Genomic DNA, 57,365 nt, shown 5'->3' with positions numbered 1-57,365 from the left:
CTTGGGTATAGAAGCCGACTATGAGCCCGGTATAGACTACCGGCAAGCCAAATCGGTCATCCGTCAATACGAAGGCTTGATTATCCGCAGTAAGTTCTTTGTAGATGCAGGTTTTCTTCAGGCTGCCCCACGCCTGCAGCTGATAGCACGCGCAGGCTCCGGCTTAGATAATATAGACCTGGTAGCTGCCCGCCGGCAAAACATACATATCATCAATGCCCCGGAAGGCAACCGCGATGCTGTTGCCGAGCATGTCATAGGCATGCTGCTGGCTCTGATGAATAAAGTGTGTTGGGCAAACCGGGAAATCAGACAATGGATATGGCAACGCGAAGCCAATCGTGGTGAAGAAATACGGGGCAAAACGGTGGCTATCATAGGTTATGGCAACACGGGGCGTGCCCTTGCCAAAAAGCTAAGCGGCTTTGAGTGCCGGGTGCTTTGCTACGACCACAAACTTACTGCCTATGCCGACAAATATGCCATGGAAGTAAGCATGGATGAAATATGGGATCAGGCAGACATCGTGAGCATCCACTTGCCACTTACCGAAAAGACACGCCGGCTGGTAGATTATGACTACCTCAAGCGCTTTCGCAAGCCTGTTTATTTTGTAAATAGTGCCCGTGGTGAAATTGTGGTATTGCGTGACCTGCTGAAAGCCCTGCAAGAGGGAATTGTCCGGGGCGCTTGTCTTGATGTGCTGGAGTGTGAAAAGTTCGAGCGGCTTACCGAAGAACAAAAACAAACACTTGAAGCACTGTTTGCCTTACCGCAGGTGTTGTTTACTCCCCACGTAGCCGGCTGGACGCGCGAGTCCTATGTGCGTATCAATGAAGCTTTGGTCAAGAAAATACGTATGTTTTTGCAACAGTCAAATCAATAACGCAATGAGAAAAATCATTGGCAGCCTGTTTGTTCTTCTTCTACTTTGCGGTTGCTCGTCGGAGCAGCGTGCCGCCGAGGCATGGGCCGACTGGCAGTGCCGTTATACCCGCACTCTCCGGCTGTTTGCCACCGCCCCACCCCCACAATCCGACAGCCTGTGGCAGGTGCTGCGCCAGCTGGAAGAGGAACGCCTCACCCATGCCATTGATTTAAAAAACAGTTTGGGCAACGAAGCACTCAACCCCGATGCCTTCCGTAAGCTCGACAGCTTGGCCGCTGCCCTGGCAGAACCTTGTGTGGAATAAAATAAAGCACTTGTATGCAGCTAAAAAAAAGTCTGTGGCATGCTATCAGCCGCCCCGTGTCCGTGGCTCCTCTGGCTACTTTTCGTTTCATCTTTGGCGTTGCCATGTTTATCAGCACCCTGCGCTTTCTGTGGATGGGCTGGGTGTACGACCATTACATAGCACCTAAACTGCACTTTCATTATTTTGGCTTTGAATGGATAGAACCGGCACCCGCGTGGGCACTGTATGCCATCCATGGGCTGATGCTGCTTGCCGCCTTGGGCATGGCTTTGGGGTATCGCTACCGCCTGTCGGCTGTTTTGTTTTTTCTATGTTTTACCTACACCGAACTCATCGACATCACCTATTATTTGAACCACTACTATTTTGTGAGTCTGGTGTCTTTCGTCATGATATTTTTGCCGGCGCATTACAATTATTCGCTCGATGCCCGCTTGGGCAAAGTGCAGGCAGTGCGCTATGTAGAACGCTGGCAAGTAGGTATTGTGCGTTTCTTGCTGGCCATGGTCTATTTTTATGCCGGTGTGGCAAAAATCAACGATGAGTGGTTGTTGCATGCCCTGCCTTTGCGTATTTGGCTGCCTGCTCACAACGACATGCCGCTGCTGGGTCCCGCCTTCAACTACCCGCTCACTGCTTATGTGTTCAGCTGGGCAGGCATGCTCTACGACACACTGATTCCCTTCTTCTTGCTCAACAGGCGCACACGCCCCTTTGCCTACATAGTGGTATTGTTCTTTCACGGCGTAACCGGCTATCTGTTTCAAATAGGCATGTTTCCGCTCATTATGAGTGCTTCGGTGTTGGTGTTTTTCTCTTCGGAGTGGCACGAAAGGCTGTGGCAGCGCTACCTGCCCGGCTGGCAAGTAGCTACACAGGCATTTCGCCCGGCCTCTTTTCCCCGCCTGCAATATGCTTTCTGGGCATTGTTTGTGTGTTTTCAAGTGCTTTTCCCTTGGCGCTATTTGCTTTATCCGGGAAACCTGTTCTGGAACGAAGACGGTTTTCGCTTTTCTTGGCGCGTGATGCTCATAGAAAAAGCCGGTACTGCTACTTTTTTTGTGCGTGACCGCCAAAGTGGGCATGAGTGGGTCATCGACAACCGCGAGTTTTTAAATACGCACCAAGAAAAGCAAATGGCCATGCAGCCCGATTTGATTCTTCAGTTTGCCCACTACCTGCATGATTATTACGAAAAACAAGGGGTTGCCGATCCCATCGTGCGTGCCGAGGTGTATGTAACCCTCAACGGGCGCCCCAGCAGCTTGTATTTTTCGCCGGATTTGGATTTAAGCCGCCTCGAAGACAGCTGGGCGCCACGTCGCTGGCTCTATCCGGCGCCTCCCTTGCAAGAGCCGCCTTTTCAAGGGATTTTAAACATTTTTTAAAGACACGGGCACTCTTGTAATATTTTTCATGCTTTTGGTGAGACATTTAAAAATAAAATTTCGTTTTTTGAGTAGTGAAATTCTCATGACTCACAAAGCCTGACTACTATGAGTTCAACTCCCGTATATTGCCTCATTGATGATGATGAAATCAGCAATTTGATTAGCGCTACCATTATTCAGAAAGTAACAGGTGCCCAAGTAATCACATTCACTCGTGCCCTGGAAGCACTTGAATACCTTCAGTCTGCAGAACGCCTCCCCGATGCCATCTTTTTGGATATCAATATGCCGGAAATGAACGGATGGGAATTTCTGGATGCGGTCGAGCAACTGCCCGGCGACATCAAAAATGCTCTTCAAATTTACATGCTTAGTTCTTCTATAGACATAGAAGACCAACGAAAAGCCGAAACATACCGGCTTGTAAGAGGCTATATTACCAAGCCTATCTCACCGGATAAAATGGTGGCTACCGTGAGCAACTAAATGCAAACATGCCGGTGCGTTCTCTCACCGGCATGTAAGATTTTTCCTGGTTGGTGTTCGATGGGTTGTCAGAACTGCATTTCGGGCACTTCGCCTTCCACAATCAGTTTTCCTTCAGTTGCTTGGCGTATATAATCAACACTTACACCAGGGGCCCGTTCTTTTAAGAGGAAACCACCTTCCGGCAAAATATCCAAAACAGCCAAGTCCGTAACTACCTTTTTCACGCAGCGCACGCCCGTAAGCGGCAAGGTGCACTTTTTCAACAGCTTCGATTCGCCGGTTTTGGTGGTATGCTGCATGGCCACAATGATATTTTTGGCGGAAGCCACCAAGTCCATGGCGCCGCCCATGCCCTTTACCATCTTACCGGGAATTTTCCAGTTGGCAATATCGCCGTTTTCCGACACCTCCATGGCACCCAGCACAGTCAAGTCGATATGCCCCCCTCGAATCATGGCAAAACTTTCGGCAGAGCTGAACAGGGCAGCGCCGGGCACCATGGTAACCGTCTCTTTACCGGCATTGATAAGGTCCGGGTCTTCCTCCCCTTCATAGGGATAGGGCCCCATGCCCAGCAAGCCATTTTCCGATTGCAACACCACATGGATGCCTTCGGGTATGTAGTTGGCAACCAAGGTAGGAATGCCAATGCCTAAATTCACATAAAAGCCGTCTTGTAGTTCGCGGGCTATTCTTTGAGCTATTTGTTCTTTTGTCAGAGCCATAATTTCGCTGGGTTTTGAGTTATGCATTGCGTGGACGTACGGTGCGGCGCTCGATGCGCTTTTCATAATTTTTGCCGTGATAGATATGCTGCACATAAATACCGGGCGTATGGATTTCATTGGGATCCAACTCGCCGGCGGGCACCAGCTCTTCTACTTCGGCAATGGTAATTTTGCCTGCCGCTGCCATCATAGGGTTGAAGTTACGGGCAGTCCCTTTGTAGATGAGGTTGCCCATGGTATCGCCTTTCCAAGCTTTGACCAGGGCATAATCGGCACGCAACCAACGCTCCATCAGGTAGAGCTTTCCGTCGAACTCACGCACTTCTTTGCCTTCGGCTACTTCGGTGCCTACGCCTGCCGGCGTGAAAAATGCCGGTATGCCGGCACCGCCGGCGCGAATGCGCTCTGCCAAAGTGCCTTGTGGGATGAGTTCTACTTCCAGCTCGCCACTCAACAGCTGACGTTCGAACTCCTTATTTTCACCTACATAAGAAGAAATCATCTTACGTACTTGCCTGTTCTTGAGCAAGATGCCTATACCGAAATCGTCCACACCGGCATTGTTCGATATGCAAACCAAATCTTTCACACCACTGCGTGCCAAAGCAGCGATGCAATGCTCGGGAATGCCGCATAAGCCAAAGCCGCCCAACATAAGGGTAGCCCCGTCGGGAATCTGTGCAATCAGGGCATCTAAGTCGTGTACAGTTTTATCTATCATGATGCTTGCTTGTTTTAGTATGGCTAATATGCAAAGTTTTATTGAAAAAAATCAATTTTATAGTACTTTCTTTGCCGGCTTGGGCATTTTTTTATCATTTCGCAACTTTGCTTTCACCTAAACCGCCAGAACATGCGCTATCAACTGATTCCCTATACGCTGCACTTTAAATTCAAAGCCGGTACCTCGAGAGGGTATCTCACGCAAAAAACCTCTTACTTTATTGTGCTTACCGACGAACAGGGGCGACGAGGCATTGGTGAGGCTGCTCCCGTGCCAAAGCTCAGCCCCGACGATACGCCGGCGCTTCCTGCTCAAGCCCATGCTCTTCTCAAGGCCCTATGCCGGGCCTCTTTCGACTCGCTATCTGCTGCTTTGGAATGGCTGGCACAACACTGCCCCCCCAATTTCCCCTCCCTGCGTTTCGGTGTGGAAACAGCACTACGCAGCTTGTGGAGTAAGCATCCTTTCATCCTGTTCGATACGCCTTTTGTGCACGGGCAACAAGGCATTCCCATCAATGGCTTGGTATGGATGGGCGACCTCGATTTCATGCAAAAACAAATAGAAGAGAAGCTGCAACAGGGCTTCCGCTGTATCAAGATGAAAATAGGAGCCTTGGAGGTGGAAAAAGAGTTGGGTTTGCTACGTGAACTGCGGCAACGCTTCCCTGCCGATGCTCTTACGCTGCGCGTGGATGCCAACGGTGCCTTCGGTGCAGAAGAAGTCATGCCCGTACTCGAAGCCCTTGCAGCCCTCGAAGTGCACTCCATAGAGCAGCCCATTCGCCCCGGTCAGTGGGATGCCATGGCACACTTATGCGAAGTGAGCCCGGTAGCTATTGCACTGGACGAAGAGCTGATAGGCGTTCACACGAAAGAAGAAAAGACGCGCTTATTAAAACATATACGACCTCCTTACATCATCTTAAAGCCCGGCTTGGTGGGTGGACTTCAGGCAGCAGATGAATGGATACAAGCCGCCAAACTGACGGGAACCGGCTGGTGGGCTACCTCAGCGCTGGAAGCCAACGTAGGCCTGAATGCCATCAGTCAGTGGACGGCTACTTTTGCACCGGCTCTGCCACAGGGCTTGGGTACAGGGCAGCTTTATCATAACAATGTGCCGCTGCCGTTGTCTATTGCCAACGGACATTTATACGCCCGCTTCGAGCGGCATGCATCCATCGATTTCGATGCTTGGTTCAACGAAGCATAAAAAAACAGCGGAAGCACAAGGTGCCCCCGTTGTTTCATGTATCCTCACTATATGGAAAGTGCTATTGCAGCTTTGTCTTACGCATGGATGCTCAATAAAGGGACTTCTGTCTTAAAGAGCATCCGGCGCGTATGACTTTTATCGAACAAGCGTTTAAACACAGATTGTTGATGCGGAATCATTACCAGCCAGTCTATATTATGTGCCTGCACATAACGTTCAATGGCTTCTTCCGGCGATTCTGCTTCTTCCAAATGGTAGTCGTGGCGGTATTTTTGGAAGTATCGGTCCAATAGTACGATGGCTTCTTCTTTTTCGGGTGTCAGCTCTTTTTCAGGCTTTTTCACGTGTATGATGTGAATGGCGGCATCGAAGCGTTCGGCTATGTATTTTATCAAACGCATACCGGCTTTGTTGATATCAACTTGCCGGCAGTCGGTGGCAAAAGCAATATGAAATACGCCCCGGAAAGCAGCCTGCGGCGGAACCGCCAACACAGGCATATCTTTGATTTCATCTATCAAAGTAGTGGTAACTGTGCCCAGCCATCTGTCCAGCGCCCCACCACCACGCGTGCCTACAATCAAAAGATCATGTGGTTGTTCCAAAACAAAATCCTTTATTGCTTCCACCACAAAGGCCCGTCGCAAAATAAAAGACACGTTCACTGATGGGTATTGAGCACACAACGCCTTTACCTCTGTTTCCATTTTCTGCCGTGCTTCCTCTTCCAAAGCCTCAACCGAAAGCGGGTCAAAAGCCATGCCTTCGCCCAGTGCTGCCACCGGCACATGCCACGCATGCAGCACGCTCACCTCTGCCCGCAAGAACTTGGCAAGCTCCAGGGCATAAAGCAGTGCATTTTGTGCCACAGCAGAAAAATCAGTTGCGACTAAAAATCGTAGCTTTGCCATTGTTATCCTGTCGATGTACTTCAAAAGTAGCAGAAGAAGTGTCAACGGCAAATGACTTTTATCAATGTTGAAAGAAAAGCAGCGGTTCTGTGTTTGTCTTTATAAAAAAGAGTAGTTATGAACGACATACAATCACTGATTCTTGAAATAAGTGCCAAAATAGAGGCTGCCCGCCGGCAATTGGTAGAGGCCTCAATAGACACCACTCAGAAAAAGAAGCGGCTGCAGATGCTGCGCGCCGTACAACAAGAATGGCAATTGCGGGTAGAGTGTTACCGGCGTGCCTGCCACGACCTAAGGTCAGCAGAAGAAGGAAAGCAACTCCCCTTTCCCTTGGAGCACTACGAGCGGCAAAAGGAAAAAGAAGAGCGTATCATACGGCGCATTGCCGGTTTGTTTCAATAATTACGGGGAAAAGCGTAGCCAGTCCGGCAGATGGGGGTTGCATTTGCTATTTAAACTACAAGTTCGCTTTTATTATAAAACAGACTGCCCCAAAAAGACAGTCTGTTTTATAGCTATTTAAAGGGAAGCGTTCATTCCGGCTACGCTCAATGCCTTGCGTGATGTATCACTTACAGTCCAGTTTGATTACAAAAGCATCACCACTTCCCCCGTACGTAGATTGGAATGCACCGGGCGTTACATCATAATCAGTACAATTTGTCTCTCCCGTCACGTAAGCATTCCCGGCAGCATCTACGGCTATGCCATTGCCTCTATCTCCCTCTCTGCCTCCAATGTAGGTGGAATACACCAAGGCCGTGCCCGTAGCGTTCAGTTTCGTGACAAATACATCATATACATCATAATATCCTCTACCTTTCCATGTCTGAAAAGCACCGCGCGTCACAGGGTAATTGGTAGAATTTGTCGCTCCTGTCACGTAGGCATTCCCACTGGCATCTACGGCTATGCCATAACCACCATCTCCCTCTCTGCCTCCAATGTAGGTGGAATATAGCAAGGCCGTGCCCGTAGCGTTCAGTTTCGTGACAAATGCGTCACCATAACCTCTCCCTTTCTTCTTAGTCTGAAAAGCACCGCGCGTCACAGGGTAATTGGTAGAGTTTGTCCATCCCGTCACATACACATTGCCGGCAGCGTCTACGGCTATGCCACCGCCTATATCATTCTTGACTCCCCCGAGGTAGGTGGAATATACCAACCTCGTGCCCGTAGGGTTGAGTTTTGTAACAAAAACATCCCTATTATCATATCTCCCGCCATGCGTGGTTTGGAAAGCACCAGGGGTAGTATCGTAATCGTCAGAATTTGTCCATCCCGTCACATAGGCATTCCCGGCAGCATCTACGGCTATGCCGCTGCCTTCATCATTCCCGACTCCCCCGATATAGGTGGAATACACCAAGGCCGTGCCCGTAGCGTTCAGTTTCGTGACAAATACATCATCATAATATTCTCTTCTACCTTCATACGTAGTCTGAAAGGCACGGGGTGTCACAGGGTAATCGGTAGAATTTGTCCATCCCGTCACATACACATTGCCGGCAGCATCTACGGCTATGCCACCGCCTACATCATTCTTGACTCCCCCGAGGTAGGTGGAATATACCAACCCCGTGCCCGTAGCGTTCAGTTTCGTGACAAATGCATCAAGACCTCCTCCACTATACTCATTCTGAAAGGCACCGGGCGTCACCTCATAACTGATAGCCGACGCTGTACATCCCGTTACATAAGCATTTCCGGCGGCATCTACGGCAATGCCCATGCCTTTATCCTTACTGCCTCCCCCGAGATAGGTGGAATATATTAAGGGGTCTATAATTAAGACTTGCGTTTTGTCATAGCTGCCTAATGCTATTTGCCATACTTCACCCTTTTTCTCAAAGCGGCTTTCTATGGTTTTACTGCCCTGGTAAGTGTATAAGTCGCTTATCTGCACTTCGCCAAAACGGGTAGTGTAAATCAAATCTTTGCCTTTTACATAAGCATCGTATTGCCCGCGTAGCTTAATCTGTATAATTGAAGGGTCAGCACCGGGGTGTACTACGTAATCATACCGCAAATAGCCCTTATCAAAATAGTAACGTATGTCTATACCCGGATACAGGTCTTTTACAAGCACTTCTTTGTATAAAGCCACATTGCTTGCATGTTTGGCAGGGTCATTGCCAATAAAGTAATTGTAATAAGCACTCTGCTTTTCTCTGCCTTCCACAGCAGGCTGGGGGTTGGCGCCCAGATAATCCATCAACACACGGTGCCCCAACAGGGTGTAATCTTCCGGGTTGTGGTCAAACTTACCGCGTGACTGTTCTGCGCTTTGCATGCGAAGGCTTTCCTTCTTATCCAACCGGTAGAAGGTATAATTCACACCTCGTTTGGTAATCCATACGTCCAATCCGCCCATGCGGGTCAGGTACAAGACTTCCGCAGGCCATTGCCCTTTGTTTTCAATAAAGAATTGGTGACCCGCTTTGCTTAATGCCTCTTGGGCATCTATTTGCCGGGCATATATGTGCATACTCAACAACACGGCACATAGAAAAAAGAAAAGACGTGTATTTTTCATAGGTCTTACGGTTGAGATGAGGTAAAACTAAGGCTAAAAATAAAAAAAACTTCCTGCCGGAAACTTCATTTTTCTCTTCTTAAGCTTTTCTGCGGGAAAGATGATTATTTTCCGTCATTGCAAAAATCTGCGGGCAGCGCACTCGACGGGTTCAAAATATTTAGCTATTTTTAAAGTCACAGGAAGACAAGTGGTGCCATGGAGATGAACACGGGCTATAAAATCGAAGATTTCTACTATCCTATCCTTCGTATCATGCAGGACAGGCGCAGCTTGCAACGCCCGTCGGTGATTGTGCAGCAGGTCATCAACCGCATGCATGTTGCCGACTCGGTGGCGCCCGAGTGGTGGAACCATGGATTACGCCTTCAGGTAAAAAATAAAATACGTAAAGCTTTTGCACATTTGTGTATAGCAGAGCTTGCCCAACGTACCACCAACGTTTTGCCCCAATGGCTGCTGACGCCTAAAGGCGAAAGATTCAAAGACGACAGCAGCGCGCTCATTCAGCAAGTGCGTTTGGCTTTGCGCAGTCACAAACAAGAGCTTGGCTCTTTTGGCGTAAGCCCTGAAGGGCACCTTATTCCCAACAAGCCGCGGGTCGTACGCCGGCTCAGTCCCCGCTTACCCAACATACATAACCTGAATACGCTCTTTTACGGTGCCATTGCCACCGGCAAAACACGCGAAGCCATCAAGTTGGCTGTGGAGCTGGCCGGCAAACACCTTAGCAAGAGCGAACGGGAGCAGAAGCAGCTGCACGACTTCCTGGGCGGGCAAATAGAGTTTTTAGTTCTGCACAAAGGCATTGGCTATGAGCAAATGGTCCTGCACTTTTCGCCCCATACACAGTCTTGGGAAGACGGTTTTTTGTTGCGGCTGGCACGCCGTGCCGAAAAAGAGCCGAACAAGTCTTTTGTGTTGCTGCTGGAAGGCATCGAACGCACTTCCATAGAAAACCTTTTCGGTGAGATGCTTTTGCTTTTCGACCCGGACAAACGCATAGGGCAAGCCAACCCTTTGAAAATAGCCCTTCCTTCAGGCGAATATGTGGGCTTGCCTGCCAACTTGTATCTGGTAGCCACCATCGAAGACATACGCCAGGCATGGCAACAGATGGCTCTGTATGCGCGCTATTTTGAGCTGGTGGAGCTCACCCCCCGCTATGACCTCAGTAGTGTGGCTTACAGCGACTTTTTATGGGCACTCAACCAAGAGCTGCTGCGCAAGAAAGGTGAATATTTTTTGATAGGGCACACTTTTTTCCTGCAAAGCAATCAGAATTTCAATTTTCTGCGTGTTCTCAACCGCCAAATCATTCCCTTGCTCACTGCCTATTTCGAAGGTAACCAAGAAGCCGTGGCCTGCCTGCTGCAGCAGGCTTTTCAGCAAGCCCCTTCTACACACGGGCGCTTCGAAGTGACACGCCACTTGCAAGGAAGCGTGCAAGTAAGCCGCATAGAGCACCCTTAATAAAAATAGCAATCATGCAGTGGATACTCAAACCACAACCTTCTGCCCGGCAGCTGCAAGCGGTCATGCGGCAACTGCACCTCAAACGGCTGCCTGCCTTACTTTTTGCCCAAAGGGGCATAAACACTGCGGAACAAGCCCGCGCTTTCTGCCGTCCCAAACTCAGCGACCTGCACGACCCTTTTCTGATGCGGGACATGTACACCGCCGTGGAGCGCCTGCATTGGGCCATACAGCAACAGGAACCCATTTTGCTTTATGGCGACTATGATGTAGATGGCACCACGGCCACCGCCATGATGTACCGTTTTTTGAAGCCTCTTCACCCGGCACTGTACTACTACACCCCCAACCGGCACATAGAAGGCTATGGTGTTTCCATTCAAGGTGTGGACTATGCCATTGCCCATGGCTGTAAGCTGATGATTACGCTCGATTGTGGCATCAAAGACTTTAAAGCCATAGAATATGCCCGCAAAAAAGGTATCGACGTGATAGTGTGCGACCACCACTTGCCCGGCGAGCGCCTGCCCGGTGCCAAAGCCACGCTGAACCCCAAACGCACCGACTGCCCTTACCCCTACAAAGAGCTGTCGGGCTGTGGTGTAGCCTTCAAACTCATGCAAGGCTATGCACAGGCCTATCGCATAGATGAGCGGCATTTGTATGCAGGCTTGGACTTGGTGGCGCTTAGTATAGCCTGCGATATTGTGCCTATTCAAGGCGAAAACAGGACTTTGGCTTACTTTGGTTTGAAAAAGCTCAAAAAAAGTCCGCTGCCGGGCATCAAAGAGCTCTTGCAAGTAGCCGGCTTTGCCATAGACCGCGATTACAGCATCAGCGACTTGGTTTTTGGTGCCGGTCCGCGCATCAATGCTGCCGGAAGGCTGGAACACGCACAGCTGGCTATTGAGCTGCTTATAAGCGATGACCCTGCCGATGCCTACGACAAGGCGCTATATATTCACCGCCTGAACCAAGAGCGTAAACAACTGGATGAAAAAATCACTGCCGAAGCCCTGCAGATGATTGAAAAGCTGCGCAAGCAAGGTTATGAGAGCCATGTGCTCTTTCACAAGCATTGGCACAAAGGCATTATCGGCATCGTAGCTTCGCGCTGCATAGAGCAGGTTTATCGCCCCACGGTGATACTGACCGAATCGAATGGTAAAGCGACCGGCTCGGCACGCTCCATCGCAGGCTTTGACTTATACCGTGCCATAGATGCATGCAGCGATTTGCTTGAAAGCTACGGGGGGCATGCCCATGCGGCCGGCTTAACCCTTAGCTTGGATAAAATTGCTGCTTTCAGGGAACGTTTTGAGCAGGTGGCACGCCAACAGCTCAGGCAAGTAGAACCGGAACCCACGCTCGAAGTAGATGCTTTTGTATCGCTGGCCGATTTAGACCAAAGCACCGAGCGCATTATCAGCGAGCTGGCACCCTTCGGACCGGGCAATGAACAACCGCTTTTGGTCAGCCGTGTGCAATTGGCCGAACCGGCGCGTACCGTCGGGCAAGAGGGCAGCCACCTGAAATTGCGCGTTAAAGAAGACACTTCGGCCGTCTTTGACGCCATCGCCTTTCGCATGGGCGAATGGGCATCACAACTAACACCCGGACAATCTTTTTATATTTGCTATCACCTGGAACAAAACGAATACAGGGGCAACAAAAGCCTGCAGCTGAGAGTCAAGGATATCAAAGTAGAAGCACCGGCATGGGAGAAAGAAACGTTTTCGCCGTCATAGTTTTTTTATTCGCAATCATGGCAAACCAAGGGCATGCCCAAGATGCTGCCCCGGCCGACACCCACCACTGTCACCGTAAGGTGTTTCCGGTGGATACTCAATACATTGAGCGCGACGTCAACCGCATGATGGTAGAGTATTTTATAGACAACCGCGGCTATAGCTTTGAGCTGAAAAGCAGCGCTAACAACGGCAATTACCTGGTACGCTGGACCCCCAACGTTGCGGGCGTCCACGGCTTTCGCTTTTCTTATCGTAGCCTTACCATAGGCGTAGGCTTCAAGCTCCCCCTTTCCGAGTTTAATGCCCGTAACTACGGCAACACCGACTATTCCAATCTGACAGTGGCTTTCAATAAACCCAAAATAGCCCTGCTGGGCAGCTGGCGCCGCTATCGTGGCATGGTAGATTTAAACTCGCCCGACTACATGCCGCCTTATGCCTATTACAAACAAGCCGACCTGACTGCCGGCAGCCTCACCCTCAAAGGCAGCTATATTTTCTCGCCTGAACGCTTTTCTTATAAAGCGGCTTATATCTACACCGAACGGCAATTGCGCAGTGCCGGCTCATGGCTGCTCAGCGGGGCATTCAACCTCTCGCGCTTACGGGGCGACTCTTCCATGGTACCGGATCCCATACGCAGTAATTTCGGTGAAAATGGCGGACTGCAAGAGATTCAGCGCCTTTACCTGGGCATGGGCGGCGGCTATGCCCACACTTTCGTGTATCAACACTTTCAACTCTCACTCCTGCTCAACCTCGGCCTTGCCCTGCAGCCTATGCGCTACTACCTCATGCAAAGCAGCCAATGGCAGGCGGCCAATCAAATAAGCCTTTATAGCGACTTAGGCGCTTCGTTTTCCTACAACCGCCCACAATGGTACATCGCCCTGCAGGGACAGGTTTTTAACGATGGTTTCCGCATCGACGACAACATATCGGGCAACACTTCGCAACTGTGGTTTTCGTTTAAGGTGGGCTGGCGCCCCCTTGCACCCGCTTTTGTGCGACGGGGCGAAGACTTCTTCTTTCATACGCTGCAAAAGCTGAACCCTTTCAAAAACAAGAAGAAATAAAAACCTCCCGGCCGCTCCGGCTTATGGTGTGGCAGCAGCTTCTATCTTTGCTTTCAAGGCCGGATGATAAGGCAGGATGCGAAAAGCCGCCTTGTAGCATGCCAAGGCACGCTCTTTTTGATTGATTTGCATGTAGGCGTCGCCTATCAGCTCCAAAGCAGCCGGCTGCTGTTCGTAAAACAACAAAGCCAGCTTCAAAATCATCTCCACCATATCGTGCCGCCCGTTTTTCCAACAGAAAAGCGCCAAACGCGTAAAGTCGGAAGGCAGCAACTCTGCCTTTCGCATGGTCTTCAGCCGGTTGAGTTGCTCCATAACGAAATTCAGCTGCCCTTGCTTCCAGGCAGCAAGCAGCGTTTTGTAAGGCGAATCATAGGACTCATAGCCCAAAACATGCAAGGGCAAAGGCTCAACCGGAAAACTTGCCCGCAAAATGCTTTCTATGATACGAAAACCCTTTTCCGAATTCACCAATACGACCATGCCCCACCCTTTTGCGGGCACGCCCATCATGTAGTTTTTATAATTGCCGTAGTCGCCCCAATGCCAAAATACGGGCATGCCTTGCCAATCATAGACGCCCACGCCCAAGCCCCACTCAAGAGACTTCAGTGCCCCGGTGCGTGCACTGCTGTGCGGGCGAAGCATCAGTGCATGCCATTCCGGCTTCAAATACCGGGGCTTCAGCATTTCTTCCAAGAAACGCGCATAATCGGCCGCAGTCGTAAGCAAACTATGATGGGCACCTGCTTCGGCATGGCGCCGCATATGTGACGGATAACCGTTTTTCCAATGGCCACAGGCGGCATTGCCCAAAAAGCGGCTACGAAACACAAAACTGCTCCGTGACATCCCCAAGGGCTCAAAGACGTATCTTCCGGCAAGCGTTTCAAAGTCGTCGCCCGTTAGTTTTTCACATACTTTTTGTAAAAAAGCAAATCCTTGTCCGGAATATGAGAGGTCGCTACCCGGTGAAAAAGCAATGGTCAGCTTACCGTAGCGCCCATTGGGCAAACCCGAAGAGTGGCTAAGTACATGCTTGGCTGTGATAAGATACCAACGCCTATCAGTAACAGTTCCCCCTGCGAATGCCTGCAGTTCTGCCGGCGACAGGTAGTCTGCCAATGGCTTGTCAAGGTCTAAAATACCCTCTTGTGCCAGGCGCAAAGCGATATATCCGGCTACGGGCTTGCTCAAAGAGGCGGCTTCCATCACAGTCGTATCGGTCAAGGACTGCTTGGTTCTTGCATTGGCCCAACCGAAGCTTTTCACCCAATAGGTTTTTCCGTCTATAAGCAACGCCAGCGATACTCCTTCCACCTGTGCCTCCTGCATCAGTTGCTGTACCCGCATTGTCAAATAAGTGGTATCGGGCTGAGCAGCCAGTAAATGTACAGTCAGCAAGCAACACAAGCGCAGAATTCTATGCATAATAGTTTGAGCGGTTCGTTCGTTTTCCTTAAATTAAGGAAATTTAATTGAAGCATATGCCTTTAATATTTGGAAAACACCTTGCCGGCAACCTGCTGATTGTCTGTGTGGCATTCACGGCTGCTGCTCAAAACAGTGTACCACTCGTCACCATCTACAATCAAAACACCCCCATCGTTTACATAGAGAAACACCAAGACGAATATGTATTTTACCGCGTGCAAGATGGCAGCTGCTTGGGGCGATGGGACGGTAAACAGGTATATGTGGCACGCAGCCATGTAGTCAAAGGGCACCTGACAGACGGGCAGCTGTTCGATGCCCAGCAGCACTTGCTTTATTTGGTGGAAGAAACCGCTGATGGCGCTTTGTTGTTGAAACACCCTTTAAGTGGTCCCTGCTACAGCATACAAGCCGGCATGCCCCTCCTGCCCGGCACCCGGTATTATTGGCAATGGCACATTGCCTCGCCCGGCCGGCCGCTTCTTTATGCCGTGCTCATCTACTTTGTATATTTCATGCCAGCCCCACTGTGTTAATGCTCTTTGAAAAGTGTATCTTTGTATTTGTTGAAGCTTTCAAACTATGAATGAAGTACCCATGATAATGAACGAAAACAATTTCCCTACCCCTCATCAAATTGTAGCCGAACTGGATAAGTATATTATTGGACAGAAAGAAGCCAAGAAGCATGTAGCCATTGCTTTGCGCAACCGTTGGCGCCGCATGCATGCCCCCGCCGAGATTCAGGGCGAAATCATGCCCAACAATATTTTGATGATTGGACCCACCGGTGTGGGCAAAACAGAGATAGCCCGGCGCCTTGCCCGCTTGGCCAACGCCCCTTTCGTGAAAGTAGAAGCTTCCAAGTTTACGGAAGTAGGTTACGTGGGGCGTGATGTGGAAAGCATGGTGCGCGATTTGGTGGAGCAGGCTGTCAATATGGTGAAAGCACAAAAGCAGGAAGAGGTGAAAGCCAAAGCCATGGCGGCAGTCGAGGAAATCATCTTGGATGCCCTGATTCCCCCACTACGCTCGGGCGCTTCTTCCGAAGACCGGGAGCTGAATCAAAAAACACGCGAACTCTTTCGCGAACGGCTGCGCCGCGGCGAACTCGACGACAAAAAAATAGAGATTACCGTATCACAACCGGCAAGTGCCAATGTGGGCGTCATGGGACCCGGCATCGACGAGCAAACCCTCCAGAGCTTGCAAGAAATGCTGGGCAGCATGATGCCCAAAAAAAGCAAGCGCCGCAAGCTGACCATAGCCGAAGCCCGCAAGCTTCTTTTTGAAGAGGAGTCATCCAAGCTTATCGACATGGACGAGGTGAAAGAGGAAGCCCGGCGACGTGCCGAAGAAGCCGGCATCATCTTTATAGATGAAATAGACAAAGTGGCTTCCAGAGGCAGTGAACGAGGACCGGACGTCAGCCGCGAGGGCGTGCAGCGCGACCTGCTGCCCATAGTAGAAGGCTCTACGGTGGCCACCAAATACGGACCTGTAAAAACCGACCATATTCTGTTCATTGCAGCCGGTGCCTTCCATCTATCCAAGCCTTCCGACCTGATTCCCGAATTGCAAGGGCGCTTCCCTATTCGTGTAGAGTTGGAAAACCTGACTCAAGAAGATTTTTACCGTATTTTAAAAGAGCCCAAAAATGCACTTACCAAACAATACGAAGCCCTCTTTGCTGCCGAACAGGTAGAGCTGCATTTTCAAGACGAAGCTCTGCGCCGCATTGCCGAGATTGCCTATGAAATCAACAACGAAATGGAAAATATAGGGGCCAGACGCCTGCAGACAGTCATGACCCAACTGCTCAATGACTTTTTATTTGACATACCGGACAAAATTCCACCTTATGCCAAGGTGATGGTTACTGCCGACATGGTCAACGAGCGCCTGCAGGGGCTTATCAAGAACCGCGATTTGAGTCAATACATTTTATAAAGCCGGGCGGCACACGTCAAAAAAGGGCACCCCGTAAAAGAGGTGCCCTTTTTGATATAAGAGGTTCTATATGTGGCAAGACATGTGCCTACGCTTGACAATTAAAAGTAGGTCTGCAAGCCAACGCCTATAAGCAAGCCGTTTCTTCCCTGCTTAAGGTCTTTGTCATCGGCATTCGACAGGGCATAACCGCGGAAACGCAACGCCGGCTCAATGGCCACGTGGTTGTTTACAAAGAAAGCAAAGCCGGCTCCCAAAGAGTATCCCAAACCGTTATAAGTGGTGTTTTTGCCAAATTTTTGGCTTGCATAGCCCACATATCCTTCAAAGAAAAGGTTCATAGGCAAGTAAAAGCGGGCGAACGGTCCCACACCTACGGTGGTGTATTCGTGATCACCTTCCACACTGCGTGTGAAAATATCCATAGCCAAACCGAGGGCTATTTCATCGGATACAAACATACCCACCGAAGGATTGAAGTTGATCTCGGTAAACTTCTGCTCGGTACGTACCAGCGTATTGCCGCTACGCACTTCGCTGTACTCCTTACCGAAGTTGATGCCGAAGCTACCGCCTGCCAGAATAGTACCTTGACTGATTTGCGCCATGGCAGCTGTGCTCCACAAGCACGTTAACAGTAACCATACTTTTTTCATAGTTGCTTATGTTTTGATGGACATGCGAAATAAGTCATTTCTTTTCATCCATACAATAAGCGCTAAAAAGAAGCCAAGGCGGTCATCATCTTTATTTTTTCGCTGCCGGGTGCCTTGGGGAGTTCAAAAAAGAAGGCCAGCTCTTTGTCACTGTTTTCCGAATAATATACCTTTCCACACAAAGCCATGATGTAATAATGCGCCGCATACAGCTCTGATTCGTTATCTGATGAAAACAGCCGCTTCCCTTTGCCATTGCGGGCAGGTTTGGCGCCCAAAACCGCTAATTTCACTTCTACCAGTTCCTCCGGCTCCTTGTCCGTCAGCGTAATGTGGACGGTCTGTCTTTCAGATACAGACTGAAGGATATGCCCTGTCAAATTGTGCATCACCTTGTCTAAAAAATACTTATCTACCAGCACATGCAAATGCGCTTTAGGTGAAGGCAGCACATCCACAATCACCTGAATACCGGTTTTGTGCCGGCGCATACGGGACGCATGCTTTTGCATGTAAGCCACTAAGTCGAGCAGTGCCAAGTGGTGGTCCGAAGAAAACTCTTTGATTAAGTAATCTCCATCGTGCCGGGCGTCATCCAATATCTTTTGACATTCGGCAATAGAGCGCTCCAAAAGTGAAAAATATTCGCTATCAAAACCAAGAGGCGACATGCGGTAGTGCTGCTTCATGATTTGCGCCAGTGCTTTCATCTCTATTAAGATACTACGCAAACGGTACTGCATGCCGGCATACACCTCTTCATATCCATCACTCAAATACAACAGCTCATCGTGCCGGTGAATAAAGCTTTCTTTTTCTTTGCGCAAGCGTGCTACCGTTCGCTGCAGAGTTCTATAGCGAGCCAAGCCGGCTAAAAATGCTATCAGCAGAAGAAGGGACAAGAAGCTTGCCAGGAGAAAAAGACTATGAGGGTTCATTATATGATAACGGTAAAGATGAGGGTTTAGTTTGTATTGCAATCCATTGAAAGAAAATAAAATAACCTCAAATAAAAATGCCGGAAGCAATCGTTTACTCCCGGCATAGAAGCATTGAGGCGCAAAGCGTTTTTAAAAGGGCAATTCTTCCTCGCTGTCATCAGTAAAAGCAGCGCCTGTGGGGTAGTCTTCTTGCTCTGCGGCAGGCACGTAGTCCTGCTCTTGCAAGCTTCGCCGTTGCAGGGCATAAGCAGTTGCGTCGGTGTACCATCGCCCGTTGTACTCGCGCGAAGCCACTTGAAAACGCACTTGCACCAGATCATTCAGCTCGCAGCTATCCAACAAATCCACTTTGTCATTCCAGAGCAAAAAACAAATTTGTTTTGGGTAAGCATCTTGTGTTTCTATAACAAACTCGCGCTTGCGCCATTCGCCATTGCGCCCCTGTCTGGTTTGCACCTCACCAATAAAAATCAATTTTCCTTTTACTTCGAAACTCATATTGTTTGATATTTAACTTAACCAATGGAAAACGAAAATAAACAAAAACGAGGGTTTTACCTATTTCGATTGAGGCAAACCCTCGCAAAATGGTTGCTTTTCCAATGCTCTTTTACTGCTTTACAAGGCGCAGTGTTTGGTTTTCCTGTCCATCCGTGATGCGCAGCACATACACGCCCCGGGGCAGCTCAGACAGGTCAAGCATGTCGTTACCGGTGACTGTTTTCTGCATTAGCAACCTGCCTTGTGTATCAAACAGCAACAGCTCTGCTTGTGCTTTTACGCCTTCTATATGCACGCTGCCCATAGTCGGGTTGGGAAACACAACCGGGCGTATACTCTGTTGTGCTCCGGATACCAAGACGCTACGCACCTCGCTCCATGCCGCCTGCCCGTCTGCATCTACCTGCTTGATGCGGTAATACCAGGTACCGGGCTGCACTTGCTTGTCTGTCCAGTTATAGGCTTGCAGGCTTTGAGTATTACCGGCGGCCTTCACCCTTCCTATGGTCTCAAAAACAAGCAGGTCTTGCGAGCGCTCTATTTCATAGTAAGCGGCATTCAACTCTTGGGCGGTCGTCCAATAGAGCTTCACGTCCTGCCCTTCTGCTTCTGCTACAAAGTCTTTAAACTCTACCGGCAGAGGCGAGAAGCTGCTCATAGACACCAAAGTGAATATATCCCCGTCGTTGAAATCCACATTGTCGAAATACACCAGTTGGTTGCCGCTATCATAAGAAGAAGCAGGGAAGAAAGTAAACTCATCACTAAACTGCCCGTCCTTATCGGTATCGATATAAAGGCGCAAATGAGAAGCATCCGTAACCACAATGCCATTGGCATCCATGATAAACTGTACGCTGCCCACCTCGCCTTGCTCTGCCACGCGCCAGGTTCGCTTCAGGCGGCTAAAAGCACCGAAGGGCACATCCACACGTTCCGTATTGTTCACTACCGGCACGTTGTCATCGCCAATAAAGAGGTATTCATTGTTTTGCAAGTCATCGGCATTACGAATACGGAAGCGATTCTCGCCCTGCGCATCTATATGCACGGCCTCACTGCTGCTGCCCTGTCCTATGCCGGCAATATGATAGGCATGGGTTGCCGAGTAAGTATAAATAGCGTTGGCACTCAGGGCAATGCCATATTTGCCAGCCAGGTAATTTTCAACAATGATGCGCCGCGCCTCATGAATATCCTTGTCATTGTAATAAATCACTTCGGCAATATCACCGGTAAAGTAGTTGCCGGAAGCTGCGGTGGAGTTGTCATGGAAGCGTGTATCGCTGTCCACCCCGCCCAGCACCGCGGCATTATGGGCAAAAAGACGTCCCACGCCGGTAGCGGTGCCTATGGCAGTTCCGTTCACATACGCCGAAATATTGCCGTCAGCACCGTCGGAATGGTTGTAAGTAAAGCTAAGCACATAGGCAGTATTGGCGGTAATGGGAGCAGTTACATATTTGGTACCTGTGCTGCCGCCCCAAGGGGTCGTAACGCTCCCGTCATCGTCGGCGTCATTCCACGCATGGAAATAGACACTTCCGTTTTCTATGTACACGTTCAGTCCCCGGGTAGTACCGCCTTCTTCATAAACTACCTGACGGGTATTGACATCTGCCCCCGTGCGCACCACCAAAAACAGTGCTTTCTTTTCATGATAGGGCGAAGGCTGATTGATTTCGGCATCATCTGCCAACAAATAAAAGTCATTACCATCAAAGCGCATGACCGGGAAGCCGTTCAAGGTGTTGGCAGTGCTTTGAATCCGGGCACGGTTGGCAGTATTTGCCTGTGTTGCGTCGTTGGCATTGGGCGAAGCATCGGTCCAAGTATCCACCGTTGCATTATGGGCAAAGCCGGTGAGAGCATCGGCCTTGAACCAAAATACGTTGTAAGGAAGCATGCCCACGCCTGCCGAGGCTTGCCAACCGAAGGGGTCGTTGTCAATAATTACATAATTGTGAAAACGTTGAGAGGGGTCAATTACCGCATTGCCGGTAGTCACGCTCTGCAGCTCTATGACAAAGTTTTCATTTGCTTCGGGAATGACATCGTCATAAATGAAGGTTACAATAGATAATGGTGCTACGGTCGTGCCCGGCGTAAAAGTAACGGTTCCGGTAGCTGCCAAAGAATAGTCGAAGCCATTGGTGGCAGTGCCCGAGATGATGGCATATTGCACGGTAGTCGTAAATGCCGAGGGACGGTCCATCACCACGTTAATAACCGGTGCCCCTACACTTTCATCATTGCTTTGGGTAGGCAGCTGAAAGCTTACTGCCGGCTGTGGATCGTTGTCTTGGATGGTCAAGGTATGCTCAAAAGGTGTATCGAAGCCAATTGTTCCGCTATGAAGCTCCAAAATAATGGTTTCGTCGGCTTCGTACTCGTTGTCGTCAGTAATGGGAATAGATATGTCGAAGAAATTTTGTCCCACGGCAAAGTTAACAGTACCTGCCGTAAAAGTATAATCGCTGCCATTGGTAGCAGTACCGCTCCCACCGGCTATGCGCAAACGATAACCTACCGATTCGGCAGTGGAGTTGTCCCCTGTCCGCAAGATACGCACTGTGGCAGTCCCTACATTTTCATTGACAGTGGCACTTGCCACATCGAAACGGAAGCGCGGCGGCGTGTCATTGTCGTAAATGTAAAAGGTATGCGCAGGACGAAGTGCTGATATTTGCAAGCCTGCCGAAGGTGTGTTCAAGCCTACTATTACATCTTCGTTGCCTTCCACTGCCACATCGCCGGTCACGGTGAAGTTGATAGACAGCTCTTGCGTGCCGGCCGGGAAGTTCAGCGTACCCGCCGGCAGGTCATAATCAACCCCTCCGTTGGTAGCCGTTCCCCCCGTTGCCGCATAATTTACCGAGCGGGCTACTGCCGTTTGCGCATTCAAGCGCACGGCAATGGCAGCAGGCGTAGTGCCCGCATCGCCCTCCAGCACTGCCGAAGAGGGGTACACAAAACGCGCAGTAGGAATGAAAGCCGCCAGTGTCATGAAAGTACCCTTGGGGATATTGACCGTAGCTTCATAAAACCCCCCGCCTACATCCGCCAGCTCTACCACTTCGGTAGTGGCGGTATTGGTGTAAGAGGGTACCGCACCGCCGCTTTTATCCAGCACCACGGCATAGGAAGTATAGCCCGGCGGCAAAGCAGGCAACATCGAGGCCTCTACCCGGATGGTCACGGGTCCTACATCGCCATAATGATCAAATTGCCAGCTGCGCTCCAATATTTGAATATTGTCGCCTTCTTCGGGAGCACCGGCAGCAGTCCAATTCAAAGGTTTGCCGTCGTGCCCGGTCAACAGATACTCACCATCACTTAAATTGGCACTGTTTACAGAAATGATAAAAGGATTTAAGCCTTGGCTTAAAGTATGCTCATCACCGGCGGCATACCGCCCTACCCCTACTACATCAGCCCCATAATACACTTGATAAGCATAGTAGTCATTCACAATGGGGTTGGCTACGTATTTAGCTCCCAAATAGTTTTCTACGATGATACGCTCGCTTTCATTCACCACACGCTCGTAATGAATAAACTCCGCAATATCGCCACCAAAGTATGCCGGCTGCGTATCTGCCATATTGTTGCTAAGCACCGTTTGCCCTACCACAGCACCCAGTCCGGGGTTACCGGGATGGCGATACAACCAACCCAAGCCGGTAGCGGTTCCCTGCAAGTTACCGTTCAGGTACAGGCTAAACGTACCGGTGTAGGTCGCCGGGTTGTTGGGATCAGGGCCTGCGTTCCGTGCATCGTAAATCAAGGTGAGCACATAGGTAGTATTGGCAGATATAGGCGCATTCACCCCTATCCAAGGCCATGCATCATAGGGTCCGTCAGAAGCCACTTTATTGTAAGCACCGGCATACACTCGCCCGTTTTCAATGTATATATTTAATCCCCGCACATTTCCCCCTTCTTCAAAAATCATTTGGCGGGTAGTCACATTGGCGCCGGTACGGAACACCACAAATATAGTACGCTCTTGATAGGGCCCTGCATTGTTGAGATCGTTGGTAGTGCTGAAGCGTAAAGATTGGCTCACGCCATCGAAGCGTACCACCGGGCGCCCATTGATGCCCAAGCTTGCCAGGGTGCGCAGCTGGGGACGTTGTGAGGCAGTGTTTTGATAGGCATCGTTATTGATGGCAGACAACGACATGTCATTCCATCTCTGCACGGCAGTGCCGTCGGGCTGGCCCATAGCACCGTTGATCATGCCATCGGCACGCAACCATATTTTGTTGTCGCTGTTGCCGGCTGTTTCAGTGCTCACACCGCCCGGGCCTTTCTGCGCCCATGTGCCCCATGCAAGGCATAACAGTAGTGTGCTGAGTATAAGTCGTTTCATGAGCAGTTTCATAAATACTTGCGTTTTGCTGATAATCAATATAGTTTTGTTATGAAGTTGTAACCTTTATTTTCGATGAATTGCATTTTTACAAGATAAAGGCACATATTTTCTCGATGAATGAAAAAGCAATAGTGTGAACTGTAAGAAACGTTTACCAAAAACCATGCAAAACATGAAGATATCAGACATCTGCAAGCTTGTAGAAGATTTCGCATCTTCTGCTTATCAAGAAAGTTACGACAATGCACGGCTTATCTGTGGGAATCCGCAAGCGGAAGTGCTTGGCGTTCTGATTACACTTGACTGCACCGAAGAAGTCATAGAAGAAGCCGTAGAAAAAGGCTGCAATTTGGTGATTGCCCATCATCCCATTGTATTTAAGGGGCTTAAAAGCCTGACCGGTGCCAACTACGTAGAGCGCACCGTCATCAAAGCCATTCAAAAAAACGTGGCAATTTACGCAGTGCACACCAATTTAGACAATGTTTACTATGGTGTCAGCCACAATCTGGCCACCCGTTTGGGCTTACAGAATGTAAGAATTTTGCAGCCAAAAGCCCACACTCTGGAAAAATTGGTCGTCTTTTGTCCGCTTTCGCATTCGCTTCAAGTGCGAGAAGCGCTGCATGCAGCAGGTGCCGGGCAGATAGGCAATTACAAAAATTGTAGTTTTCGAAGCAAAGGGCTGGGCACCTTCCAACCCAACGAGCAGGCCAACCCTTTCATCGGTCAAGCCGGCGGCGGCTTGGAAGAGGTGGAAGAAGAACGCATAGAAGTCATTTACCCTGCCCACCTTCAGGCACAAGTACTGGCAGCCATGCGCGCCGCGCATCCATACGAAGAGGTGGCTTATTACGTACACCGTCTGGAAAATTACAACCAAGAGGTGGGCAGTGGCGCCATCGGAGAACTGGAGAACGCCTTACCACCTGTAGATTTCCTTCAATACGTCAAAAACAAACTACCTGTCAGTGTCATTCGCTATACCCACACACATAAAACGCAAATTCGCCGGGTAGCTGTTTGTGGCGGCAGCGGGGCATTTCTTATTCATACAGCCCGCCGGCAAGGCGCCGATGCCTACATTACGGCCGATGTCAAATATCATGAGTTCTTTGATGCCGAGGGCGAAATGATGTTGCTCGATATTGGGCATTATGAAAGTGAAGTACACACAAAAGAGTTGATTTACGCTTACTTATCCTCAAAAATTCGTAATATTGCGCTTTGCATTTCAGAAATCAGTACCAACCCCATAAATTACTTTTAAGCGATGGAAAAAACGGTTGCAGAAAAGTTAGAAGCGCTTTTGAAGCTCCAGGAAATCGATTCCCAATTGGACGAAATTTATAAAATGCGTGGTGACCTACCCCACGAAGTGCAAGACCTCGAAGACGAAATCGAAGGGTACAAGACCCGCATCGGGCGCTTCGAAGGCATGATAAAAGAATGGGAAGCAGAAATTAAAGAGCTCAAGCAGACCAAAAAAGAGTGCGAGCAGCGCATAGAGAAATACAAAGAGCAGCAGATGAATATTCGCAACAACCGCGAATACGAGGCCATCAGCCGCGAAATAGAAAGCGAAGAGCTCGAAATTGTGCTTTGCGACAAGAAAATCAAAGAGTTATCTGAAAAAATCAAAGCCAAAAAAGAAGAGATAGCCGAGGTGCAAAAGCTCATTGACGAGCGCAGCATAGACCTCGAAAACAAAAAGAAAGAGCTTGACCAAATCATGAGCGAAAGCGAAGAAGAGGAGAAAAAGCTCAAGAAAAACCGCGAGAAGCAGGTAAAACAAATCGAAGAACGGCTGTATGCTGCTTATGAAAGGCTGCGCAAAAATGCCGGTAATGGCTTGGCTGTTGTTATGGTTGCGCGCGATGCCTGTGGCGGCTGCTTCAACCAAGTGCCTCCGCAAAGACAGCTGGAAATCAAAGAGAAGAAAAAAATCATTGTTTGCGAGCACTGTGGGCGTATCCTTGCCGACGTAGAAGAAATGGAAGAAGTCGAAAAGCCCAAACGCAAAACACGCCGCACCGCAAAGAAATCATAGGTCAGAAACGAAAAAGCCGCCTGCATGGCGGCTTTTTTATTACCGTTTTTTGTGTAACAACTATTGCATTGAGCGCATTTCCTCACGCAGACGTGCATCCAAGCGTTTGCAGCAGTTTTCAATTTCCATGGCCATCAGCTCATCACCGGTGGCTTTACGCAGGGTATCTGCCAGGGTCGCCATGGTTTCTATGCAGAAACGCTTCATTTCAATGGTGTTCATTTCTTTGTTCCACAGGTCTATTTTCAGCGTACCACTGCCGGTACCATCCCATATGGCCAAAGAAAAAGCCTTGGCATCCTGCCGGGCATCTTCAGGTTGTTGGGTAGCTTCCCAACGGATAGACTCGCACACATTCTGCTCGTCCAGGGTGATGTGCAGTTGAATGGATTCTTGTCGTTTGCTCATGATTGTTTTTTGTGCAAAGGTACTACTTTGACTTCAAACGGAAAGTAATGGTACCACGTGCCCGGCTGGGCACACGCGTAGAGCTGCGTACCAAGCACCCTTCGATTTGCTCTTCCAGTGCCCTCTTGTACAGTGCCACCACCCGCGGGCTTACGTTGTACTGCTTCGTGGTGATGGTTTGCAAGTAACCATCTTCATCAATGATGATTTCAAAAGTAATAAAACCTTCTTCGCCCGAATTGTCATTGACTTGCAAGTTATCGCAGCTCAGCCGCCAGCCGTCCAGACCGGTTACACTGAATCCACCTTCACCGCCCCCGTACAAGCCTCTGCCGTCCAAAGTACCTTCACTGCGTCCCTTGGTGCCTTCTTTACCTTCCTCGCCTTTACCGGTACCTGTGCCATCCGGGTTGAATAAGGCTTTGGGGTTGGGCTGTGGACGGGGTTCCGGATCAACTGGCTTGGGCTCATTTTGTTTGGGCGCAGGGGTAGGCTTGGGCGATTCTTCGGGAACACTTACTTCCGCATCAGGCAACTCGCTGGGAGTTTCCACCGCTTCATTTTCGGCGACACTTTCCTCAGACACCGGCTCGCTGCGCGTTTCTTGTGTAGGCACAAAGCGTGGATTTTCGCCTTCGCCCTCTTCATCCGTGCCGTAAGACAATTCTATGCCATACTCCGGCGGCGGTGGAATGGGCGGCTCCCACGCATAAATAAAGAAAAACAGCAGTACGATGAGGGTGTGTATCACCAAAGATACGATGAAGGCCGTACGGCTGCTCGATTTTTCTATTTTTTCCAATGGTTCTTTTTCCTGTACCATGCTTTTGCCTTGATAAGACGATTCCTTTATTTGGGTTTAGCAGCAATCGACACCCGTGCTTTCAAGCTATTGGCAATGCCGGCCACTTCTACCAAGTATTGCGTAGGCACTTCTTTATCTACATGCAGCACCACCACGCCTTCCCCTTCCGGCTGGGTAGAAAGCAATTGCTGCAAGCGCATCTCCAATGCTTCCATGTCTTTCACCGGCTGACCATTTACAAAAAACTGCAAGTCTTTGGTTATGGTTACCGCTACCTTTTGCATTTCTATCTTCACGCTCTTACTGGTGGGGGTGCTTACCGGCACCCCGGTAGGCGTTACTGCCGATGAAGTCAGCATGAAGAAAATAAGCAGCAGGAAAATTACATCGGTCATGGAAGAGAGGCTAAAAGCCGGATCAACCTTATTTTTTGACTCCAAAGCCATATCATTCGCAGGTTTTGTTGTTATTGAGTTTCAAAGATATGAATTGGTGTTGTAACACAAAAGCACCCACCGAAAAGCAAAGCGCCAGTAAAGCTGTGCTTCACACACAGGTGCATACTTTTTAAACTGAAGCAAAAATCTTGCCCAGTCTTTTTTCGTAAAGCCTCTTTTTACAGAAAGGGGGGCATCGTGTTTTACCAAATAGGAACGTGAAAACAGCCGGGTCAATAAGCGAATGGCATGATAAGCCAACGGATGGCGGTGCAAGTCGTTAAAAAACCAACCGGCGCGGCTATTGTTTTGACACCAATGCATCAGCTCAACAAGCTGCTCATCGTTCAGATGGTGGCAAAAAAGCGAGGTGTAAACGATATCGGGGCGTTCCTTTGCAGAAAACAGCCGGTAATCACTCACTACGTAGTCAATTTCCGGGAAGTGCACGCTCTGCTGCCGGGCATACTCTACGGCATCGGTTTTCAGGTCAACCCCTATCAATTGTGCCGGTTGTTTTTTCTTGCGCAGGTAACGCGCAATGGCACGTAAATTATCGCCCCCACCGCTGCCCAACTCCACAATTGTCAGCGGACGCCCGGCCGGCACATGTTGTAGTAGTTTGTTCAGTGCAAAAATGGTGGCGCTGTGTCCTCCTAAGTAACGGTTGATGGTCTCCAGCTCCCGCAAATTATCGTACAAGTCCGCCGCCGGAATGTTGTCGGCATCCAACAGTTCTTTTTGAAGGCTCCTTGTAGTCCATGCATTCATAAGGCAATGCTTTTGCTCAGGTATAAAAGTGTGAAATCTTCTTATCTTTGCGCAACCTTCATTCAAAAATCCCTATAGCTGCACACCGTCATGGAGAAAATCATTATTCTTGACTTTGGTTCTCAATATACGCAATTAATTGCCCGCCGTGTGCGCGAGTTGCACGTTTACTGCGAAATTCAGCCCTTCAACCGTCCCGTATCGCTTAGCGAAGAGGTCAAAGGAATCATCCTTTCGGGAAGCCCCTTTTCGGTGAACGACCCCAACGCCCCCATGGTAGATGTTAAGCAGTGGCGTGGCAAAGTGCCCGTACTGGGTATTTGCTACGGTGCCCAATTGATGGCTCACCAAGAAGGAGGCGAGGTGGCACCTTCCAAAATCAGGGAGTACGGGCGCGCAACACTTCAAATAGACATGCCTCAACACCCGCTGTTCGAGGGTATGTCTGCCGCTTCGCAAGTATGGATGTCGCATGCCGACAGCATTCTGCAGTTACCCGGGCACTTCCGCATATTGGCACACACAGAAAATATTCCTGTTGCTGCCTATGAAATCGAAGGCGAAAAGACCTACGGCATTCAGTTCCACCCGGAAGTAACCCACTCGCTGGAAGGCAAACAATTGCTGCACAACTTTGTGGTAAACATATGCGGCTGCAGCCAAAGCTGGACACCGGATTCGTTCATAGAGCAGACTGTAAAGAGCCTGAAAGAGCAGCTGGGCAACGATAAAGTAGTGATGGCTCTTTCCGGCGGTGTCGATTCCTCCGTGGCAGCCATGCTTTTACACCGCGCCATAGGCAGCAATCTGTATTGTATTTTTGTAGATAACGGATTGTTGCGCAAGAACGAATTCGAGCAGGTACTGGAAGCTTATCGTGGCTTAGGGCTCAATATCAAAGGCGTGGATGCCAAGCAACGCTTCTATGATGCTTTGCGTGGCCTTACTGACCCCGAAGACAAGCGTAAAGCCATTGGACGCACTTTCATTGAAGTGTTTGACGATGAAGCCCATAAAATACAAGATGTGAAATGGCTGGGACAGGGCACCATCTACCCCGATGTCATTGAGTCGGTATCGGTCAATGGTCCTTCGGTTACCATCAAGTCACACCACAACGTGGGGGGCTTACCCGAGCGCATGAAACTCAAGGTAGTAGAGCCCCTGCGTAGTCTTTTCAAAGACGAAGTGCGCGAAGTAGGCTATGCCTTGGGCTTGCCCAAAGCCATCATCGGGCGGCATCCTTTCCCCGGACCGGGCTTGGGCATCCGCATTTTGGGCGAAGTAACCCCCGAAAAAGTGCGCATCTTACAAGAAGCCGACGACATTTACATTCAAGCACTACGCCAAAGCGGGTGGTACGATAAAATATGGCAAGCCGGCGCTATCTTATTGCCCATTCACTCGGTAGGCGTCATGGGCGACGAACGCACCTATGAGCAAGTAGTAGCCCTGCGGGCAGTGCACAGCACCGACGGCATGACAGCCGACTGGGTACATCTCCCCTACGAACTGCTTGCTGACATATCCAATACAATCATCAACCGGGTAAAAGGAGTCAACCGGGTCGTTTACGACATCAGCTCCAAACCCCCTGCAACTATCGAATGGGAATAACACCTTAAAATGTCTCATTTTTTAAACCCATAGTGGCTATGAATTACACACTGAAACACATTCCTGAACGCACGCAAAAGCCCCGCGAAGTAGGGCTTACCATGATGATGGACAAAGGCATGAGCATACGCCAGGTAGAAGATGTGCTCGACGTAGCGGGCGATTATATAGACGTGGTCAAGCTGGGATGGGCTACTTCTTATGTAACCCCCAACTTAGATAAAAAACTGGAAGTGTACCGGAGTGCCGGCATTCCTGTTTACTTTGGCGGCACCCTCTTCGAAGCTTTTGTTGTGCGCAACCAGTTCGAAGACTATCTGCGTGTGCTGGATAAATACAAGATGACCTTTGCCGAAGTATCGGATGGCTCCATAGAAATGCCCCATGACCAAAAGTGTGAGTATATCCGCCGGCTGGCACAGCAAGTGACGGTGCTTTCGGAAGTAGGCTCCAAAGATGCTTCCAAAATCATGCCGCCCTACATGTGGATAGAGCTGATGCAGGCTGAGCTCTCTGCCGGTGCATGGAAGGTCATAGGCGAAGCACGCGAAGCAGGAAATGTAGGCTTGTTCCGCTCTTCGGGCGAGGTGCGCGAAGGCTTGGTGAAAGAAATTCTTCACTCCATCCCCTATGAAAAAATCATTTGGGAAGCGCCACAAAAAGCGCAGCAGGTGTGGTTTATCAAGTTGATTGGCCCGAATGTAAACTTAGGGAATATAGCTCCGCAGGAAATCATTCCGTTGGAAACCATACGCTTGGGCTTACGTGGCGACACCTTCGACTTTTTTCTACCCAAAGAATAAAAATCAATGAAAGAATATCGCAAAGCCTTTATTTTGTGGCTGAAAGGCTTGGCAATGGGCAGTGCCGACGTGGTACCGGGCGTATCGGGCGGCACTGTCGCTTTGATTGCCGGTATCTATACAGAATTGATAGACACCCTCAAAAGTATTGACGGGGAAGCATTGGCCTTGCTCCTGCGTTTCCGATTTAGGGATTTTTGGTACAAAATCAATGGTGGGTTTCTGCTGCCTTTGCTGACAGGCATTGGCACCGCCCTGTTTTCTTTGGCCCGCCTCATCACTTATCTTTTGCAGCACTACCCCATTGCCATCTGGTCTTTCTTCTTTGGTTTAATTGTGGCCTCGGTGTGGCTGGTAAGCAAAGAGGTAAAGCAATGGAATGCCGGTAGCGTGTTGGCTTTTATGGCAGGCACTGTTGTGGCTTATTGGCTCACGGCAGCCATGCCGGCCGAAACACCGGAAGCCTTATGGTTTGTGTTTTTGTCGGGCGCCATTGCTATTTGCGCCATGATACTGCCCGGCATTTCAGGTAGTTTCATTTTGGTTTTGCTGGGCAAGTATGCATTCATTCTGGAATCGCTGAAAGCATTGCGTTTTGAAGTGATGCTTACGTTTGCTGCCGGCTGCGTCGTGGGGCTGCTTTCCTTCGTGCGCCTGCTGTCTTACTTGTTGCATCGCTTCCCTTCGGTCACGATGGCTACTTTGTCCGGTTTTATGCTGGGCTCACTCAATAAAATATGGCCTTGGAAAGAAGTCATCAGCACCAATGCCAAGGGCGTGCCCGTGCTTACACGCAATGTGTTGCCGGCAAGCTATGAACAACTAAGCGGTCAAGAAGCTCAACCGGGTATTGCCTTGGCTTGTTGCATAGCCGGCATTGCCTTGATTGTAATACTTGAGAAAGTATCCCAAACCAAAGAAGTGGCCTCTTGATTGGTGGTGAGTGCCAAACTAAGGCAGCTTAAAAAAACAAACTGTGGCAAGGAAGTGCCTTTCTCTTTTGGCATCTGGTTGAGAAGGCACTTCTTTTCAAGCGCATTCTTTTTTGTCATTCCGGGCACTTCTTCTTGTCATTTCGAGCCTTCCCCCCTGTCATTTCGAGCGTAACGATAAATCTCTTTTTTCTTGTTGCGTTTGGTTCGAAGAGATTTCTCACTCCGCTTCGCTCCGTTCGAAATGACAAGTTCCGCTTGCACCTTGTTCGAAATGATATGAGCCGTTGCGCTTTTGTTTGATGTTTGAAAGAATGCATCTGCAGCGTTTTTTTGAAAGATAGCAGGCTTTGCCTGCCTTCCATCTCACTTAAACATTCATTTTGTGAATGGTACGGCGCAAAGCCCATGCATTGAGTAACAAGGTGAAGCCTATCAAAAGCAAAGCAACCAAAGGCACTAAGGGATGCAAAACCGTGTCTATGTCGAAAGCATATGTTTCCATTCGCCGGGCAAAGAAATAACCACCGGCAGCCAAACCGGCAGCCACAAGCAAAAGCACCAGCAGCAGCATGCGGGCAAACTCACGCACAAAATGCCTTTCAATAAATCGTTGCTCATAACCCAGCAGCAACAGCAATTCCACCTCGGTGCGCTTTTCCAAGAGAATGGAACGGAAAGTCAGGACAAACACAAGGAATGCCAACACCATAAAGGCAATACCCACAAAGCCAATGGCAGACATGGCCACCACTGCCAACGCCCCCAGACGCCCCGCTTGTAGCTGACTGCGATTGACTTCCCACCTTTTTTGTTTCAAGTAGTCAAGCAAAAGGGGGTCACCGCTGTTGGTTACTCGCACCAATAGCCGTGCCGGCGGGTTTTCTCCGGCAGTTATGCCTGCCAATCGTTCGTTTGCCCAACGCATAAAAGACATAGGCACCAAGATAGATGGAATACGCTCCGAAAAGCCTACTACTTTCATTTTCACTATCACTTGTCCCCGGGGACCATATAGTTTGGTAGGCAAAGGGGGTGCCATGGCAATCAGGCCGGGGGTGATTTGGGGCAAACCTTTTGCCAGGGCATAGCCAAAATTGTAAAGGTTGAGAAACTCTTTCGACACCACCACCGGCACAAACTCATCGCCTTCGCGCCAATTCCAGCCGGGCGGGTCCACATCCAACAAGTGGTCGGGCACTGCTTCGAAAAACAGTTCCGTGCGCAAAGGGATGGTCTCGTTGCCATAAGTCCATGCAGCAAAATGGTTGCTTTCAAAAGGCCCCACCTCTTTCACAAAAGGCTGTGCCTGCAGGTCTTCAATTTCTTCTTGGCTGAAGCCCCCGGCCATGCCCGTAGCCGTATTGAATAAAGTAACCTCTTTGGTAATGATAAGGTAATTGCTTGCTTTTCCGGACTCAAATACCTCTTGCATGGTCATGTAAAGCTGGAGCATCAGCAAAACCAAACACAGCCCCGCGGCATAGCCTATAATTGCTATCCATACATGCCCCCCTCGAAAAGCACGAAAGACCAGCTTCAATATATTGCGCCGCAAAATGGAAGGGTATAAAGGTGTCATAGCTTATCCGAGCAGCAGTTTTTCGTGAAATGTCATTTGATAATCGTAGCCTAACGAAGCCATAATAAAACCGGCATTTTGCTCCTTGCAGCGGCTTAGAATCAACTGACCGGCAAGTTTTATATTTTCCTCATCCAGGTGGCTGAAAGGCTCATCCAGTAGCAGCATTTCAAAGGGCTGTATGAGTGCACGAATGATGGCTATGCGTTGCCTTTCGCCATAAGAAAGCAAGGCTACCTGCCGGTGCAGCAAGTGCTTTACACCCAAATATTCTGCCATTGCCACTATCTTATCTGCATCCATGGGCTGCAGTGCCGCTTTCAACTGTAAGTTTTCCCATGCAGTAAGGTGCAGCAGCAAGCGCAGGTCCTGAAAGACAATAGACAAATGCTTTTGGCGCAAAACAGCCCATTCTTGCGCCGGCATGCTTTGCACAGGTTTTTCATTTATGAAAACAGCACCTTCATAGTCTTTGCGGATACCGTAAAGAATATGCAGAAAAGTGGATTTTCCACGCCCGGAGGGCGAATAGACCTGATAAAAACGCCCGCTTTCAAAAGTATAGCTTTGCCCCCACACTTGCGAGCGCCCATGCAGGCGCTCTTTCAAAGGGGCGGGCAGCAGGCCTTCGATACGTATTTTCATAAGCAAGGTAGTGGATTATGGAAACGCCTAAAAGACCGGTACTTCTTCCATGTCCTCCTCGTCCACTTCTTCCAACTCCATAGGCAGCCGTTTGTCGCTTGCCATTGGCTCTTCCTTGTAGCGGTTTTCTTTCTTTTTTGCCTCTGCTTTGATGGCATCTATAAGAATCAACAAGGCGTTTTTATCTTCTTCACGGAAGGAAAGCAAAACTTGTCCTTTTATTTTGCCATCGTCATATCCGGGACTCCAAATAACCAATTCGTTGATCAGCTGCACTGCTTCGGTGGCATTCATCCCCTTGAACCAAGGCAGCTGCGCCAACTGGGTCAGCAAATCGGCACGAATTCCCACAAAAGACGAAGCCTTTTTCATTTGGTCGCCCCACTCTTCGGGTATAGCAGCCGCCTCCCATATGGTTTCCGAAGCTCCCATAGCCAGGCGCAGGTAGTTTTCGTCTTTATACAGGTGAGCCATACCACCTGCGATCAAATAGACATCGCCCTCTGCATTGTTTTTTTTGACCAGCATGCCTTTCGAGAGCATGTAGTCCACCATTTTCTGGTAAAGCTTTTCGTCACGTATCCCCATAGATATAGCCATTTCGGGGATGCCCGCGGCACCAAGGCTATTGAGCGCCATACAGAACTGACCATCCCACATGCTCATAAACTCATCGGCCGAAACTCCCAGCTGCCGGTCAAAATCTCTATTTGCCTCTGTCAACAGTTGTTTTTCCTTGATTTTATTGATGGCTGCCTCCGAAATGGCAAAGCTTAACAGCGCCAACGGCTTTTTGTAAGGTATTTTGCTTACCGCCTTATTGATGTGCACATTGTAATAAAGCTGCATCTCTTCGCGTGTTTTCTCCGAAGGTATAAAAGCGGCATCACTGCGAATCAAGCCATCTTCAAAGGCAATTTGCATGGAAAAGAAAGCGTCTTTTAAGTATTGCTTTGCTTCTTCTTCCATTTCATCCACTGCGTCCAAGCCGGAGGTGGCATTCAGGTTTACCCATACAGTAAGGTCTTCGGCGTCGGCAAGCGCTTCTTTAAAAGATTTCTCTTGCTCGATAAGTTGTTTTTCTTTTGGTAATTTCAGCAACTCCAAAACCTTTTCCACCAGAGCAGCGCTTTTTTCATCCTCCTTCTCATAGTAGCCCTTTTCCATGAGGCCCACCAGTAGGACGTCGTCGTTCCATGCAGCCACCACTGTGGTGTAGCCTTTTTTTTCAAAAAACTTCACATCGTCTTTGGTCCGGATGGGGATTGGTTGCTCTTCTTCGAAGACCTCTTTCCAAAACTCGGGGTCTTCCATACTTTTATTCCATTTGCCGGCATCATCCAGAGGCACCACTATGCCTACAAAGTCATTCTCTTTTTTTCCAAAGACGTAGAAAGTGTTGGCGTAGTCGATGCCGGAGTTTAAAATGCGCTCGAACTTTTGGGAGGTTTCCTTGGCTTCTTCTTCGGAAGCCCCCATTTCCTTTAAGTTCTTCTCGCTAAAAAACTCGTCGGGTTGTAAACTTTTGCTAATCAAACGACGCACGTCTATAGCCACTGCAAAGTCGGCATCGGCAGGTAAATAGCTTACATGTGAGGGGGTGTTTTTCTTACCGGAGCAGGCAGCAAGCAGCCAAAGGCTCAGTAAGGCAAGTACCCATGCATTCAAGTTCGATTTCTTCATAATGAATAGGGTTTTTCTCAAGATTACATCTTTTTGCAAAGAAAAACAAAGCATATCAGCCTTTTTTTCGGCGTTTTATTTCTTGCTCCACCAAACGGTATTCGCGGTTGCTTTGTCCTTTGATAGAGGTATTTTCTTCTGCCCGCCGAATCAAATAAGGTACCACTGCATCTACCGGTCCATAGGGCACATACTTAGCCACGCGGTACCCTGCCTTTGCCAGGTTGAATGAAATATGGTCGCTCATGCCATAGAGCTGTGCAAAATAGATGCGTTCATCTTGGGGGGGTATGCCTTTTTCTTGCATGGCTTGTGCCAGCAACAGGCAGCTTTGTTCGTTGTGCGTGCCGGCACAAAAAGCTATTTTGTCCAAACGTTCGAGGCAAAAAAGCAGGGCTGCGTTGTAGTCTTCATCGCATTTTTGCTTGTTGGGCTGTATGGGGTCAGGATATCCCATTTCTTCGGCACGCTCGCGCTCTTTTTCCATGTAAGCGCCCCGCACCAATTTGGCTCCCAAATACACGCCTTGCTCTTGTGCCCAAGCAAAGGCCTCTTTCAACAGCTGCAACCCATCGCGACGGTACAGCTGATAGGTGTTGTACACTACCGCCTGTTCGCGGTTGAAACGCTTCATCATCTCATAGGCAAGATGGTCGATGGCCGGTTGTATCCACGTTTCTTCGGCATCAATAAAAATACGCACGCCTTTCCGGTAAGCCGTTTCACAGATGCGACTTACACGCTGCTGCACTTTCACCCACTGCGCCTCCTCGGTTGCAGAAAGCGAAGCTTTGGCACTCACTTTTTCAAGCAAACCGAAAGGGGCTATGCCTGTCACCTTAAAGACAGCAAAAGGCACAGCAGGATGCCCGGCAGCAAAATCGATGGTGCGCAGCACTTCGGCTGTGGTTTTTTCAAAACCTTCTTCGCTCTTTTCGCCCTCTACCGAGTAATCCAAAATGGTGCCTATGCCATAGCGCGCCAGCTGTTCAATCACCGGCCGGCAGTCTTCAATGTCTTCGCCGCCGCAAAACTGCTTAAACAAGGTCTCTTTTACAATAAAACGGGTCAAAGGCTTGGTCAATGGAAATGCCAAAGTGGCTTTCACCAAAAAGGTGCCGGTATCGACCAGGGCAGGATAGTTCATCATACCGAAAAGCCAGTGCATGCGGCGCAAGTCTGCATCGGACTTGGAAGCAAAAGCAATGGAGGTATCTTGGAAGTTCAAAGCGATAGGTTCGGTTGGTTCGCTCATAGTTTTTTTGCTTTAAAGTACAAAGACGCCCAAAGTTACAGTTTTTGTGCACTACTTTTGTTATCTTTTACAAAAGAACAGAAGCAAGGGCTACTGCCCTGTTCAACATTCAACCTTATGAAACTAAACCGGCAAATTATACTGCTTGTATGGCTGCTTTGTTGGCCGGCAACCAACAGCCGTGCACAACACAACGACGCCCGGCAAGCTGCCTTAATGGCCATGTATGAAGGAGATTACAAGCAGGCTATTCAGTATTACGAGCAAAGCCTTATTTATGACAACGACAAGCCGGAAATGCTTTGGGGGCTTGCACGCAGCCACTTCTATGCCGGCAACTACCCTCAAGCAGTGCAAGTATGCCGGCAACTGCTGCAAAACAAAAAAAGCGCATGGAAGTGTCGTGCCACACTCTTGGAAGCATTTTGTTATTTCCGGATGGCCGATAGTGCCTTGCAGCAACGAATCGAAAAACTGCAGACAGCACAAGAGTGCATGCCGCAGGACTACCGCACGCACTTTTACCTCGGTTTGCTGTATATGCAAAACGGCCAACTTAGCGAAGCAGAAACAGCCTTTAAACAAGCCTTGGCGTTGCGTCCCAAGCAAGGCGGCTTATGGATAGCCTTGGGAAACCTTTATGCCACACAAGAGCAGTGGAACGAAGCAGCCAACTGTTGGTGTCAAGCGGCAGAGTTGCCCCAAGCCCCACCGGCAGCCGTTTATAATTGTGCCAAGCTGTTACTACGCAGTGGCAGCTATGAGCGTGGTTTGCAGATGATGGAACGCTATGCCCAAAATCATCCCCTGCAAGCCGACGATTATTTTGATGTGGCAAGGGCTTGTGCCGCAGGCCGGCAATATGAAGAAGCCCTTCGCTACATAGCAGCTGCCATACAACTGGCTCCTCAACAAGGAGTGTACTATGCCGTGATGGCCGACTACTACGCGGCACTGCTGCAATGGGATGCCGCCTTGTATGCCAATAGCCAAGCCATACTCAAACAAGGCGAAGAAACCACCTACTTCATACAGCGCGCTCAACTGCTGCTCAACGCCGGCCAGGACGAAGAAGCAAAAGCATACCTTGAATTTTGGATACAACAAGAGCCCGACAACGCACAAGCCCACTATGCCCATGCCCTATGGCTGATGCGCAACAAAGGAAAAAGGCGTCAGATAAAACAGGCCGTAAAAGAAGCCGTGCGTCACGGCATGCACCCACAGGATATGAACGAGTCGCTTCAAAAATATGCTTATCGCCACCGTCAGCGCTTACGGTCTGCGCCTTAGGCGTTTGAGTAGTTGCCCGCCTATATGCACGAGCTCTTCCGACAAACGAAGCTTCCATATGGCTGCCGCCAGCAGAAGTAGCAACAAGCCTGAGCGAAGCAGTATATTGACCAAGGCAGTAAGGAGTCCTTGCACCGGTAGCAAGGGCAAAAACGCCAAGCCTCTCCACAATACCAGCAATACCAGCGTAGCCCACAGCGTCTGTTTGCTAAAAGGATGTATGTGCACTTTCACCCACAAAAAGAAGCTACGCAGCAGGTTATATACAAGCATGGAAAGGAAAGTGGCCAAAGCGGCACCCTCCAACCCCATCAAGGGAATAAGCCACCAGTTGGTGGCTATTACCAAAAGCGCCAACAAAATATTGGAAAGCAAAACAAACTTATAGTACCTTGACTGCAGCAAAATTTCGTTGTTGACGCCCATCGCCATGTCGAAAAAGCGCGCCAGACCAACCCAAAAGACTACACTCATTCCTTCGCGATATAGGTCGCCTTTAGGCATGATGGTAAAGATTTCTTCCCGGTTCAGCCATAACAATAAAAACAAAGCCCCACCAATCAACATTTGATTGATGGCCGATTGACGATACAGGACTGCAAGTTCGTCAATGGCTTGCTTTGCCCAAGCTCTTGCAATGAGAGGTGTGGTGATTTGAGAAAGTGCACGACGGGGAATTTCTATCACATTCGCCATAAAAAAGGCTATGGTGTAAATGCCTGTATCGGCTTCGCCCAGCAACATACCCAGCATCACAATATCGGCTTGGTTCACAACCACAACACTTAGTCCGCCCATCAAAATAAAAGCGGCATATTCCATCATTTCCTTCAAACGCCCCCGCACCGTATCCCACCAGCCGGCGGGAAACAGCCGGAAACAGTACAAGCGGTAAAGGTATGCCGTAAGCCCCAGAACAGCTATCACATAATAGGCAGTCACTGCGCCGAACATATACCCAAAGTGCATCCAATGCACCCCCACCGCAACTACCAGCAAAGCAATGGTCATTTTCAAAAAGAAATCCCGGAATAAAGCCGGCACGGCAATACGCAGATATGCCCGGCACCAAGCTTCCAGAATACTCTGAAATGCCATGCCCAAAGTCAATGGAAAAAGGTAAAGGAAGTAATCTTTCACATGAGGCGACTTTTCATATAAGCTCAAATAATAGCTTCTCCCCCCCCACAAAAGCAGAGTCAACAAGAGGAAGGTAGTGAGTGTATAAGCAATACTCAAAGAAAAGAGAGCATCGCGCCGCCGCCCTTCAAAAAAAGGATGAAAACGTTCAATAACTTGCGGGGTGCCTGCAAGCACAAACGCACTTAGCAGGGTGGCATTGGCCAATATCTGCCGGATCCCCCCTATTTGTTCGGGGCTCAGTAAGGCGGGCATCAAAAAAAGATTAGTAAGTGCTCCTATCACAACCCCCACATACGCTATTAATGTGTATTTTACCCCTTGACGAATGACAACCCCCATGCATTTTATTTTTTAAATTGCGCATCCAAGATAATTCAATTTTCATGTCAATAGTAAAGAAATTGAAAAAATCCGTTTGGTGGGTACTCAACCAATTGCGCTTAGGCGCCCCCACCAACCTGGTATTGCGAAGCGGCTTGAAAGACTTAGGATGGTTTCGCTCTTTTTACACCAAACGCTCCGAAGATGCAGCAGGACACCCCATCCCTTGGTTTACCTACAGTGCCTATCTTTTTTTAGACCCGCGCTTGCAAGCCCACTTCCGGGTTTTTGAATACGGAAGCGGCAGCTCAACGCTTTACTTTGCCCAAAAAGTAGCTCAAGTGTATAGTGTAGAACACCACCCCTCATGGGCACAACAGATGCAAGCCAAGCTGCCGCCCAATGCCTCTGTGCTATACTGCCTGCCTGAAGACTACCCAACTGCTATCCGGCAGGCACAAGCCACTTTTCATCTCATTGTAGTTGACGGTATCTTGCGAAACGAGTGCATCCGGCAGGCGGTCAACTTCTTGACAGAAGATGGGGTCATTATTGTGGACAACAGCAACAGAAGTGAGTACCGGGAAGCTTTGTCCTGGCTGTGTGCACAAGGCTTCCGGCGTCTTGACTTTTACGGTATGGCACCTATAGGCACAGAGCTGTCCTGTACTTCCTTTTTCTACAAAGAGCTCAATTGTTTGAACATATGAGTTTATCGCCCATTATCATTTTTGCCTATCGGCGCCCGGAAGCCCTCCAAAGATTATTTGACAGCCTGACCCGGAATCCGGAATGGCTTCATTCCGAAGTGTTTATATTTATTGATGCTGCCAAGCACCCCAAAGAAGAAGCCGATGTGGAAGCTGTGGTTCAATTGGTCCAAAGGCTGTCTCATCCACATAAGCACATCATCAGGGCATCGCATCCCAAGGGGCTCGCCTGCTCTGTGATAGAGGGGGTTTCGCAAGTAATAGAAAAACATCAAAGAGCCATTGTCCTGGAAGATGATTTGGAATGCACGCCCGACTTCCTTGCCTTCATGAACGCTGCTTTGAGGCTGTATAAAGACCATCAGCAAATATTTTCGCTAAGTGGCTATACTCCCCCCATTACGTGGCCCGGTGACTATCCTCATGACATAGCCCTTTTACCCCGTCTGTCTTCGTGGGGCTGGGGCATATGGGCTGACCGCTGGCAAAGCATCGATTGGCAAGTAAGCGATTTTCAGCTCTTTTGGAAAAACCCAAAAGAAAGAGAAGCATTTTCCCGTGGGGGCGAAGATTTGCCTTATATGCTCTACAAGCAACAAAAAGGGCTCATTAATTCCTGGGCAATAAGGGCATGTTATGCACTTTACCGCCAGGGAAAATACTGCCTGTATCCGCGCTACAGTAAATGCCGTCATGTACACACCAAACACAGCACCCACTTTCGTTTATACAGCCGGCAGTTCAGCACCGCTTTGTCCACGCAAGCCATTCTGCTTCCGGACACGCCCCCGCCACCCGATGCGCGCATCATACAATCTTTTGCACGTTACCACCGCTTGACGCCCTGGCGACGCCTGCTCAACCGCCTGCGCTACCGTTAACCCTTTCACAGGCGCTTAAAAACTGCTATCTTTGCCATTTGTCATACAGAACCGAATCGCATACAAGGATGAAATATTTGATAGCAGGACTGGGAAACCCCGGCAACGAGTACTTAATGACCCGCCACAATATAGGCTTTATGGTACTTGACCGCCTGGCAGCCGGCAAAGAGCTTTCATTTACAACAGAGCGCTATGGTGACATAGCCCGGCTTTCGCATCGCGGGCGTAAGCTCATTTTGCTGAAGCCTTCTACATATATGAACTTGAGCGGAAAGGCCGTCCGTTATTGGCTTCAAGAAGAGAAAATTCCGGTAGAAAACTTGCTGGTCATTACCGACGATATAGCCCTGCCGTTCGGGAAGCTGCGCTTGCGCACCAAAGGCTCACATGGCGGACACAACGGGCTTCGCAACATAGAAGAGCTGCTTCAAACCAACGAATATGCCCGTTTGCGCATGGGCATAGGCAATGACTTTCCCAAAGGACAACAAGCCGACTATGTGCTGTCGCCTTTTAATGATGAAGAGCAGAAGCAACTGCCCGCCATTTTAGACAAAGCAGCGCAAGCCGTACTCAGCTTTGCCACCATTGGGGCTACCCAAACCATGAACCAATTCAACCGTTAACTTTTAAAACCATTTTACAGCTATGATAAAGGTATTATTTGTGTGTTTAGGCAATATTTGCCGCTCACCTATGGCAGAAGGAATTTTCAAAAAATTGCTCAAAGAAGAAGGACTGGAAAACAAAGTGATGGTGGATTCGGCCGGCACCGGCTCTTGGCATATAGGCGAGCTTCCTGATCGCCGCACCCGCCAAACCGCCGAAAAGCATGGTATCTTATTGAACAGCCGTGCCCGTCAAATCCATCGTGAAGACTTCGAAATATTTGATTACATACTGGTTGCAGACCGTAGCAATTTGCGCGACGTGGAGCGGCTGGCACAAGGCTGCCCTCACGCCAAGAGTAAAATCATGTTGATTCGTGCGTTTGATCCCATAGCCCCTCAATCGGAAGTGCCGGATCCTTATTACGGCGACCTGTCCGACTTTGAAGAGGTGTATCAAATTCTTGACCGTTCGTTGCGTCCGTTCTTGGACTTCATCAAGAAAGAGCACAGCGAACTGCTGCAAGAAATGCCTTCTTGATTCAGACAGACAACACCACTTTTTCGAGGCGCGCCATCACCTGCGCTGCCTCTATTCGCTCCATGCATGCCTTATCGCCGCGCACACAAGGATTGCTCCCAAAGATAGAGCAAGGACGGCAGTCTAAATCGTCGCGTTGAATCATGTTTTCTGCGAGCTGAAACAAAGGGGCAAAACCGGCATGCGGGTGTGTAGCGCCCCATACAGACACCACGGGAATGCCGGCCAAGGCGGCCAAATGCATGTTGGCCGAATCCATGCTCAACATGGCATCGAGGCGGTGCATCAGAAGCCATTCCCGGCGCAGCGACAAACAACCGGCCATATTGATTGCGCGGCCGGGATGCAAAGCACACAAAGCATCCATCAAAGCGGCTTCTTTTTTGCCCCCACCAAACAAAAAGACATGCCACTCCGGGTGGCGTTCCTTTATCAGGCGCAGCAGCGCCTCTACTTTATGCACGCCCCATTGTTTATTTTCGTGGAAAGCAAAAGGCGCAATGCCTATCCAAGGCGAAGACTTGGGCAGCAAAGCCATAGAGGCCAAGAAGTTGTCAATGGCTTGTTCGTCTTCTGCTGAAGGAATAAGGTATGGCGGTGGCAGCAAATCAGTGTCAAGCCCCAACTGCCGGAATGGGGTTGCATACATGTCAGTAACATGGGGCAGGGCAAAAGCAGCCCGCTCCCGTATAAAACGCTTGCGCAGCTTTCTGTTTTTAGAAATGCTCAAGCAGCGGACGCCCTGCAAATAGGCGATTGCTTTGAGCACATTGCTCCGCAGGTTCTGATGGGCATCAATGAAGTAGTCGTATTGCTTGATTTGCAGGTGCTTCCCCAAGCGCCATAGCCCGCCTATGCCCTTATACTCACCATCGACGTCGGCCGGCACAGGGCGCAAGCGCTCGATACCTTCAAAGAGGGAAGCCAGCTTAGGGCGCGTGAGCACGTCTATTTGCACGTCCGGATGCCGACGCAAAACAGACACCAGCACCGGCAACAAAAGCGCCACATCGCCCATGGCAGAGAAACGAACAACCAACAGGCGCACTGCTTATGATTTTGCTTTTTTGTACAAAACAGGATTGAGCGAAGCGTCGTTGTACATCTTCATTTGACGGTACACCTTCATGTAGCGCTCGCCGTTGAGAATATCTTCTATGAGCTCATCGAAACAGCGCGCCAAATCTTCTTTTTGCTCCAATAAGACATCAAGCTTTTGCCGGCATTTGGCGATATGCTGCTCGTCCACGTCGGTGCGCAAGGTTTGCTCCCGCATATGGTATATCTTGAGCATCAAGATAGAAAGGCGGTCTAAAAGCCATGCCGGCGTTTCGGAATTCATACGTGCGTGGGGCTTGCGTGCCACTTTTTGCTGCTCGAAATATTGCAAAAACCAATCGTCCATCAACTCCACGGTATCGGTACGCTCCTGGTTCGAAGCGTCGATGCGGCGTTTCAACTGGACCAGAGTTTCAGGCGCTATTTCAGGATCGCGAATCAAGTCTTCCAAATGCCATTGAACCGTGTCTATCCAGTTCTTTTTATAGAGCAGGTATTCCAAAGTATTTTCCGGATAGGGATTCTGCATGGGGGCATTTACGTCGTCGTGACGATGGTAGTCTTCTATAGACTGTTCAAATATGCGGATGCAGGCTTGCGCTTGGGGTCTTTCCATCGTTTTTTTGTGGCAAAAATACGCTTTTTGCTTATTGCATCAAAGCATAAAGGATGATATTCACGCCGAAGCGTGTGTTGTCTTCCACCAGGAAACGTTTGTTCCGGTAGTCGTAATCCCACTCGCAACCATAATCTTTGTTGCTGTAAAGCACAGCTATACGCCCGTCAATTTCTATGGCTTTCAGGTAATCGTGTACCAGGTCGTCGCCCCAACCGTTCAGCTCATAAGAGGTGGGCGGTGGCCCTTCCGGAAATTCAAAAAAACAGTGGTAGAGCCGATGTGTATTGGGCAGCTTACGAAGCGCTTGCGCACCAAAAATAACCGCCATCTGCCTTTCAAAAGACTTGGCAAACAAACCGTCGATGTCGTGATTGCAGTCATCGACGAAGACAAAACCGCCATTACGCACATAGCGTTCAAAGGTCCGGCGTTCTTTGTCGGTGAACTGCACCAAGCGGTGCCCGCTCATGTAACAAAAGGGGTAGTAAAAAATTTCGTCGCTCTCCAGCGAAACCACCTTTTCCTTGGGCTCTACCGGCAGGGTTGTGTAGGTAATCAAAGAGTGAAGCAAATTCGTGGGCATACGCTCGTCGGTGTACCAATCGCCCGAGCGGTATTGGATGCGTGCAAAGGTAAAAGGGGTTTTACGGCTGCTCTTCATGGTTGAAGTAGGTAGTTAGCTGGATACCAACCGGAACGGGAATTGGAAAGCCCGCCAAAGGCACACTGGTATCTATGTCCGTGTACAGTTCCAACTCATCGGCTGTAAGCTTTCGCACCTGGTAAGTCTGTGGCACATCTATGTTGAATGCCTGCAGCAACGAATCGATGCCCGGCGACAAAAAACTTACATTTTTTATTTCCAACGTTTTGGCATCGGCGCTTAGTGTCCAAGTGCCTTGCGAAGTCACTTCCCAAATACCTTGTGGGGTCAGCTCCAGCAGTTGGGCGGTGTAGTCCTTCTTGAAGTCCAATGCGATGCTGTCGAGCGTGGTATCTTCTCCCAGGCTGTCAACGGGCACACCGGCAATGCTTACGGCCACACCGGCCCGGTAGGCATACCACCGCTCTGCCGTAAGCCAGTCTTCGGGCTTGGGGCTATTGTCCTTTTTACTGCACGAAGCCAGCAAAGTAAGAACAAAAGCAGCCATCAAAGGCAAAAAATTGATTTTATTCATCATCGTAAAAGCTGTTTTGTCTTTTTAATAACGAAAAACCTCCGTTTAAAGGTTATTGGATAGCCGTTTTTTTTACTCTTCGCCTGCCTTTACGACCAAAGAAAGCGAAAGCACGCCTTTTTGCTCTATACTTTGCTGCTTAAATACAATTTTATTGCCATAAACAATTTGCTCTGCCGGCACAGAAATGATTTGCAGCAGTTTTTGCAAGCTTTCATCGCTTGGTTTATAGCTAATCAACTGACAGATGGAAGGCAAATGCAACGCTTCATGACTGACCAGTAGCACGTAGCGATCCACACTCTTGCCTTCTACCTCTAGCGGCACACGCAAGTCGGCGGCGCTGTAACTCAGCAAGTCGCTTTCGCCTCTGCCCGGAAACAGCGGCACGGCCTGCTGCCCTACCATGCCAATGACGTAGAAAAAAGCAGGTGATTCAAGCGACACATGCAACAATAAGTCAGAAGACGCCGTTTCGGGTGCTTCCTGTTTTACTATGAAACGTTCATCGCCGGCCGCAGCAGTCCGCTGCCAACGCAGGGGATACCCATCCGTTGTTTCAACGATGAGCTCGCCTTGCAAAGGTGGTGCCGGCAGTGCCATGCTCAGCTCAAAGGCTTCCAAACAAATGCGCTCCATGTCTTCGTAGCGTATCCACAAAAAACCGCCCTTGCCCCAGCCGGTCCCCCAACTGTTCATCACCTCAAAAGCGCCCCCGTAACGTGCATCATCGTAGCCCACCACCGTAAGGGCATGCCCGCCGTAAGGCTGCCCCGTTTCTATTTGCTCATTGGGTTGGGGCTGCCACACCTCACCGGCCGGAAACAGAAACGAATGTGTACAACAGCGAATGCCCACCACTACCGGCTTGCCGGCTGCCAAGCTTCTTTTGATATACAAAGCTTTTGCCGGGGCATCGCTGTCAAACAAACGTTGGTAGTGTGTCAGACGGTTGGCTTCCGCCATAAGCAGCCAGTCGGGGCGCAGGGGCTGCCGGTGGCAGGAGTCGCCATACAGATAGCGTGGCAAGGCGCCCACTTCCTTCAATACCTGCAGAGCTGCCGGCAAGGTAGCCCCGGCCGTACAGTTCAAGTCGTTCATGGGCTTCACCTGGTCGTAAACGAAGGCTGCCGAAAAAGCCTTGCGGGTAATTTCTTCGCCTGCCCACTGCTTTTGCCGGGCTGCCAAGATGGTGCGTGCCGCATAGGCCACTGCCCAACCTACACAGTCGCCGCGGTCGCCCTGGTTTTGGGGTGTAGGGCAGTATTGGCGCAAACTGAAACGGGAAGGCGCCCGCGTCAGGGCGGCCCGGTTCAAAGGGGCAATGACCGGCACACGATGATAAGCCAACGAGTCGTAAATATAGCCTTGTGCCGAAGCCGTCAAAGTGGTCAATAGAATAAGCAGTATGTTTGTGACGTAAAGAGTCATAAAAACAGGATATTCAGCATTCTTATAGTTTTTGGTAAATTAGCCAAAAGTTTCATTCAATATAAAGCCTTTTTTGAACTTATGGCCATTGTCAGTGCCCGGGAAGTGTTGTCACAATTGCAATCGAAGCAGGGAATTGCGCCCATTTATTTGTTGCACGGTGAAGAAGACTTTTTTATTGACCAAATAGCCCATTACTTCGAACATTTTTTCTTGCCCCCCGAAGCGCGCAGCTTCAACCAAAGTGTACTCTATGGTAAAGACATCAGCATAGGCGATGTGGTCAATCATGCGCGCAGCTTCCCCATGATGTACGATCACAGGTTGGTGCTTGTCAAGGAGTTTCAGGCGGTCAAAGACCTGAAAAAAAGCGAAAGCCTCAAACTCTTGGAAAAGTATGCGCAGGCACCTCTGCCTTCTACGGTCTTGGTTTTGTGCCACAAGGGGGGCTTTTTCGACAAACGCAAAGCGGTTTACAAGGCAATAGAGAAGCAGGGCATAGTGGTAGAGTCCAAACCTTTGTACGACAACCAAGTGCCCAAATGGATCGAAGAGTATGTGCAAAATAAAGGTGCCAAGATAGAACCCACGGCCATTCAGCTGCTTTTTGAGCACGTGGGCAATAATCTGAGCCGCCTTAGTCATGAAATAGACAAAATACTGCTGAACTTCGGTGAAGGCGAAGAAAAAGTCATCAAAGCGCAAGCTGTGTATGAATACGTAGGTATCAGCCGGGAATACAATGTGTTTGAACTGCAAAAAGCCCTGGGGCAAAAACAGCTGGCGCAGTGTATAAAAATCATTCGTTATGCTGCGCGCAATCCGAAGGCAATGCCTGCCATTCCAACCATTGCCATGCTTTACCGTTATGTCAATCAGCTATTGCTGGTGCATCACGCCCCCGATAAGTCAGAAAAAGCCTTGGCAGCCTTGTTGGAAGTGCATCCCTTTTTTGTAAAAGAATATGTGCAAGCCAGCAGGCGATACCGGGTGCAGGAATTGTATCACATGCTGCAAGTGCTTTTAGAAGCCGATAAGCGTGCCAAAGGCGTCGATGCCGCCCCGGCCTCCGATGCCGCCCTTCTTCAAGATATGATGTATCAATTTTTTATACCTTCACAATCATGAGTGACTTGAAAGAGTTGTTAAAGGACTATCTGCTGCTACGCTATGAGCAAGGCAAGGTCGATATTGAAGAGCGTATCGACAGCGTAGCCCACTCGCTGGTCAGCTTGTTGTTCATCAGTACCTTGCTTTCTTCTACCCTGCTGTTTATCAGTTTGGGCATAGCATTTTGGATAAATGCATGGCTGCACAGCGACTTTCTGGGCTTTCTCATTGTTGGTGGTACTTCCTTGCTTTTGCTCGTTGGTTTTCTTCTGTCCCGTAAACGATTTCCTTTCTATCAACGCTTGGTGAACAAAATAAAAGACAACGTACATGTCTCTTAAACAGCTATTGCAAGACCCTGCTTATCAAAGTCTTTCGGTAAAAGAGCGCAAAATTCTGCTTAAAAAACTTCAGGCAGAATATGAAGAGGCGCTCGTGCGGCAAGCCACGGAAACAGCTGCACGCTGGCAAGAGCGCGCAAAAAAAATAGCCATAGGTGCTGCCGTAGGCGTGGTGGTCTTTGCCGGCATTCAGTGGTTTCTTTCACGAAAGAAAAAACGGAAATACACCGCCTTGCCTTCCGCCTCGCCGGCTGCCCAAACCCCGCTTTACCTTCATGCTTCCAAGAAAAAAAATGCCTGGCATTATCTGTGGGACTACCTTCAAAAAGAAGCCGCTCACCTTCTGGCACATGAACTGAGCAAACAAATTCGTAAATTCGCAGAACAAACCATCAATGCACAAGCGCATGGGCACAGTGCTTCCGAAAATACAGACGCTCCGGCAGCAAGGACAGAAGGCACTGGCAGTACTCATTGATCCGGATGATACCGATCGGGCTCGCTGCCAACGTTTGGTGGCGCATGCATGCGAAGCAGGCGCTCATTTCTTCTTTGTTGGTGGAAGCCTTATTGTCTCTGACCGTCTCCATCAGGTCATTGAGTGGATACGCACCTACTCTGCCGGCATTCCTATAGTTCTTTTTCCCGGCAGCAATCTGCACATAGACGCTTCGGCCGATGCCATTTTGCTCTTATCACTGGTTTCGGGGCGCAATCCCGAATACTTGATTGGACAGCATGTGTTGGCTGCGCCTATACTCAAACGCAGCGGTTTGGAAATCATCTCTACTGCTTACATGCTCATCGATAGTGGTGCCCCCACTACCGTCACCTACATAAGCAACACAGCGCCTATTCCTCAAAACAAAAGCGACATTGCTGCCTGCACCGCCATGGCAGGCGAGATGCTGGGCATGCGGCTGGTTTATATGGACGCCGGCAGTGGGGCACTCACGCCCATTCCACCGGCCATGATACGCCAAGTGCGCAAAGCCATTGAAGCCCCGCTGGTCATCGGGGGTGGTATACGCACGGTTGCACAAGCCCAACAGGCCTGGACAGCCGGTGCCGATGTGGTAGTGGTAGGCAATGCGTTTGAAGAAGAACCGCACCTGGTCTATGACATGTGCCGCGCGGCACAGCAGGCAAGCAAGCACGGCTCGGATGTTCGTTAGGTTTTTGCTTGCTAAAAGTTGCCTTAGGTTTTGTACTGCTGTTTGCTGCCTTAAGCTTTGGTTGTTTCAAATGCTTTTGGCTTTTCGAACTTCTTGTTTTGCCGCTGCGCGCCCCTTGTGCTTTCAGCGCAAGCAGAAAATCTACTTTATTTCTTGTTGCTTGGTTTGGTGAGCATGGGATTTCTCACTTCGTTCAACATGCCCCAAGCGGTTGGACCCTCCAACTCTCTTTATTTTTTCTGTTTCAAGTGCGGAAAGCAAGTTGTTTTTCTTTAAAGAAAAACCCGGCCTCACCTAAAAAAGCTAAAAGCCCCTTACAGGCATTTTGTCTGCAAGGGGCGTACATCACAGTAGCAGGCTTTGATTTATGACTCCAGCGCCTTCACGCCGGGCAGTTCTTTTCCTTCAAACAGCTCGAGCAATGCACCGCCTCCGGTGGATACATAAGACACACGCCCGGCATATCCCAATTGGTTGACGGCTGCGGCCGAATCGCCGCCTCCCACCAAAGTGAATGCCCCCTTTTCTGTGGCTTCTGCCAGAGCCTCTGCCACGGCCTTCGTTCCTTCGGCAAAAGGCTTCATTTCAAACACGCCCATAGGACCGTTCCACAAGACCGTCTTCGATTGCACTATGGTTTCGTGGAACTGCTTGCGGGCTTCAGGACCAATATCCAATCCCATCCATCCGGCAGGTATCTGATTGCTGGGGGCAATCTGGGTGTTGGCAGTTTCGGCAAAAGCATCTGCCACCACCGAGTCGGCCGGTAATAGCAGCTGCACCCCTTTGTCTTCCGCTTTCTTCAAGAGAGTACGCGCCAAATCCAAGGCATCTTCCTCTACGATGGAGCTGCCTATTTCACCTCCCAATGCCTTGAAGAAAGTGTAGGCCATTCCGCCCCCTATTAAGAGGTTATCAACCTTTTCAAGCAGGCGCTCAATTACCAATATCTTATCCGACACTTTTGCCCCTCCAATGATGGCTGTGAAAGGGCGCTCTGCCTCTTCCATCACGCGGCGCGCGTTGTCCAACTCGGCTTGCATGACGTAGCCACATACTTTGTCTTTAAAGAAACGGGCTACTACTGCCGTAGAAGCATGTGCACGGTGGGCTGTGCCGAAAGCATCGTTCACGTACACATCGCCCAAGGCTGCCAGCTGTTTGGCAAATTGCTCATCGCCTTTGGTTTCTTCTTTATAAAAGCGCACGTTCTCAAGCAAAAGCACTTCACCTGCCGGCAGTTGCTTCACAGCCGCCTCCACTTTCTCACCTACACAGTCATCTACAAAGTGCACTTTGGTGCCCAACGCCTGCTCCAGATAGCCCACCAGGTGCTTAAGAGAAAAGCGCTCTTCGCGCTCCCCTTTGGGGCGCCCCAAATGGGACATTAAAATGGCGGCTCCCCCATCGTTCAATATTTTTTTGATGGTAGGCAAAGAGGCTTTCAAGCGGGTGTCATCGGTGATTTCAAAACGCTCATTCAAAGGCACGTTGAAATCGACACGTACCAGCGCTTTTTTCCCCGCAAAATTGTATTGGTCGAGATATAACATAGTTAATAAGTGATTTTTTAGGAATGGACAATGTGTGTTAAAACGTGTGCAATTTGCTAAAAAAGAAGCAGCTCTCCAAGGTCTGAAGAGCTGCTCAAAGGAAACAGGAAGCGTTCGTATCGCCTAAACGCGAACAGCTACCAAAGAGATATCATCGCGCTGTTCGGTCCCCTTCATGTATTCACGCAAGGTCTGCTCCAAAATTTCTTTTTGCTTTTCGAGCCGTTCCGTAGCAATAGAGGCCAGTAGCTCTACAAAGCGTTTTTCACCAAATTTTTTGCGCTCCGTTGCATTTTGTTGATCGATGAAACCATCGCTTCCCAAGTAGATATAACTTCCTCTCGGCATTTCAATTACATGCCGCTCAAAGCGCAGGTCTTCGTTCTGCACCCCGCCTATAGAACGGCGTGTCCCCTTTACAATCTTTACTTCGGTAGTGCCCTTCTCAATGTAATACAAAGGACGACGCGCGCCGGCAAAGGTAACCACTACCGTTTCTCTGTCCTTATCTTCGATGGTTGCCAATGCCACATCCATGCCATCGCGGTTTTCCGACTCTTCCTGATGCAGCGCCAAACGCACTTCTTTATGCAGTTTTTCCAGCACGGCATCCGGATCGGTTATGTTTTGCAGCTTTATCAGCTTGTCCAGCAGGGTGTTGCCAATCAAGCTCATGAATGCGCCGGGAACGCCGTGTCCCGTACAGTCAACCGAGGCTACAATTTTTTTGGTGCCTTTGAGATATACCCAATAGAAGTCGCCGGAAACAACGTCGCGTGGCCAGAAAATCACGAAATACTCTTTGAAGAGCACACTAAAGATAGCATTGCTGGGCAAGACTGCCTGTTGAATGGTTTTAGCTGCTTTGATACTGCTTTGGATGCGTTCGTTTTGCAGCTCCAACTCTTTTCTTTGCCTTTCGATTTCTTCGTTTTTCTTCGCCAAAGCACGGTTGGTTTTACGGGTTTGTATCAACCCTACGATCACCAACACAATGACCGCTGCTGCCAAGCCCAATACCAGTATGTAGTACTTTTTAATTTCTTTTTCTCTTTCAGCTGCCAATTCTGCCTGCTTACGGGCTTCGGCTTCGGCCTTGGCACGGGCTTGCGCTTCTTGTTGTGCTTTCAGCGCCTCGGCGGCTGCTTTTTCTGCCTGCAGTTTGGCAATAGAGTCAGCGGCAGCCTTTTCGCGGGCTGCTTCGGCACGTGCCCGCTCCAGTTCAATGGTCCGCTGGCGCTCCAAGGCAAGGCGTCGCTGGCGTTCGAGCTCAGCTTCTCTTTCTGCCCGCAAGCGTTCTTCTTCTGCCAATTTGAGTTGTGCATCTTGTAGCTCCTTTTCTTTTGCCAAGCGCTCACGCTCGGCGCGTTCTTTTTCTCTTGCCAGCTGTGCTTCCCGCAATTGAGCTTCCCGCTGTGTCAGCTCCAGCTGATAGCGCAGCTGCTCGCGCTGACGAATTTCTTCTTGTACACGCAGTTCGTTTTCTACTTCCAAACGTTTTTGCTCATATTCAGCCATTTTATCGTAACGCTTGCGGCTTTTGTAAAGGTCTTCCATTACTTTATAGCTGAAGACCAGCGTTTGTTTGTCGCCGGCTTCCTGCGCCAGCTTAATGGCAGTTTCAGCCGCATCGAAGGCTTTATTCATGCGGTTGGAAAGCATTTCGTTGATGGCTATGTAGTTGTATATATTGGCCATCTCCGACTTATCGCCGCTTTCGGTGGCAATCGCCAAAGCCCGGTTATAATAATCGGCTGCCTTATCGTATTGCCGCAAGTTGGTATACAATACCCCTATGTTTTGCAAGACCACTGCCTGTTCGGCTTTTTTAAAGATGTCGGGGTTTCCCGTTGCCAAAGCGTAGGCTTTCTCAAAGGCTTCAAGTGCACGCTCCGGCGAACTCACTTTCTTATGCAAAAAACCAAGGTTGTTGTACAACTTAAATTGACTGCGTTTGTCGTTTATCTGCCGGGCCAAGGTCAAAGCCTCTTCGGTATATTCAAGCGCACGGCGGTAATCTTCGGCCTTGGATGCCACTTCTGCAAGGGCTTCCAAAGTGCGAAGCTCCCCATTTTTATTGCCCCACTGACGGTAAATGAAGAGAATCTGCTTATAAATTGCTTCTGCCTTCTTGTATTCTTTCAATTCAGCATGACAAATAGCGTTTCGCTCCATCACGCTGATGCGCTGCTCAAAGCCAAAACGGTCAACCGGGACGTTTTGCATCATTTTCGCAGCGTTTTCATAATACTCTATTGCTTTGGAATAGACACGCTGCGCTTCGTAGGTCAGCCCTATCTGATAGGCTATTTCAGCCCTTGCTTCAGGCGAAGTAGCTGTATTGTATTGTTCAATCAGCTGCTCTACGTTCTGTGCCCGGCCATCTACTGCCCACAAGAGGCAGGCAAGCAACAGTAAAAAAGCGATTTTTATTCTTTGCATAACTTACACGCTATTTGCCATACTACACTGTAAGTATAGAAAATATTTTTTCTATAAACAAGTTTTTTACTTATCAATCAAGCGCATGGCTTATCTGATACTCAGCTCGTAGCACCCCCAGTTATAGGTGGTATTTCCGTTGTCATCGATAATATAGGGGTTTTCGGGGTCGCCTTCTATCAAAGAAATGAAGCGATGGTTTTCTTTGAGCCCTTCAAAGTACAGCACAAAAGGTATCAACTCCCCATAAACCATGGGCATATACGCCGGAGCTGTGGGGATGCCAAACACTTTTTTTACAGGAAATTTAGTGGCGGAAGCTATGTCGTAGGCTGTAAAAGCGTTGTCGGTGCCGGGTGGCGGGGTATATACTATTGCCCCGTTATGCAGTGTAATGTTTTGGAAGTGAAAATATACCAAGGCACCATTGGCGGTATATTGAATTTTATCGACATACAAGCCACCGCCCCGTTGGTCACACTGAAAAGAAAGTTGCTTTTCTTTTTGCACGGGGTTTTGTGCCAAAAAGCTTTCCAAAGGCTCTGCCCCTTCTTTCAACTTGCCCTGAGCAAAAAGCAGAGTGCGTGAAGGTTTACCACTACGATAGCTGTCTTCGGTTTTGCCGTCTCTTAATCCATTTTTCACTTCTATGCGTGCATACACACGGCTTAGAGGGGCGTTGCGGTCTTCAATGACCCCGGTAAATGGCTGCCCCGAGGCAGTCAAAAAAGTTTCTTGCTTCAGTATGTCATAATCATAAATGCGCAGGCAATAGGCATTGTTGTTTGGATAGTATTCTTTCCACTCGCCTACCCGGCGGTTCATATCATAGCGCCCTTCTTCTTTTACATAGGGGCTTCCGGTGCTGTCTATGAATATTTTTTTATAGGCCCCATGAAAAAACTCATTGAAACTGTCGCCCACAGGCTTGCGGTAGCCTTCGGCTTGCACTTCGCCGGCCGTAGAGAAAAAGGTAAAGCGTACTTTCCACTGTTGTCCTTCCCGTCCTAAATACTCTACCCTTTTATCAACGCCTTCTTTACCGGGGAAGTAGTAGTCAACACGCTTCAATTCACCTTTTTCATAAAGCTCTTCTGTCTCCAGTTCGCCAAACACATAGTTTTTTACCATGCCGTCTTTCAAACCGGCAAAAAAATGCCCCTCCATGATGAGCTGCTTTTCGCCATCGAGTCCTTCTATGTAAAGCTTCACTTCACCATGGAGAGGTTTGCCTTTAAGCATACCCACCCCACTCTGCACTGTGTTGTTTTCCAACCAAAAATACTCCTTGGAAGGCTCAGGCTTGATACCGGTGCAGTTGATGCATACCGATACTTCGCCCTTGTATTCATCCGTTTCAATCTTTTCCATTTTTGACTGAAACTGTTGGGCAGCTCCCCACAAGGGAATGCCCAGCGCCAAGCAGAGCAGGTAAGCTTTCATGGTACATAGAGATTTAGAGTTGTTATTTCACATTGACCTCGTAGCACCCCCATAGATACTGAGCGGTGCCGTCTTCTCTTACAATATACGAATTTAATGGGTCACCTTCAACTATGCTGATGAAACGATTGGCAGGACTTAAGCCGTCAATCACCAACTGAAAACTGATTTGCTCGCCAAAGGTGATGGGATAAAATGAAGGGGGCAACTCTATGTTGAAAATTGCTTTTACAGGAAACACTTTCTGTGTAGCTATGTCAATAGCGGCAAAAGCATCGTCCGCTCCGGGTGCTCCGGTAAAGACGCTTGAGTAGGGCTTCAGCGAAAGCGCCCGGAAGTGCACATACACAATGGCTTCGTTTTTATCGGTATATTGAATCTTATCAATAAAGAGCCCGCCTCCACGCTGGTCGCATTGCAGCTTCAACTTGGCTTCTTTTACGATGGTGCGGTTTTTCAGAAAAGCACGAAAGGCATGCGTGTCGTTATAGTTGTCTATGGGTACGCCGTTGGCATAGTTCACTTGCTTTTGGTAAGTGTCTTTGCGATAGGCAAACTTGGATACCCCATTGCGCAAGCCGTCTTTCACCTCATATTCCCCCACACGGATACGATGGTTAAAGATTTCATCCACCACCGTTCCGGTGAAAGGTTGCCCGTCTTTCAAGAATTTTTCTGACACCAATAAGCCTTGCTCGTCATAGGTACGTATGCCCACTACTCCATCGTTGTAGTAAGTTTTCCATTCGCCTACCCGGTTGTTCATGCGGTAGGTACCTTCTTCTTTGAGCTCTTCCTGGTCTTTGTAGAAATAGAAGCGCTTATACACGCCGTCGAAGATGTGAATCAGTTCGCCGTTGCGCTCCTGTTCAATACCTTCGCCCTCAATACGGCTGGCAAACGTATGATAGGCCACCTTTACACGGGCGCCTTCCGGTCCTTTGCCCAGGTATTCCACGGTGTGGTCTATCTCTACCCCTTCGCCCTCCGACTTGGGAGCATAATATACTCGTTTTTTAAGCTGCCCTTTGTCGAAGACTTCCACCAGCTCGAGCACACCAAACACATAGTGCTTAAGCTCACCATCGGGCAGCCCCTGCACAAAAGTGCCTTCCATAATCAACTCTTCGGTGCCGGGCTCCATGCCTTCATTAAAAAGCTTGGCTTTGCCATGGAGTACTGTGCCCTCTACTTTTCCCTTGCTTTTCTCTACTTTACCGTCTTTTAGGAAATAATAAGTAAGCGCTGCCTGCGGCTGCACCCGGCAGTCCATACATACTTCCACTTCCCCTTGATACTCATCGGTCTGTAAGGTCTTCTTTTCAACGGTTTGAGCATATGCAAGGCTCACTCCCAAAAGCATGGTCGCTACAAATAGTCTAAGTTTTTTCATATTGCTTACATTTAATTTATACTGTGTAATGAAACGGTTAAGCCTTGATTAACAAAGATAGAAAATTCATCTTTTTTGCAATAGAAAGTTTTACAAACCTTTAAATAAGGCAAAAATTCACAAGGGCAATTTTTCAAAAATGAAGATTTTATACCTGCATCAATACTTCAAAACGCCGGCACAAAATGGTGCGCGCCGCTCTTATTACCTGGCCACGGCACTTGCCGAAGCGGGCTGTCATGTAAAGGTTATCAGCAGCCGGCAACAAAAGAGCACCCCTTCCGGTCCCCCACTGCCCAAGCGCCTGCAAGTGAAGGCTTACTATATTCCTTATGACAACCACTTTTCTTGGATAAAACGTTTGTGGGCATTCGTTCAGTATGCCGGGCTCGCTTTATATCATGCCTTCATTGACCGCTACGACTGGTTGTATGCCACCTCCACGCCGCTCACCGTAGGTTTTGTGGCTTATTTTGCCCACCGCCTGCGCGGCAAGCCTTATGTGTTTGAAGCAAGGGATTTATGGCCCGAAATTCCTTTTGCTTTGGGATTCTTCAAGCGGCTGCCTTTGCTGCAAAAACTCCTATACAGCCTCACGGCAAAAGTGTACCGGCATGCACGGCTGGTAGTAGCCGTATCGCCCTCCATGAAAGCCTATATCAAACAACGCTACGGTATTCAGCATGTAGTGTGTGTTCCCAATATGGCGGATGACTTATTTTTTCAAGTGCCGCTTCATTGCTCTGCCTCCGTGCCTTTGCGTATGCTGTATGCCGGCAGTTTGGGCGAAGCCAATGACTGTCTGCGTATGCTTCAATGGCTGCATGCCTTGCCGCCATCTTTGCAACAGCAGGTGCGGCTCAGCATCATGGGCAACGGCAAACAAAAACAAGCCATGCAAGCGTATATTGACCAATACGGCATGCAAAAGATGGTCCGGTGGTTGCCGGCCGGCAATGCCGAAGCCGTGCAAGAGGCATTTGCCGGGCACGATGCGTTTTGGGTCTGCTTTGCACCTATTCCATGGATAGATACGGGCAGTCCCAATAAGTTTTTTGAAGGATTGGCCGCCGGACGCATTGCTTTATCGACGCTACCCGGATGGACTGCCCATGTGTTGCGGCGCTATCGCTGTGGCTTTGTTGTGCACAGTGCCGAAGAGTTGCAAAAAAGCATAGAAAAGCTACTGGACGCCCAATTGCGCACAAGCATGCAACAAAATGCACGCTGGGTGGCACAGCGCTATTTTCATAGAAGGCAGCTCACACGTAAGTGGTTAAGCGCCCTGCATAAATATGGTTTGCTAAAATCCTGTCCGGAATGACACTTTGAACACCCAATTATCAGACGCAGCGGGCAGGTGGTAAGCACCATAGCGGTAAAAAACCCCGGCACCTATACGTAACTTCGAAAAAAAGCTGCCCATGCTATAAAGCCCATCGAGCACACAACCGCTTTCCCAATACCCTTTTTCCATGGTTTGAAAGGCAATATTGCCGTGCAGAGCAGGTTCTGCCAAGGTGCCCCAAGCCGCTTTCTGCAACACTCCCACGCGCGGACGAATGATAAAAAGATTCAAGGTAGGCGACCATAATTCCACAGCCCCCATGATGTAGGTATCGGAAAGGAACTCATACAGCCCCATGGTTTGAAAGTTCTCCGGGGCTTCAAACCAAAGGTCCGGGTCATAAGCAGCCGCCCCATGCATCAGTTTCAAAGCCGGCACTTCGCCCCACACGCGCGCGCCTTCGGTTCGTAAACGCAATTCGCCAAG

55 protein-coding genes (2 of these 55 cut by a window edge) are annotated in these 57,365 nt (G+C 49.3%); 27 read left to right on the top strand and 28 right to left on the bottom strand.

Annotated elements, in window-relative coordinates; genetic code table 11:
- The 4 genes from K384_RS09050 to K384_RS09035 form a co-directional block, all read left to right on the top strand.
- Positions 1–886, top strand: the 3' portion of a protein-coding gene (locus K384_RS09050; protein WP_038031568.1) for an NAD(P)-dependent oxidoreductase. 56 nt of this gene lie to the left of the window's left edge; the window shows 886 of its 942 coding nt (coding positions 57–942); the start codon falls outside the window, past its left edge; its stop codon occupies positions 884–886.
- 4 nt (positions 887–890) lie between these two features.
- Positions 891–1,193: a hypothetical protein gene (locus K384_RS09045; protein ID WP_038031566.1), complete on the top strand. Its 303-nt coding sequence runs from the start codon at positions 891–893 to the stop codon at positions 1,191–1,193.
- Between the two features lie 14 nt (positions 1,194–1,207).
- A complete protein-coding gene (locus K384_RS09040) occupies positions 1,208–2,584 on the top strand; it encodes an HTTM domain-containing protein (RefSeq protein ID WP_038031564.1) in 1,377 nt (458 codons plus the stop codon).
- Positions 2,585–2,692: 108 nt separating this feature from the next.
- Positions 2,693–3,073, top strand: a complete 381-nt coding sequence (locus K384_RS09035) for a response regulator (RefSeq protein WP_038031562.1) — start codon at positions 2,693–2,695, stop codon at positions 3,071–3,073.
- A 68-nt stretch (positions 3,074–3,141) separates the two neighbouring features.
- On the opposite strand, the gene K384_RS09030 is transcribed toward K384_RS09035, so the two are convergent.
- Positions 3,142–3,801 (bottom strand): CoA transferase subunit B, encoded by a 660-nt coding sequence (locus K384_RS09030; RefSeq protein WP_038031560.1) that lies wholly within the window; start codon positions 3,799–3,801, stop codon positions 3,142–3,144.
- Positions 3,802–3,820: 19 nt separating this feature from the next.
- Positions 3,821–4,525: a CoA transferase subunit A gene (locus K384_RS09025; RefSeq protein ID WP_038031558.1), complete on the bottom strand. Its 705-nt coding sequence runs from the start codon at positions 4,523–4,525 to the stop codon at positions 3,821–3,823.
- Between the two features lie 132 nt (positions 4,526–4,657).
- Between K384_RS09025 and K384_RS09020 the strand changes: the two genes are divergently transcribed.
- Positions 4,658–5,743, top strand: coding sequence for an o-succinylbenzoate synthase (locus K384_RS09020; protein ID WP_211245241.1), 1,086 nt, complete (start codon positions 4,658–4,660; stop codon positions 5,741–5,743).
- Positions 5,744–5,820: 77 nt separating this feature from the next.
- On the opposite strand, the gene K384_RS09015 is transcribed toward K384_RS09020, so the two are convergent.
- Positions 5,821–6,657: a universal stress protein gene (locus tag K384_RS09015; protein ID WP_084147180.1), complete on the bottom strand. Its 837-nt coding sequence runs from the start codon at positions 6,655–6,657 to the stop codon at positions 5,821–5,823.
- Positions 6,658–6,774: 117 nt separating this feature from the next.
- Between K384_RS09015 and K384_RS09010 the strand changes: the two genes are divergently transcribed.
- Entirely contained in the window at positions 6,775–7,062 is a 288-nt protein-coding gene (locus tag K384_RS09010; protein WP_038031555.1) for a hypothetical protein, read from the top strand.
- Positions 7,063–7,228: 166 nt separating this feature from the next.
- On the opposite strand, the gene K384_RS13425 is transcribed toward K384_RS09010, so the two are convergent.
- Positions 7,229–9,196, bottom strand: coding sequence for a DUF7948 domain-containing protein (locus K384_RS13425; RefSeq protein ID WP_051633277.1), 1,968 nt, complete (start codon positions 9,194–9,196; stop codon positions 7,229–7,231).
- Positions 9,197–9,394: 198 nt separating this feature from the next.
- On the opposite strand from K384_RS13425, the gene K384_RS09000 reads away from it, so the two are divergent.
- From K384_RS09000 to K384_RS08990, 3 genes are read left to right on the top strand one after another with little or no spacing between them, the layout of a single operon-like run.
- Complete coding sequence (locus K384_RS09000; RefSeq protein ID WP_038031553.1) at positions 9,395–10,669, top strand: 5-methylcytosine-specific restriction endonuclease subunit McrB; 1,275 nt, start codon at positions 9,395–9,397, stop codon at positions 10,667–10,669.
- Between the two features lie 14 nt (positions 10,670–10,683).
- Positions 10,684–12,420, top strand: coding sequence for a single-stranded-DNA-specific exonuclease RecJ (recJ, locus tag K384_RS08995; protein ID WP_051633276.1), 1,737 nt, complete (start codon positions 10,684–10,686; stop codon positions 12,418–12,420).
- Positions 12,390–13,499 (top strand): DUF4421 family protein, encoded by a 1,110-nt coding sequence (locus K384_RS08990; RefSeq protein ID WP_169737642.1) that lies wholly within the window; start codon positions 12,390–12,392, stop codon positions 13,497–13,499. The genes recJ and K384_RS08990 overlap by 31 nt, the downstream gene beginning before the upstream one ends.
- 21 nt (positions 13,500–13,520) lie before the next feature.
- Here K384_RS08990 and K384_RS08985 read toward each other — a convergent pair whose 3' ends face one another.
- On the bottom strand, positions 13,521–14,930 hold the full coding sequence (locus K384_RS08985; RefSeq protein ID WP_038031549.1) for a serine hydrolase domain-containing protein: 1,410 nt from the start codon (positions 14,928–14,930) through the stop codon (positions 13,521–13,523).
- Between the two features lie 56 nt (positions 14,931–14,986).
- On the opposite strand from K384_RS08985, the gene K384_RS08980 reads away from it, so the two are divergent.
- On the top strand, positions 14,987–15,469 hold the full coding sequence (locus K384_RS08980; protein WP_038031547.1) for a hypothetical protein: 483 nt from the start codon (positions 14,987–14,989) through the stop codon (positions 15,467–15,469).
- Between the two features lie 46 nt (positions 15,470–15,515).
- Positions 15,516–16,883, top strand: coding sequence for an ATP-dependent protease ATPase subunit HslU (hslU, locus tag K384_RS08975; RefSeq protein ID WP_288007410.1), 1,368 nt, complete (start codon positions 15,516–15,518; stop codon positions 16,881–16,883).
- A gap of 101 nt (positions 16,884–16,984) precedes the next feature.
- Here hslU and K384_RS08970 read toward each other — a convergent pair whose 3' ends face one another.
- The 4 genes from K384_RS08970 to K384_RS08955 all read right to left on the bottom strand — a co-directional run bounded on the left by K384_RS08970 (position 16,985) and on the right by K384_RS08955 (position 23,368).
- Positions 16,985–17,539 carry an outer membrane beta-barrel protein gene (locus tag K384_RS08970; protein ID WP_038031545.1) on the bottom strand — a complete coding sequence of 185 codons (555 nt, stop codon included), beginning with the start codon at positions 17,537–17,539 and terminating at the stop codon, positions 16,985–16,987.
- A 62-nt stretch (positions 17,540–17,601) separates the two neighbouring features.
- Positions 17,602–18,405: a hypothetical protein gene (locus tag K384_RS08965; protein ID WP_157630112.1), complete on the bottom strand. Its 804-nt coding sequence runs from the start codon at positions 18,403–18,405 to the stop codon at positions 17,602–17,604.
- A 204-nt stretch (positions 18,406–18,609) separates the two neighbouring features.
- Positions 18,610–18,978 carry a DUF3127 domain-containing protein gene (locus K384_RS08960; protein ID WP_038031541.1) on the bottom strand — a complete coding sequence of 123 codons (369 nt, stop codon included), beginning with the start codon at positions 18,976–18,978 and terminating at the stop codon, positions 18,610–18,612.
- A gap of 112 nt (positions 18,979–19,090) precedes the next feature.
- Positions 19,091–23,368: a Calx-beta domain-containing protein gene (locus tag K384_RS08955; protein ID WP_038031540.1), complete on the bottom strand. Its 4,278-nt coding sequence runs from the start codon at positions 23,366–23,368 to the stop codon at positions 19,091–19,093.
- A 163-nt stretch (positions 23,369–23,531) separates the two neighbouring features.
- Here K384_RS08955 and K384_RS08950 point away from each other — a divergent pair, with 163 nt between their 5' ends.
- Both K384_RS08950 and K384_RS08945 read left to right on the top strand, forming a co-directional pair.
- A complete protein-coding gene (locus K384_RS08950; RefSeq protein ID WP_038031611.1) occupies positions 23,532–24,629 on the top strand; it encodes a Nif3-like dinuclear metal center hexameric protein in 1,098 nt (365 codons plus the stop codon).
- 3 nt (positions 24,630–24,632) lie between these two features.
- Positions 24,633–25,409 (top strand): zinc ribbon domain-containing protein, encoded by a 777-nt coding sequence (locus K384_RS08945; protein ID WP_038031539.1) that lies wholly within the window; start codon positions 24,633–24,635, stop codon positions 25,407–25,409.
- 60 nt (positions 25,410–25,469) lie between these two features.
- On the opposite strand, the gene gldC is transcribed toward K384_RS08945, so the two are convergent.
- The 4 genes from gldC to K384_RS08925 are packed head-to-tail and all read right to left on the bottom strand — an operon-like array spanning position 25,470 to position 27,830.
- Positions 25,470–25,817: a gliding motility protein GldC gene (gene gldC, locus K384_RS08940; protein ID WP_038031537.1), complete on the bottom strand. Its 348-nt coding sequence runs from the start codon at positions 25,815–25,817 to the stop codon at positions 25,470–25,472.
- Positions 25,818–25,839: 22 nt separating this feature from the next.
- Complete coding sequence (locus K384_RS08935; protein ID WP_038031535.1) at positions 25,840–26,640, bottom strand: hypothetical protein; 801 nt, start codon at positions 26,638–26,640, stop codon at positions 25,840–25,842.
- A gap of 26 nt (positions 26,641–26,666) precedes the next feature.
- Positions 26,667–27,068: an ExbD/TolR family protein gene (locus K384_RS08930; RefSeq protein WP_038031534.1), complete on the bottom strand. Its 402-nt coding sequence runs from the start codon at positions 27,066–27,068 to the stop codon at positions 26,667–26,669.
- 30 nt (positions 27,069–27,098) lie between these two features.
- The gene (locus K384_RS08925; RefSeq protein WP_038031533.1) at positions 27,099–27,830 is read right to left on the bottom strand and encodes a methyltransferase domain-containing protein; all 732 of its coding nucleotides are present in this window, start codon (positions 27,828–27,830) and stop codon (positions 27,099–27,101) included.
- A 90-nt stretch (positions 27,831–27,920) separates the two neighbouring features.
- Here K384_RS08925 and guaA point away from each other — a divergent pair, with 90 nt between their 5' ends.
- From guaA to K384_RS08910, 3 genes are read left to right on the top strand one after another with little or no spacing between them, the layout of a single operon-like run.
- On the top strand, positions 27,921–29,447 hold the full coding sequence (guaA, locus tag K384_RS08920) for a glutamine-hydrolyzing GMP synthase (protein WP_038031531.1): 1,527 nt from the start codon (positions 27,921–27,923) through the stop codon (positions 29,445–29,447).
- 38 nt (positions 29,448–29,485) lie between these two features.
- Positions 29,486–30,250: a phosphosulfolactate synthase gene (locus K384_RS08915; RefSeq protein WP_038031529.1), complete on the top strand. Its 765-nt coding sequence runs from the start codon at positions 29,486–29,488 to the stop codon at positions 30,248–30,250.
- A 6-nt stretch (positions 30,251–30,256) separates the two neighbouring features.
- A complete protein-coding gene (locus K384_RS08910; RefSeq protein ID WP_038031527.1) occupies positions 30,257–31,183 on the top strand; it encodes a DUF368 domain-containing protein in 927 nt (308 codons plus the stop codon).
- A 369-nt stretch (positions 31,184–31,552) separates the two neighbouring features.
- On the opposite strand, the gene K384_RS08900 is transcribed toward K384_RS08910, so the two are convergent.
- The 4 genes from K384_RS08900 to K384_RS08885 are packed head-to-tail and all read right to left on the bottom strand — an operon-like array spanning position 31,553 to position 36,347.
- Positions 31,553–32,764, bottom strand: coding sequence for an FtsX-like permease family protein (locus K384_RS08900; protein WP_038031524.1), 1,212 nt, complete (start codon positions 32,762–32,764; stop codon positions 31,553–31,555).
- A 3-nt stretch (positions 32,765–32,767) separates the two neighbouring features.
- A complete protein-coding gene (locus tag K384_RS08895; RefSeq protein WP_038031521.1) occupies positions 32,768–33,409 on the bottom strand; it encodes an ATP-binding cassette domain-containing protein in 642 nt (213 codons plus the stop codon).
- A 27-nt stretch (positions 33,410–33,436) separates the two neighbouring features.
- Positions 33,437–35,092 carry a DUF4836 family protein gene (locus tag K384_RS08890; RefSeq protein WP_169737641.1) on the bottom strand — a complete coding sequence of 552 codons (1,656 nt, stop codon included), beginning with the start codon at positions 35,090–35,092 and terminating at the stop codon, positions 33,437–33,439.
- A 55-nt stretch (positions 35,093–35,147) separates the two neighbouring features.
- Positions 35,148–36,347 carry a proline dehydrogenase family protein gene (locus K384_RS08885; RefSeq protein WP_038031517.1) on the bottom strand — a complete coding sequence of 400 codons (1,200 nt, stop codon included), beginning with the start codon at positions 36,345–36,347 and terminating at the stop codon, positions 35,148–35,150.
- A 117-nt stretch (positions 36,348–36,464) separates the two neighbouring features.
- Between K384_RS08885 and K384_RS08880 the strand changes: the two genes are divergently transcribed.
- Positions 36,465–37,640 (top strand): tetratricopeptide repeat protein, encoded by a 1,176-nt coding sequence (locus K384_RS08880; RefSeq protein WP_038031515.1) that lies wholly within the window; start codon positions 36,465–36,467, stop codon positions 37,638–37,640.
- Here the strand turns inward: K384_RS08880 and K384_RS08875 are convergent.
- Positions 37,623–39,122, bottom strand: coding sequence for an MATE family efflux transporter (locus K384_RS08875; RefSeq protein ID WP_038031513.1), 1,500 nt, complete (start codon positions 39,120–39,122; stop codon positions 37,623–37,625). The genes K384_RS08880 and K384_RS08875 overlap by 18 nt on opposite strands.
- A gap of 62 nt (positions 39,123–39,184) precedes the next feature.
- Here K384_RS08875 and K384_RS08870 point away from each other — a divergent pair, with 62 nt between their 5' ends.
- The 4 genes from K384_RS08870 (at position 39,185) to K384_RS08855 (ending at position 41,847) form a co-directional block, all read left to right on the top strand.
- Positions 39,185–39,814, top strand: a complete 630-nt coding sequence (locus tag K384_RS08870) for an FkbM family methyltransferase (RefSeq protein ID WP_456243266.1) — start codon at positions 39,185–39,187, stop codon at positions 39,812–39,814.
- Positions 39,811–40,695 (top strand): glycosyltransferase, encoded by an 885-nt coding sequence (locus tag K384_RS08865; RefSeq protein ID WP_038031511.1) that lies wholly within the window; start codon positions 39,811–39,813, stop codon positions 40,693–40,695. The genes K384_RS08870 and K384_RS08865 overlap by 4 nt, the downstream gene beginning before the upstream one ends.
- Before the next feature lie 68 nt (positions 40,696–40,763).
- Positions 40,764–41,324 carry an aminoacyl-tRNA hydrolase gene (gene pth / locus K384_RS08860; RefSeq protein ID WP_038031509.1) on the top strand — a complete coding sequence of 187 codons (561 nt, stop codon included), beginning with the start codon at positions 40,764–40,766 and terminating at the stop codon, positions 41,322–41,324.
- A 22-nt stretch (positions 41,325–41,346) separates the two neighbouring features.
- Positions 41,347–41,847 (top strand): low molecular weight protein-tyrosine-phosphatase, encoded by a 501-nt coding sequence (locus K384_RS08855; protein WP_038031508.1) that lies wholly within the window; start codon positions 41,347–41,349, stop codon positions 41,845–41,847.
- Between the two features lies 1 nt (position 41,848).
- On the opposite strand, the gene K384_RS08850 is transcribed toward K384_RS08855, so the two are convergent.
- From K384_RS08850 to K384_RS13420, 5 genes are all read right to left on the bottom strand, one after another.
- Entirely contained in the window at positions 41,849–42,895 is a 1,047-nt protein-coding gene (locus tag K384_RS08850; protein ID WP_038031505.1) for a glycosyltransferase family 9 protein, read from the bottom strand.
- 3 nt (positions 42,896–42,898) lie between these two features.
- On the bottom strand, positions 42,899–43,522 hold the full coding sequence (locus tag K384_RS08845; protein WP_038031504.1) for a DUF4254 domain-containing protein: 624 nt from the start codon (positions 43,520–43,522) through the stop codon (positions 42,899–42,901).
- A 31-nt stretch (positions 43,523–43,553) separates the two neighbouring features.
- Positions 43,554–44,186, bottom strand: coding sequence for a DUF4159 domain-containing protein (locus tag K384_RS08840; RefSeq protein ID WP_038031503.1), 633 nt, complete (start codon positions 44,184–44,186; stop codon positions 43,554–43,556).
- Positions 44,170–44,706 (bottom strand): hypothetical protein, encoded by a 537-nt coding sequence (locus K384_RS08835; protein ID WP_038031502.1) that lies wholly within the window; start codon positions 44,704–44,706, stop codon positions 44,170–44,172. Before K384_RS08835 ends, K384_RS08840 begins: the two co-directional genes overlap by 17 nt.
- A gap of 69 nt (positions 44,707–44,775) precedes the next feature.
- Complete coding sequence (locus K384_RS13420; protein ID WP_051633275.1) at positions 44,776–46,134, bottom strand: C1 family peptidase; 1,359 nt, start codon at positions 46,132–46,134, stop codon at positions 44,776–44,778.
- Between the two features lie 81 nt (positions 46,135–46,215).
- Here K384_RS13420 and holA point away from each other — a divergent pair, with 81 nt between their 5' ends.
- Genes holA through K384_RS08805 form a run of 5 tightly spaced genes read left to right on the top strand, consistent with a single transcriptional unit; the run spans position 46,216 to position 49,131 of the window.
- On the top strand, positions 46,216–47,262 hold the full coding sequence (gene holA, locus K384_RS08825; RefSeq protein ID WP_038031500.1) for a DNA polymerase III subunit delta: 1,047 nt from the start codon (positions 46,216–46,218) through the stop codon (positions 47,260–47,262).
- On the top strand, positions 47,259–47,585 hold the full coding sequence (locus K384_RS08820) for a hypothetical protein (protein WP_038031498.1): 327 nt from the start codon (positions 47,259–47,261) through the stop codon (positions 47,583–47,585). The genes holA and K384_RS08820 overlap by 4 nt, the downstream gene beginning before the upstream one ends.
- The gene (locus K384_RS08815) at positions 47,575–48,063 is read left to right on the top strand and encodes a hypothetical protein (protein ID WP_038031496.1); all 489 of its coding nucleotides are present in this window, start codon (positions 47,575–47,577) and stop codon (positions 48,061–48,063) included. The genes K384_RS08820 and K384_RS08815 overlap by 11 nt, the downstream gene beginning before the upstream one ends.
- Positions 47,981–48,760, top strand: a complete 780-nt coding sequence (locus tag K384_RS08810) for a phosphoglycerol geranylgeranyltransferase (RefSeq protein ID WP_038031494.1) — start codon at positions 47,981–47,983, stop codon at positions 48,758–48,760. Before K384_RS08815 ends, K384_RS08810 begins: the two co-directional genes overlap by 83 nt.
- Entirely contained in the window at positions 48,712–49,131 is a 420-nt protein-coding gene (locus K384_RS08805) for a hypothetical protein (protein WP_157630111.1), read from the top strand. Before K384_RS08810 ends, K384_RS08805 begins: the two co-directional genes overlap by 49 nt.
- On the opposite strand, the gene K384_RS08800 is transcribed toward K384_RS08805, so the two are convergent.
- The 4 genes from K384_RS08800 to K384_RS08785 form a co-directional block, all read right to left on the bottom strand.
- Complete coding sequence (locus tag K384_RS08800) at positions 49,126–50,313, bottom strand: phosphoglycerate kinase (RefSeq protein ID WP_038031490.1); 1,188 nt, start codon at positions 50,311–50,313, stop codon at positions 49,126–49,128. The genes K384_RS08805 and K384_RS08800 overlap by 6 nt on opposite strands.
- 123 nt (positions 50,314–50,436) lie before the next feature.
- Positions 50,437–52,755: a tetratricopeptide repeat protein gene (locus K384_RS13415; protein WP_051633274.1), complete on the bottom strand. Its 2,319-nt coding sequence runs from the start codon at positions 52,753–52,755 to the stop codon at positions 50,437–50,439.
- 90 nt (positions 52,756–52,845) lie between these two features.
- Complete coding sequence (locus K384_RS08790) at positions 52,846–54,198, bottom strand: hypothetical protein (RefSeq protein ID WP_038031488.1); 1,353 nt, start codon at positions 54,196–54,198, stop codon at positions 52,846–52,848.
- Between the two features lie 22 nt (positions 54,199–54,220).
- On the bottom strand, positions 54,221–55,591 hold the full coding sequence (locus tag K384_RS08785; RefSeq protein ID WP_157630110.1) for a toxin-antitoxin system YwqK family antitoxin: 1,371 nt from the start codon (positions 55,589–55,591) through the stop codon (positions 54,221–54,223).
- 139 nt (positions 55,592–55,730) lie between these two features.
- On the opposite strand from K384_RS08785, the gene K384_RS08780 reads away from it, so the two are divergent.
- A complete protein-coding gene (locus K384_RS08780) occupies positions 55,731–56,915 on the top strand; it encodes a glycosyltransferase family 4 protein (RefSeq protein WP_038031484.1) in 1,185 nt (394 codons plus the stop codon).
- Here the strand turns inward: K384_RS08780 and K384_RS08775 are convergent.
- On the bottom strand, positions 56,895–57,365 hold the end of the coding sequence (locus tag K384_RS08775; protein ID WP_038031482.1) for a DUF5686 family protein. The gene runs 1,866 nt beyond the window's last position; the window shows 471 of its 2,337 coding nt (coding positions 1,867–2,337); its start codon lies beyond the right edge, outside the window; it ends in the stop codon at positions 56,895–56,897. The genes K384_RS08780 and K384_RS08775 overlap by 21 nt on opposite strands.

The organism is Thermonema rossianum DSM 10300 (assembly GCF_000426825.1).
GTDB lineage: Bacteria > Bacteroidota > Bacteroidia > Cytophagales > Thermonemataceae > Thermonema > Thermonema rossianum.
The sequence above is the reverse complement of the archived record's forward strand: the minus strand, read 5'-3'. Positions and strand labels throughout refer to the sequence as shown.

Coding starts and splice junctions, on each gene's coding strand:
- K384_RS09045 (WP_038031566.1), top strand. CDS start 891: ATGAGAAAAATCATTGGCAGCCTGTTTGTTCTTCTTCTACTTTGCGGT.
- K384_RS09040 (WP_038031564.1), top strand. CDS start 1,208: ATGCAGCTAAAAAAAAGTCTGTGGCATGCTATCAGCCGCCCCGTGTCC.
- K384_RS09035 (WP_038031562.1), top strand. CDS start 2,693: ATGAGTTCAACTCCCGTATATTGCCTCATTGATGATGATGAAATCAGC.
- K384_RS09030 (WP_038031560.1), bottom strand. CDS start 3,801: ATGGCTCTGACAAAAGAACAAATAGCTCAAAGAATAGCCCGCGAACTA.
- K384_RS09025 (WP_038031558.1), bottom strand. CDS start 4,525: ATGATAGATAAAACTGTACACGACTTAGATGCCCTGATTGCACAGATT.
- K384_RS09020 (WP_211245241.1), top strand. CDS start 4,658: ATGCGCTATCAACTGATTCCCTATACGCTGCACTTTAAATTCAAAGCC.
- K384_RS09015 (WP_084147180.1), bottom strand. CDS start 6,657: ATGGCAAAGCTACGATTTTTAGTCGCAACTGATTTTTCTGCTGTGGCA.
- K384_RS09010 (WP_038031555.1), top strand. CDS start 6,775: ATGAACGACATACAATCACTGATTCTTGAAATAAGTGCCAAAATAGAG.
- K384_RS13425 (WP_051633277.1), bottom strand. CDS start 9,196: ATGAAAAATACACGTCTTTTCTTTTTTCTATGTGCCGTGTTGTTGAGT.
- K384_RS09000 (WP_038031553.1), top strand. CDS start 9,395: ATGGAGATGAACACGGGCTATAAAATCGAAGATTTCTACTATCCTATC.
- recJ (WP_051633276.1), top strand. CDS start 10,684: ATGCAGTGGATACTCAAACCACAACCTTCTGCCCGGCAGCTGCAAGCG.
- K384_RS08990 (WP_169737642.1), top strand. CDS start 12,390: ATGGGAGAAAGAAACGTTTTCGCCGTCATAGTTTTTTTATTCGCAATC.
- K384_RS08985 (WP_038031549.1), bottom strand. CDS start 14,930: ATGCATAGAATTCTGCGCTTGTGTTGCTTGCTGACTGTACATTTACTG.
- K384_RS08980 (WP_038031547.1), top strand. CDS start 14,987: ATGCCTTTAATATTTGGAAAACACCTTGCCGGCAACCTGCTGATTGTC.
- hslU (WP_288007410.1), top strand. CDS start 15,516: ATGAATGAAGTACCCATGATAATGAACGAAAACAATTTCCCTACCCCT.
- K384_RS08970 (WP_038031545.1), bottom strand. CDS start 17,539: ATGAAAAAAGTATGGTTACTGTTAACGTGCTTGTGGAGCACAGCTGCC.
- K384_RS08960 (WP_038031541.1), bottom strand. CDS start 18,978: ATGAGTTTCGAAGTAAAAGGAAAATTGATTTTTATTGGTGAGGTGCAA.
- K384_RS08955 (WP_038031540.1), bottom strand. CDS start 23,368: ATGAAACTGCTCATGAAACGACTTATACTCAGCACACTACTGTTATGC.
- K384_RS08950 (WP_038031611.1), top strand. CDS start 23,532: ATGAAGATATCAGACATCTGCAAGCTTGTAGAAGATTTCGCATCTTCT.
- K384_RS08945 (WP_038031539.1), top strand. CDS start 24,633: ATGGAAAAAACGGTTGCAGAAAAGTTAGAAGCGCTTTTGAAGCTCCAG.
- gldC (WP_038031537.1), bottom strand. CDS start 25,817: ATGAGCAAACGACAAGAATCCATTCAACTGCACATCACCCTGGACGAG.
- K384_RS08935 (WP_038031535.1), bottom strand. CDS start 26,640: ATGGTACAGGAAAAAGAACCATTGGAAAAAATAGAAAAATCGAGCAGC.
- K384_RS08930 (WP_038031534.1), bottom strand. CDS start 27,068: ATGGCTTTGGAGTCAAAAAATAAGGTTGATCCGGCTTTTAGCCTCTCT.
- K384_RS08925 (WP_038031533.1), bottom strand. CDS start 27,830: ATGAATGCATGGACTACAAGGAGCCTTCAAAAAGAACTGTTGGATGCC.
- guaA (WP_038031531.1), top strand. CDS start 27,921: ATGGAGAAAATCATTATTCTTGACTTTGGTTCTCAATATACGCAATTA.
- K384_RS08915 (WP_038031529.1), top strand. CDS start 29,486: ATGAATTACACACTGAAACACATTCCTGAACGCACGCAAAAGCCCCGC.
- K384_RS08910 (WP_038031527.1), top strand. CDS start 30,257: ATGAAAGAATATCGCAAAGCCTTTATTTTGTGGCTGAAAGGCTTGGCA.
- K384_RS08900 (WP_038031524.1), bottom strand. CDS start 32,764: ATGACACCTTTATACCCTTCCATTTTGCGGCGCAATATATTGAAGCTG.
- K384_RS08895 (WP_038031521.1), bottom strand. CDS start 33,409: ATGAAAATACGTATCGAAGGCCTGCTGCCCGCCCCTTTGAAAGAGCGC.
- K384_RS08890 (WP_169737641.1), bottom strand. CDS start 35,092: ATGAAGAAATCGAACTTGAATGCATGGGTACTTGCCTTACTGAGCCTT.
- K384_RS08885 (WP_038031517.1), bottom strand. CDS start 36,347: ATGAGCGAACCAACCGAACCTATCGCTTTGAACTTCCAAGATACCTCC.
- K384_RS08880 (WP_038031515.1), top strand. CDS start 36,465: ATGAAACTAAACCGGCAAATTATACTGCTTGTATGGCTGCTTTGTTGG.
- K384_RS08875 (WP_038031513.1), bottom strand. CDS start 39,122: ATGGGGGTTGTCATTCGTCAAGGGGTAAAATACACATTAATAGCGTAT.
- K384_RS08865 (WP_038031511.1), top strand. CDS start 39,811: ATGAGTTTATCGCCCATTATCATTTTTGCCTATCGGCGCCCGGAAGCC.
- pth (WP_038031509.1), top strand. CDS start 40,764: ATGAAATATTTGATAGCAGGACTGGGAAACCCCGGCAACGAGTACTTA.
- K384_RS08855 (WP_038031508.1), top strand. CDS start 41,347: ATGATAAAGGTATTATTTGTGTGTTTAGGCAATATTTGCCGCTCACCT.
- K384_RS08845 (WP_038031504.1), bottom strand. CDS start 43,522: ATGGAAAGACCCCAAGCGCAAGCCTGCATCCGCATATTTGAACAGTCT.
- K384_RS08840 (WP_038031503.1), bottom strand. CDS start 44,186: ATGAAGAGCAGCCGTAAAACCCCTTTTACCTTTGCACGCATCCAATAC.
- K384_RS08835 (WP_038031502.1), bottom strand. CDS start 44,706: ATGATGAATAAAATCAATTTTTTGCCTTTGATGGCTGCTTTTGTTCTT.
- K384_RS13420 (WP_051633275.1), bottom strand. CDS start 46,134: ATGACTCTTTACGTCACAAACATACTGCTTATTCTATTGACCACTTTG.
- holA (WP_038031500.1), top strand. CDS start 46,216: ATGGCCATTGTCAGTGCCCGGGAAGTGTTGTCACAATTGCAATCGAAG.
- K384_RS08820 (WP_038031498.1), top strand. CDS start 47,259: ATGAGTGACTTGAAAGAGTTGTTAAAGGACTATCTGCTGCTACGCTAT.
- K384_RS08815 (WP_038031496.1), top strand. CDS start 47,575: ATGTCTCTTAAACAGCTATTGCAAGACCCTGCTTATCAAAGTCTTTCG.
- K384_RS08810 (WP_038031494.1), top strand. CDS start 47,981: ATGCACAAGCGCATGGGCACAGTGCTTCCGAAAATACAGACGCTCCGG.
- K384_RS08800 (WP_038031490.1), bottom strand. CDS start 50,313: ATGTTATATCTCGACCAATACAATTTTGCGGGGAAAAAAGCGCTGGTA.
- K384_RS13415 (WP_051633274.1), bottom strand. CDS start 52,755: ATGCAAAGAATAAAAATCGCTTTTTTACTGTTGCTTGCCTGCCTCTTG.
- K384_RS08790 (WP_038031488.1), bottom strand. CDS start 54,198: ATGAAAGCTTACCTGCTCTGCTTGGCGCTGGGCATTCCCTTGTGGGGA.
- K384_RS08785 (WP_157630110.1), bottom strand. CDS start 55,591: ATGAAAAAACTTAGACTATTTGTAGCGACCATGCTTTTGGGAGTGAGC.
- K384_RS08780 (WP_038031484.1), top strand. CDS start 55,731: ATGAAGATTTTATACCTGCATCAATACTTCAAAACGCCGGCACAAAAT.